This is a genomic window from Streptomyces sp. NPDC047108, assembly GCF_040643575.1.
Classification (GTDB): domain Bacteria; phylum Actinomycetota; class Actinomycetes; order Streptomycetales; family Streptomycetaceae; genus Streptomyces.
This window is the reverse complement of sequence record NZ_JBEYUP010000005.1, coordinates 245,323-302,401: the sequence shown is the minus strand read 5'-3', so window position 1 is coordinate 302,401 and position 57,079 is coordinate 245,323. Positions and strand designations below refer to the sequence as shown.

Below are 57,079 nucleotides of genomic sequence, written 5' to 3'. Positions count from 1 at the left end.
TCGTCCTCCCCCTCTGCCACCTCAGAGAAACCTCAAGAAAGCGGGGAATCCGAATTTCTTGCTCCGCTCGCACCCCTTACCCCCGGTTTAAGGGGCTTCGAGGCAGGATGGAGACGCTCGGAAGCCGGTATCCGGCCTGACCACAGGCCCGTAGGGAAGGAACACCCCGTGCGCGTACTCGTCGTCGAGGACGAGCAACTGCTCGCCGATGCGGTGGCCACAGGACTGCGCCGGGAGGCCATGGCCGTCGACGTCGTGTACGACGGTGCCGCCGCCCAGGAGCGCATCGAGGTCAACGACTACGACGTGGTCGTGCTCGACCGCGACCTGCCGCTCGTCCACGGCGACGACGTGTGCCGCCGGATCGTGGAACTGGGCCTGCCGACCCGTGTCCTGATGCTCACCGCATCCGGTGACGTCAGCGACCGCGTCGAGGGCTTGGAGATCGGCGCCGACGACTACCTCCCGAAGCCCTTCGCCTTCACCGAGCTGACGGCGCGCGTACGGGCCCTGGGGCGCCGTACGACCGTCGCGCTCCCACCCGTGCTCGAACGCGCCGGGATCAAGCTGGACCCGAACCGGCGCGAGGTGTTCCGTGACGGCAAGGAGGTGCAGCTCGCACCCAAGGAGTTCGCGGTGCTGGAGGTGCTGATGCGCAGCGAGGGGACCGTGGTGTCGGCCGAGCAGCTCCTGGAGAAGGCCTGGGACGAGAACACCGACCCCTTCACCAACGTCGTCCGGGTCACGGTCATGACGCTGCGCCGCAAGCTCGGCGAGCCGGCCGTGATCGTCACCATCCCCGGCTCCGGCTACCGGATCTGACCCATGGCCCAGACGCCCGCACCCCCGGCCGCGCCCCCGAAACCCACCTGGGACCCGCAGCACCCCTCGCGTCCCTTCCCCTGGCTGCGGCCCACCATCCGGATACGGCTCACCCTGCTCTACGGCGGCATGTTCCTGATCGCGGGGATCCTGCTGCTCTCGATCATCTACCTGCTCGCGGCGCAGGCGCTCAACGTCGGCAACGAGCCGCTGTTCAAGCTGCTCCCGGGCAGCAAGGTCGCGCTGACCAGCAACACCTGCCCGGGCCTGAAGGCCAACATGCCAGCCGACGAGGCCAACGTCGTCCTGGACGCCTGCATGGACCACCAGAAGGAACAGGCGCTGGACGACCTGCTCCGGCGGTCCCTGCTGGCCCTGCTCGGCCTCAGCGTCGTCGCCTTCGCCTTCGGCTACGCCATGGCGGGCCGCGTCCTCTCGCCGCTCGGCCGGATCACGCGTACCGCCCGCCAGGTGGCGGCCACGGACCTGACCCGGCGGATCGAACTGGACGGCCCCGACGACGAGTTGAAGGAGCTGTCCGACACCTTCGACGAGATGCTCGACCGGCTCGCCCGGGCCTTCGACGCCCAGCGGCGCTTCGTGGCCAACGCCTCGCACGAGCTGCGCACCCCACTGGCCATCAACCGCACGCTGCTGGAGGTCCAGCTCTCCGATCCGGAGGCATCACCGGAGCTGGCTCAGCTCGGCAAGACGCTGCTGGCCACCAACGAGCGCAGCGAGCAGCTCGTCGAGGGTCTGCTGCTGCTCGCCAGGAGCGACAACGAGATCGTGGACCGCAAACCCGTGGACCTCGCGGAGGTCGCCTCACGGGCCGTGCAGCAGATCCGCGAGGAGGCCGAGACGCAGCAGGTGGCGCTCCGCGGCGTGCGCGAGCCCGTCGTCGTCCAGGGCAATGGCGTGCTTCTTGAGCGGATCGCCCTGAATCTGGTACAGAATGCCGTCCGCTACAACCACTCCGGAGGCTGGGTCGAGGTCACCACCGAGGCGCTGCCGGGACAGGCGCTGCTGGTGGTCGCGAACACGGGACCCGTGGTGCCGGCCTACGAGCTGGACAACATCTTCGAACCCTTCCGCAGGCTGCGCTCCGAGCGGACGGGGAGCGACAAGGGGGTCGGGCTGGGGCTGTCCATCGTCCGGTCGGTCGCGCGGGCCCACGGAGGCGCCATCACGGCCGAGCCGCGCGACGGAGGCGGCCTCGTGATGCGCGTCACCCTGCCGGTTTGAGTGTTCGAGGGGGTGTTCGCTTTGGGGGGATTGTTCCGAGTTATCCTCGGAGGTCTCCACGGTGGAGCGTGTGTGATCGATCACATGCACGATTTTTCGGCCATCTACACAGTGTGATCACAAGGGGTGGTGAAAGCCGGGAAAATCCGGGTTTCCCAGGGTCGTGATCACGGGAAGTACACGGGGAGGCCCTGTGTAGTGCGACAACAGGACCGTGTACGGTCCCGATCGCCATCCAAGCCGATCACCTCTTCAGGGGTGCGGTTGGGTGTCGATTGAGTAACAGACCTTGATGTGAGGCAAAATCTCCGCCTCGGGTCGGGCACAAGTCCGGCCTCTCACGCGTTACGTGCGCTGGAGACACCGCAGACACCCAGAGGGGGAGAGCGACATGGCAACGGACTACGACACCCCACGCAAGACCGATGACGACCTCAACGAGGACAGCATCGAGGAACTGAAGGCCCGGCGGAACGACAAGTCGACCTCGACCGTCGACGTCGACGAGTTCGAGCAGGCCGAAGGTCTGGAGCTGCCCGGAGCGGACCTCTCGAACGAGGAGCTGTCCGTCCGCGTGCTGCCCCGCCAGGCCGACGAGTTCACGTGCATGAGCTGCTTCCTCGTCCACCACCGCAGCCAGCTCGCCGCGGAGAAGAACGGCCAGCCGATCTGCCGCGACTGCGCGGCCTGAGAACCGGCGGCCGTGACAGGCTCCACGCCGCCCCGCAGGGGAACCTTCGGGCGGTGGCGGTCTCATCCGGACGCACGCGTCGAGCGGGGCCGGGCGGCCTCGCTCGCACATGCGGCCGGCCGTGGCATGACCAAGGGCGGACGGGGCGCCCGCCACGGTCTCTCGGTGGTCGTCGACCGGATCGTCGAGACAGCGCCGCGCATTCCGGTGCGCGACCTCGCCGCACTCCGCCGCCAGTTCCCGGGCCTCGGCCCCGAGGAGCTGGCGGACCGGCTGGTGGCCGGAGCCGTCAAGGGATCCGCGGCCGTCGGCGCGAGCGTCGGCGCGGCCGCGATGATGCCCGTACCGCCGGCGCTCCCCGCCGAGCTGGCGGCCGAGATCGTCGGTGTCGCCTCGGTCGAGCTGAAGCTCATCGCCGAGCTGCACGAGGTCTACGGCAACCGCCCGCCCGGCACCTTCACGGAACGCGGCACCGCCTACCTGGGCTCCTGGGCCGACGAGCGAGGTATCGACGTCTCCAGGCCTCTGACCGTCAATGCGGCCCTCGGGGTCCAGATGCGGCGGGAACTCCGCCAGCGTGTTCTCAAGCGCACCGTGCGCAACCTGCCGAACCTCATGCCGTTCATGATCGGCGCGGCGGTCGGCGCCATGATGAACCGGCGCGAGACCCGGAAGCTCGCCGAGAAGATCCGGGCCGACCTGCGCAAGCGCCAGGTCGCCTGGGAGGCGCTGCCTCCCGACCCCGCCCCGCTCGGGGAATTCGAGGAGCCGGGCAGCCCCAAGGCCCTCCAGGACCCGCCGAAGCCCTCCGGCGACTGACCTGCGGCCACCGCTCCTACGGGGACGGCCACTCCAAGCCCCGTACGGCCTGCGGCACGGCCCTCTCTAGGCCCGTACGGCCTGCAGCGCCGCCGCCAGACCCTCGGGGTCCCGGGTCGACAGGTACAGGTACGGCGTCGGGTCCTCCGGGTCGCTGACCTCCACCCGCAGAGCGGTGGGAATGTAGCTGCGCAGGAGCAGAAACGCCCGCGGATCGGCCTTGTGCGTGCGCCAGGCGGCCGCCTCCTCCGCGTCCAGCACCTCGGTGGCGCCCAGTGCCTCCACCGGGACCCGCGCGTCCCCCGCGACCAGTGAGCCCGCCACCACGCGGATCCGCACCGAGCCGTACGCGCTGACCGCCGCAGCCCCCAGCGCCACGCCGCCGATCAGCCCGCCCAGCATCGGCAGCAGGCCGACAGGGAGCAGGATCAGAGCCAGGGAGAGCCCGGCGAGCACCGTGACGAGCCACCAGGACCGGGGCGCGGTCAGGCGTTCTTCGTAGGACTGCATGCGCACAAGCTTGGCACGCCCTCACCGACTGTCCGCCCGCGCGGGTAGGGTCAGCACTCGTGAGTGCACCATCTGTATCGCTGAAGCCGCCGGCGGGCGCCGTCCCGCCGCAGCGGCACCCCGAGGCGCCCGCGCCCGGTGAGCTCCTCGGGTCTCACTACGACCAGTGCTTCGGCTGCGGCGGCGCCCAGCCGCACGGCCTGCATCTGGAGGCGCGTGCGGGCGAGGGCGTCAGCGTCACCGCCGAGTTCACCGTCAAGCCCGCGCACCAGGGCGCGCCCGGCCTGGCCCACGGCGGCGTCCTGGCCACCGCCCTGGACGAGACGCTGGGCTCGCTGAACTGGCTGCTGCGGGTGATCGCGGTGACCGGACGGCTGGAGACCGACTTCGTACGGCCCGTTCCCGTCGGCACGGTGCTGCATCTCGACGCGCGCGTGACGGCGCGCCACGGCCGCAAGATCTACTGCTCCGCGGTCGGCCGCATCGGAGGCCCCGACGGGCCCGTCGCCGTCCGCGCCGACGCCCTCTTCATAGAGGTCAAGGTGGACCACTTCATCGAGAACGGCCGTGACGAGGAGATCCAGGCGGCGCTCTCGGACCCGGACCAGGTGAAGGTCGCCCGCGCATTCGAGGTGAACCCGTGAGCCGTGCCCCGGTCGACGTGCTGATCCGGCGGGTGGACCCCGAGGTGCCGCTGCCCGCCTACGGTCACCCCGGCGACGCCGGTGCCGATCTCGTGACCACCGAGCCGGCCGAGCTGGCGCCGGGGGAGCGGACCGTGCTGCCGACCGGGGTGTCGATCGCCCTTCCCGACGGGTACGCGGCCTTCGTGCATCCGCGTTCCGGACTGGCCGCCCGCTGCGGTGTAGCGCTGGTGAATGCCCCTGGGACGGTCGATGCCGGGTACCGTGGAGAGATCAAGGTGATCGTGGTCAATCTGGACCCGCGGGAGACCGTACGGTTCGAGCGGTTCGACCGGGTTGCCCAACTGGTCGTCCAGCAGGTCGAGAAGGTGCGCTTCCACGAGGTGGCGGAGCTTCCCGGCTCCGCGAGGGCCGACGGGGGCTTCGGGTCCACCGGCGGTCATGCCGCTGTGGGCGGCTCCGCCGGGGGAAATGATTACGCAGCGGTCGTTGCCGACCGGGAAGGACAGTGACGTGTTCGGACGTCGTCGCAAGGACGCAGACACGGAGAGTGTCGCAGGCGCAGCCGACAGGCGGGCCGACGGCGTCGGCTCGGACGAGTTCGAGCCGGACGACGCAGCCCAGGACACCGGCGAGCACCGCCGCGTGAGCCTGCCGCCCGCACCGCGGCCCGAGGGCCCGTGGGACATCACCGAGGTCCCTGGCCCCGGCGAGGGGCGAGTCGACCTGGGAGGCATCCTCGTGCCCGGGGTCGAGGGCATGGAGCTTCGGGTCGAGGTCGCCGGTGACTCCATCGTCGCCGCGACCGTGGTGCTCAGGGACAGCGCCGTGCAGCTCCAGGCCTTCGCCGCGCCGAAGCGGGAAGGCATCTGGAGCGAGGTCCGCGCCGAGATCGCGGGCGGGATCACCCAGCAGGGCGGCGTGGTCGACGAGGTCGAAGGCCCGCTGGGCTGGGAGCTGCGCGCGCAGGTTCCCGTACAGCTGCCGGACGGCACCAACGGCGTGCAACTGGTGCGCTTCATCGGGGTCGACGGGCCGCGCTGGTTCCTGCGCGGTGTGATCTCCGGTCAGGGCGCCGTGCAGCCGCAGGCCGCCGGAGTGCTCGAGCAGATCTTCAAGGACACGGTCGTGGTGCGCGGTGAGGGGCCGATGGCCCCGCGCGACCCGATCGTGCTCAAGCTGCCGGAGGACGCCCAGATGGTCCCCGAGGGCGTGCAGCAGGACCAGGCCGAGGGCTCGCGGTTCGCGGGCGGCGTGGACCGGCTGCAGCGCGGCCCGGAGATCTCCGAGGTGCGCTGACGGCGGCACGGAACAGCCGATGCGGTGGGCCGTACTCCCGTGAGGGGTACGGCCCACCGCCTTGTGCGCAGGCAACTGCGCATCGCGCGGGGCGCGTTGACGGCTCGTGAGCGCCGACGGGGTTCCCAGTGCGCCGCACAGGTCTGCCGCTGGTGAGCGCCGACGGGGTTCCCGGCGCGCCGCATCGGTCCGCCGCTGGTGAGCGGGGCGCACGTGAACGGCCCGTGGAGCGCGCACCGTTCGGGTAACCGGCGACTCGTGGGCGCAGATCGCGCGCAGCGCCGTGCCGACCGGCACGGGGGCACTCACGGCCCGCGTACGGGCCTACCAGGCGTCCCCGTCCCGCCAGTCGCAGACCAGGACGCCCTTCGGGTCGATACGGGCGTGCACGGGCAGCACGTACAGACCGCCCTCGTCCTCCTCGGTGCGCACGATGCCCGAGGGGCTGAGCACGCACGCCGGGCCCTGCCAGAGCTGCCAGCCGCGGGCCGTGTAGAAGCCGGACACACCCTCGGCCGTGGACAGCGCCCCCAGCTCGTACGCCCCGCGCACGACGCGCTCCAGCTCCGTCATCACCGCCGCGCCGTGCCCCTGGCCGCGCCGGTCCGCGCGGACCGCGATCCCCTCCAGATAGCCGGTGCGCAGGGCGCGGCCCGCGTGCAGCAGCCGCCGCTGCACCACGGCGCCGTGCCCGATCAGCTCGTCGCCGTCCCACACCGTGGCGTGCACCCCGCCCAGGGCGTGATCCCAGTCCGTTTCGGTGAAGTCGCCGTCGAAGGCGGCGTCGAGGAGCGTCCGGATGGCCTTCAGCTCCGCGTCGCCCAACTCCGCGGTGTGCGCGGCCCGTACGTCTGTCATGCAGGTCATCCTCGCAGCCTCGGCGGCGTCGCACGAGGCCCGCCGGAAAGCCCGGGGAAGACATTCCGCTTAACGGCGTGCGGGAGCCGCGCGGCGGCCCGGACCGCCGCGTCAGGGTTGCGTCAATACGCACCCCGAGACCGCCCGACGCCCGTTTTGTCCCCCTCCCCGGTCGTACAGTCGGCAGCACGGCGGACCGGTGTCCCGGGACCCGCTCCGGCACCCGGGAAGACAATGGAGCCATGGCACGCGGCAAGCTCAGGATCTACCTCGGCGCGGCGCCGGGCGTGGGCAAGACGTACGCCATGCTGGCCGAGGCGCACCGCCGCGTGGAGCGGGGCACCGACTGCGTCGTCGCCTTCGTCGAGCACCACGGGCGCCCGCGCACCGAGGTGATGCTGCACGGTCTGGAGCACGTCCCGCGCCGTGTGCTGGAGTACCGCGGCAGCACCTTCACGGAGATGGACGTGGACGCCGTCCTCGCCCGCCGCCCGGCCGTGGCCCTCGTCGACGAGCTGGCCCACACCAACGTCCCCGGCTCCCGCAACGCCAAGCGCTGGCAGGACGTCGAGGAGTTGCTGCAAGCCGGGACCGACGTCGTCTCCACGGTCAACATCCAGCACCTGGAGTCGCTGGGCGACGTGGTCGAGACGATAACCGGCGTCCGTCAGCGCGAGACCGTGCCGGACGAGGTCGTACGCCGCGCCGACCAGATCGAGCTGGTCGACATGTCGCCCCAGGCCCTGCGCCGCCGCATGGCGCACGGCAACATCTACGCCCCCGACAAGGTCGACGCGGCCCTGTCGAACTACTTCCGGCCCGGCAACCTCACCGCCCTGCGCGAGCTGGCCCTCCTGTGGACCGCGGACCGGGTCGACGCCTACCTCCAGCAGTACCGCAGCGAGCACGACGTCTCCACGATCTGGCAGGCACGCGAGCGCATCGTCGTCGGCCTCACCGGAGGCCCCGAGGGCCGGACGCTCATCCGCCGGGCCGCGCGCATGGCGACCAAGGGCGCCGGCGGCGAGGTCCTGGCCGTCTACGTCTCCCGCAGCGACGGACTCACCTCCGCGTCCCCGAAGGAGCTGGCCGTCCAGCGCACCCTGGTCGAGGACCTCGGCGGCACCTACCACCACGTCGTCGGCGACGACATCCCCGAGGCCCTGCTCGACTTCGCCCGCGGCGTCAACGCCACCCAGATCGTGCTGGGCTCCAGCCGCCGCAAGACCTGGCAGTACGTCTTCGGCCCCGGTGTCGGCGCCACCGTGGCCCGCGAGTCCGGACCCGATCTCGACGTCCACATCGTCACCCACGGCGAGGTCGCCAAGGGCCGCGGCCTGCCCGTCGCCCGCGGGGCCCGGCTCGGCCGCTCCCGGCTCCTCGCCGGCTGGGGCGTCGGCGTCGTCGGGCCCGTCCTGCTGACGTTGCTGCTGACCAGCCTGGAACCCGGTCCCGGCCTCGCCAACGACGTCCTGCTCTTCCTCAGCCTCACCGTGGGGGCGGCCCTGCTCGGCGGTCTGCTGCCCGCCCTCGCCTCGGCCGCGGCCGGCTCCCTGCTGCTGAATTACTACTTCACGCCCCCCACCCACACCTGGACGATCGCCGACCCGGAGAACATCGTCGCCATCGCGATCTTCTTCGCCGTCGCCCTGGCCGTGGCGTCCGTCGTCGACCTCGCCGCCCGCCGCACCCACCAGGCGGCGCGGTTGCGCGCCGAGTCCGAGATCCTCTCGTTCCTCGCCGGGAGCGTGATCCGCGGCGAGACGAGCGTCGAGGCCCTCCTGGAGCGCGTCAGGGAGACCTTCGGCATGGAGTCCGTCGCCCTGCTGGAGCGGCGGAGCGAGGTCGACCCGTGGACCTGCGCGGCCTCCGTGGGCACACGGCCGCTGCTGCGGCCCGACGAGGCCGATGTGGACGTACCCGTCGGGGACACCATGGCCCTGGCGCTCAGCGGCCGCGTCCTGCCCGCCGTGGACCGCCGCGTCCTGGCCGCGTTCGCTGCCCAGGCGGCCGTCGTCCTGGACCGCCGGCGCCTGGTCGGGGAGGCCGCACGGGCCCGCGAGCTCGCCGAGGGCAACCGCATACGGACCGCGCTGCTCGCCGCCGTCTCGCACGATCTGCGCACCCCGCTCGCCGCGATCAAGGCCGCGGTGACCTCCCTGCGCTCCGACGACGTGGCCTGGTCCGAGGCGGACGAGGCCGAGCTGCTGGCCGCGATCGAGGAGGGAGCCGACCGGCTCGACCACCTCGTTGGCAACCTCCTGGACATGTCACGGCTGCAGACCGGGACCGTCACCCCGCTGATCCGCGAGGCCGACGTCGACGAGGTGGTGCCCATGGCCCTCGGCGGCGTCCCCGAGGGCAGCGTCGTCCTCGACGTCCCCGAGGACCTGCCGATGGTGTACGTGGACCCCGGCCTGCTGGAGCGCAGCGTCGCCAACATCGTCGAGAACGCCGTCAAGTACAGCCCGGACGGCGAGCCCGTCCTCGTCTCCGCCAGTGCGCTCGGGGAGCGGGTGGAGGTGCGGGTGGCCGACCGCGGCCCGGGCGTCCCCGACCCCGCGAAGGACCGGATCTTTGAACCGTTCCAGCGGTACGGCGACGTGCCGCGCGGCAGCGGCGTGGGACTGGGGCTCGCGGTGGCCCGGGGCTTCGCCGAGGCCATGGGCGGGACGCTGGCCGCCGAGGACACCCCCGGCGGCGGCATGACCATGGTGCTGAGCCTGCGGTCCGCCGACGGCAGGCCCCCGGTTGAGCCCGGCCTTCCCGCGGCGGTCACGTCGTGACGGCGGCAGCATGAGAACCCACGTCGTGGCCGGGGCCCCGGCCCGGACACGACCTCGTACGGCAGAAAGGCGGCGCCCATGACGCGGGTGCTCGTGGTGGAGGACGAGCCGCAGATCGTCCGAGCCCTGGTGATCAACCTCAAGGCACGGAAATACGAGGTGGACGCCGCCCCGGACGGCGCGACCGCCCTCCACCTGGCCGCCAACCGCCACCCCGACGTCGTGATCCTCGATCTCGGCCTGCCCGACATGGACGGCGTGGAGGTGATCAAGGGCCTGCGCGGCTGGACGCGCGTGCCGGTCCTCGTCCTCTCCGCGCGCCAGACCTCCGACGAGAAGGTCGAGGCGCTCGACGCGGGCGCCGACGACTACGTCACCAAGCCCTTCGGCATGGACGAGCTGCTGGCCCGGCTGCGGGCCGCCGTGCGCCGCGCGGAGCCCGGCGGCACGGCGGGGGACACCGCGATCGTCGAGACCGAGGGCTTCACCGTCGACCTGGCCGCGAAGAAGGTCGACCGCGGCGGGCGCGACGTCCGGCTCACCCCCACCGAGTGGCATCTGCTGGAGGTGCTCGTCCGCAACACCGGCCGCCTGGTCAGCCAGAAGCAGCTCCTCCGCGAGGTCTGGGGGCCCTCGTACGGGACCGAGACCAATTACCTGCGCGTCTACATGGCCCAGCTCCGCCGCAAGCTGGAGGACGACCCCGCGCATCCCCGGCACTTCATCACGGAGCCGGGGATGGGGTACCGCTTCGAGGCGTGAGGGCCCGGGCCCGCGGGAGGGGACCGGCTGCTCGGTCCGCGGGAGACCGTACGAGGGGGCGCGGTGGCGTGCGGGAGCCCGTGAGGGACCGTCCGCGCGGTCCGTGCGGGACGGGAAGTCGCCCACAGGGATGGCCGGTCCGCCGCGCAGTGATCGGGCGGCCCCCGCCCCGGTACGCTTCCCGTATGAGCGCTGTCCCCCGTTCCCAGAAGCCGGCAGGCCGGTTCCGGCGCATGCTCGACCGGCTGTCCTCCAGCGAGGAGGAGCTGCACGCCGACGAGCTGCAGCAGGCCGCCGAGGCCGCGGGATGCACGCGGATCTCCGACTGCGGCGACCGCCAGATCGTGAAGGTCACCGGCACCCTGCGGACGGTCACGCTGCGACCGCGGGCCGGTGTCCCCGCACTGGAGGCCGAGCTGTTCGACGGCTCGGCCGCGCTCGACGTCGTCTGGCTCGGCCGGCGCTCCATCGTGGGCATCGAGCCGGGCCGCAAGCTCATCGCATCGGGCCGGATCTCCATGAGCCACGGCCGCCGGGTGCTCTTCAACCCGAAGTACGAACTCCGACCGCTCGGACAGGAGTAGCCGGTGACCACTCCGGACAATCAGCCCGCCCAGCACGACGCGCCGCCCGCCGAGGACGGCGCGCCCGGCCACGAAAGCAGGGCCGCCACGGAGGCGGCCCTCTTCGAGGCGTTCGGCGGTGTGCGCGGGCTGGTGGAAACCACCGCGCCCGGCCTGCTCTTCGTCGCCATCTACACGGTGAACAAGGACATCCACGTCTCGGCGATCGCCGCCCTCGTGCTCGCCGTCGTGCTCGGTGTCGCCCGGCTCGTCCAGAAGGGCACGATCAAGCACGCCTTCAGCGGCGTCTTCGGGGTGGCCTTCGGTGTCGTCTTCGCGATGATGACCGGCAACGCCAAGGACTTCTACCTGCCCGGCATGTTCTACACGCTGGGGCTCGGGGTGGCCTACATCGCGACCGCGATCGCCGGCGTCCCGCTGCTCGGCCTGATCCTCGGGCCGGTGTTCAAGGAGAACATGTCCTGGCGGAAGCGGAACCCGGGGCGCAAGCGGGCCTACACCAAGGCGAGCTGGGCCTGGGGTCTGATCCTCCTCGGCAAGTCGGCGATCCTCTTCCCGCTCTACCTGTGGGCGGACGCGACCAAGTTCGGCTGGGTGCTCGTCGCGCTGAAGATCCCGCCGTTCCTGCTGGCCGTCTATCTGACCTGGATCTTCCTCGCCAAGGCGCCGCCGCCCATCGACGTCTTCGCCGAGATGGAGGCGAAGGAGAAGGCCGAGGAGGAGGCGGAGCAGGCGGAGAAGGACCGGCTGGACAAGGAGCGCTCCGGCGCTCCGGCCGCCGACTGACCGCCGCCGCTGTGCGTACGGCGCGGGGCCCGGGAACCACCAAGGTTCCCGGGCCCCGCGCCGTACGTGCCGTGACGCCGTGCGGCTACTGGACCTCCTGCCGCACCGACAGCAGGTCCTCGAGCTGCTCCTCGCGCGCCTGCGCGGCGACGAACAGCAGCTCGTCCCCGGCCTCCAGCGAGTCCTCGCGGTTCGGCGTGAGGACCCGGTTGCCGCGGATGATCGTGACCAGCGAGGTGTCCTCGGGCCAGTCCACGTCCCCCACCCGCGTCCCGGCCAGCGCCGACTCCGGCGGCAGGGTCAGCTCGACCAGGTTCGCGTCGCCGTGGCTGAAGCGCAGCAGCCGTACGAGGTCGCCCACGCTCACCGCCTCCTCCACCAGCGCCGACATCAGACGCGGCGTGGACACGGCGACGTCGACGCCCCAGGACTCGTTGAACAGCCACTCGTTCTTCGGGTTGTTCACACGGGCCACAACGCGCGGTACGCCGTACTCCGTCTTGGCCAGCAGGGAGACGACCAGGTTCACCTTGTCGTCACCTGTGGCCGCGATGACCACGTTGCAGCGCTGCAGTGCCGCCTCGTCGAGCGAGGTGATCTCGCAGGCGTCGGCCAGCAGCCACTCGGCCTGCGGCACGCGCTCGACCGAGATCGCGGTCGGCGCCTTGTCGATGAGCAGGACCTCGTGCCCGTTCTCCAGCAGCTCGCCGGCGATCGAGCGCCCCACGGCGCCCGCGCCCGCAATGGCGACCCTCATCCCTGCGCCTCCTCGGGGCCCTCGGCGAACGCGGCCTCGACCTTCTCGACCTCGTCCGCCCGCATCATCACGTGCACGAGGTCGCCCTCCTGCAGGACCGTCTGCGACGTCGGCAGCATCGCCTCGCCCAGCCGGGTGAGGAACGCGACGCGTACGCCCGTCTCCTCCTGCAGCTTGCTGACCTTCTCGCCGACCCAGGCCGGGGAGGCGTGGATCTCCGCGAGCTGGACCCGGCCGCTCGGGTCGCGCCACAGCGTCTCGGCGCCGGACGGCAGCAGCCGCCGCAGCATCTGGTCGGCGGTCCACCGCACCGTGGCCACGGTCGGGATGCCGAGGCGCTGGTAGACCTCGGCGCGGCGCGGATCGTAGATGCGCGCCGCCACGTTCTCCACTCCGAACATCTCGCGGGCCACGCGGGCGGCGATGATGTTGGAGTTGTCGCCGCTGCTGACCGCGGCGAAGGCACCGGCCTCCTCGATACCCGCTTCGCGCAGGGTGTCCTGGTCGAAGCCGACCCCGGTCACCCGGCGTCCGCCGAACCCCGAGCCGAGACGACGGAAGGCCGTGGGGTCCTGGTCGACGACGGCGACCGTGTGCCCCTGCTGCTCAAGGGTCTGGGCCAAAGCGGAGCCCACCCGGCCGCAACCCATGATCACGATGTGCATGAGGCCTCTACCCCGCACCTTCCCCTAGAGCTGTGACCTGCGCAAACACCGTCCATCTCCTTCCGGGTCGCGGGTGGCGGCAACTCATCGCCGGTGCCGTCGCCGGTAACGCTACCCGCGAACCCGTGAAGTGCGCCCATGGGCGGCTGGGCTCCGGAGGGAGCGACGGCTTACGATCCTCTGCGTGTCCAAACTGACCGACCTGCCCAAGCGGATTCTCATCGGCAGGGCCCTGCGGAGCACGCAACTGGGGGAGACGCTCCTCCCCAAGCGGATCGCGCTGCCCGTCTTCGCCTCCGACCCGCTGTCGTCCGTGGCGTACGCGCCCGGCGAGGTGCTGCTCGTCCTCTCCGTCGCGGGAGTGTCGGCGTACAGCTTCAGCCCGTGGATCGCCGTCGCGGTCGTCGTGCTGATGTTCACGGTCGTCGCCTCGTACCGGCAGAACGTGCACGCCTACCCCAGCGGCGGCGGCGACTACGAGGTCGCCAACACCAACCTCGGCCCCAGGGCAGGTCTGACGGTCGCCAGCGCGCTGCTGGTCGACTACGTCCTCACCGTCGCCGTGTCGATCTCCTCCGGCGTGGAGAACCTCGGTTCGGCGATCCCGTTCTTCGTCGAGCACAAGGTGTTCTGCGCGATCGGCATGATCGTGCTGCTGACGCTGATGAACCTGCGCGGGGTCAAGGAGTCCGGGAAGCTCTTCGCGATCCCCACCTACATATTCGTGGCGGGCGTCTTCATCATGATCGCCTGGGGCGCGTACCGCTCCTTCGTCCTCGGCGACGACATGAACGCACCCACCGCGGGCTTCGAGATCAAGGCCGAGCACACCGGCATCGCCGGCTTCGCGCTCATCTTCCTGCTGCTGCGGGCCTTCTCCTCCGGCTGTGCGGCGCTCACCGGCGTCGAGGCGATCAGCAACGGCGTCCCGGCCTTCCGCAAGCCCAAGAGCCGCAACGCGGCCACCACGCTGCTGCTCATGGGCGGCCTCGCCGTCACGATGTTCTGCGGCATCATCGGCCTCGCCATGGCGACCGACGTCAAGATGGCGGAGAACCCGGCACACGATCTGCTGAACAACGGCACGCCCGTCGGGTCCGGCTACGTCCAGAACCCCGTCATCTCGCAGGTCGCCGCCGCGGTCTTCGGCGACGGCACGTTCTTCTTCATCCTGCTCGCCGCGGCCACCGCGCTGGTGCTGTTCCTCGCGGCCAACACCGCGTACAACGGCTTCCCGCTGCTCGGCTCGATCCTCGCCCAGGACCGCTACCTGCCGCGCCAGCTCCACACCCGCGGCGACCGGCTCGCCTTCTCCAACGGCATCGTGCTGCTGGCCGGCGCCGCCGTGCTGCTGGTGTGGCTGTACGGCGCCGACTCGACCCGGCTGATCCAGCTCTACATCGTCGGCGTCTTCGTGTCGTTCACGCTCAGCCAGACCGGCATGGTCCGGCACTGGAACCGGCACCTGCGGGCCGAGAGCGACCCCGCCAAGCGCCGTCACATGATCCGCTCCCGCGCCATCAACACCTTCGGTGCCTTCTTCACCGGCCTGGTGCTGGTGGTCGTCCTCGTCACCAAGTTCACCCACGGCGCCTGGGTCGCGTTGCTCGGCATGGTCATCTTCTACGTGACGATGTCCGCGATCCGGCGCCACTACGACCGGGTGGCCGAGGAGATCTCCGCACCCGACGAGCCCGGCGACGAGGCGGTGCGCCCCTCGCGCGTGCACTCCATCGTCCTGGTCTCCAAGGTCCACCGGCCGACACTGCGAGCCCTGGCCTACGCCAAGCTGATGCGCTCGGGCAGCCTCGAGGCGCTCACCATCAACGTCGACCCGGCCGAGACGAAGGCGCTCCGCGAGGAGTGGGAGCGGCGCGGTATCGACGTACCGCTGAAGGTCCTCGACTCGCCCTACCGCGAGATCACCCGCCCCGTGATCGACTACGTGAAACGGCTGCGGCGCGAGAGCCCGCGGGACGCGGTCAGCGTCTACATCCCGGAGTACGTGGTCGGCCGCTGGTACGAGCACCTGCTGCACAACCAGAGCGCGCTGCGGCTCAAGGGGCGGCTGCTGTTCACCCCGGGTGTGATGGTGACGTCGGTGCCGTACCAGCTGGAGTCCTCGGAGCTGGCCAAGCAGCGGGCGCGCAAGCGCGAGGCGTGGAACGCGCCGGGCTCGGTGCGCCGCGGCCCGGTGGGCCCGCCGACGCAGCGCGACAAGTCGGGGAACGGCGGGAACTCGGCGAACGGCGGGAAGGCCGCCACGAGCAAGTAGAGCCGCTTGATGGAGAACCGCGACCGTCCGTCCGCGGGACGGGGCTCACGCCCGGCCGACGTAGACTGGACGGCTGCTGTTCCCGTCGGCCGGTCCGCGACCGACGCCTGAACCGGCACCGCCCATACCCCGTCCCACCCCGCACAGGAGCGCCCCCGCCGTGTCGACTGATTCCGCCGATTCCTCCCCGTCCCTGGTCGGCGAGGAGTACGAGGTCGAGGTGGGGCCCGTCGCGCACGGCGGGCACTGCATCGCCCGCACCCCGGAGGGGCAGGTACTGTTCGTCCGGCACACCCTCCCCGGCGAGCGCGTCGTCGCCCGCGTGACCGAGGGCCGGGAGGACTCGCGCTTCCTGCGCGCGGACGCGGTCGAGGTGCGGGAGGCATCGCCGGACCGGGTCGAGGCCCCGTGCCCGTTCGCGGGACCCGGGAAGTGCGGCGGCTGCGACTGGCAGCACGCGGCTCCGGGCGCGCAGCGCCGACTCAAAGTCGGGGTCATCACCGAGCAGTTGGAGCGTCTGGCCGGGCTGAGCCCGGAGGATGCGGGCTGGGACGGCACGGTCGAGCCCGCGCCCGGCGACAAGGTCGCCAAGGGCGAGGTCCCGGCCTGGCGGACGCGCGTGCAGTACGCGGTGGACGCCGAGGGCCACGCCGGGCTGCGCAAGCATCGCTCCCACGAGGTGCAGCCGGTCGACCGCTGCCTCATCGCGGCGCCCGGCGTCACCGAACTGGGCGTGGAGAAGAGGGAGTGGCCGCAGATCGCGGGCGTCGAGGCCATCGCGGCCACGGGTTCGCACGACCGGCAGGTCATCCTCACCCCCGCGCCCGGCGGACGGCTGCCGATCGTCGAGCTGGACCGGCCGGTGTCGGTGATGCGCGTGGACGAGAAGGCCGGCGGAGTGCACCGCGTCCACGGGCGCCCCTTCGTGCGGGAGCGCGCCAACGGCCGTACGTGGCGCGTGGGTTCGGGAGGCTTCTGGCAGGTCCACCCGAAGGCCGCCGAGCTGCTGGTCGAGGCCGTGATGCAGGGGCTGATGCCGCGCAAGGGCGACATGGCGCTCGATCTGTACTGCGGGGTGGGGCTGTTCGCGGGGGCACTGGCCGAACGCGTCGGCGAGAAGGGCGCCGTGCTCGGCATCGAGTCCGGCAAGCGCGCCGCGGCGGACGCCCGGCACAACCTGGAGGACCTGGAGCGGGTCCGCATCGAGCACGGCAAGGTCGAGTCGGTCCTGCCGCGCACGGGCATCACCGAAGCGGACCTGATCGTCCTGGACCCGCCCCGCGCGGGCGCCGGCAAGCAGACGGTCACCCACATCGCGGGCCTGGGCCCGCGCCGCATCGCCTACGTGGCCTGCGACCCGGCGGCGCTGGCGCGCGACCTCTCGTACTTCGCGGCCGCGGGCTACAAGCCGCGCAAGCTGCGGGCGTTCGACCTGTTCCCGATGACGCACCATGTGGAGTGTGTGGCGGTGCTGGAGCGCGCCGCGAAGGGTTCCTGAACCTGAGGTTTCGTGCGTGGGCGGCACGGATGTTCAGGCCGGACCGTCTGGTTGCCCGTCACCTCGGCCTGGCCGTCCTCAAGGAGTGGGGCGTGTCCGCACGCATCGTCCTTCAGTGGTCGCAAGTCCAACTACGGAGTGGCTGCTGGTCTGCCGGTCGCCCTCTGATGGCTGGACATTCTCGCGGGCCCAGGGTGGCGGCCCTTCTGTGGAACCCGCGAGGCCCCGGGGGACCGCTGCCAGCCGTCCACGCCTGACATGCGACCCGACCGCCGGCTGCCGATGACCCGGCCCTGCCGCCGGTTCATGAACGGTGACCACGGGGAGTCCTGCACGGTCAGAGGGACTACCCGCTGGTCACGTCCACGCCCACGTGGAACGGCCCAGCGGCCGCGCCAGGTCGGCGGGCTGGTCCGCGCTCGGTGAACGATCCCGAAGCGCGCCGCTGAATTCCTCTCGGTCTGCACATCGTTCACTTGGAGCGTTCGTCCATCGAGCATCACGAAGCGCGCTGCGTCACACCGTCACCAGGCATGTGAACACATCGGCCATGCAGGCCGAATTCGCTCTCTTTTCACGTGCTTCGAGGTGAACGGACCCTGGTGGGAAGGGATGCGCACGGACGGTGCCGAGGGGGAGCCGCGATGTCCGGACCGCTCTATGTTCCCGTTCTGCCGGCCCGGCCGCACGCGGCCGCGGCCTGTCGGCTGCTGTGGCCGGACGTCCGGGCTGCCATCAGGCCGTTGTGGAACCTGCCGCCGTTGCCCGGAGTGACCCCGAAGTCGCTGGCCACGCTGGTCGGCAAGTACGTTGATCCGGTGAGCGCCGTGAGCCGTCACGGCGGATGGCTCGACGCTCCCTTCGGCGAGGACGCCCAGACCGCCGACCTCGCCGAAGCGCTGTCCGTCTACTGCGAGTTGGGACCGTTCCGTCCGGTCACTGGACCGGAGCGGAACGAGGCCCAGCAGATGGTGACGGTGGAGACGGCTCGGCGCTGCTCGCGCGGACTGGGCGTCCGGGTGCGGGTCACGGGTGAGTGGGGCGATGCCCTCGCGGAGGACGTCCGAGGCCTTCTGGCCCGAACGGGTCCTGAGGTGCCCGTGGATCTGCTGCTCGACATGGGCGCGGTCCTCGACACCCGGCCCGACGCCGGCAAGGAGGCGCTGCGTGCTCTCGACGCGCTGATGCCCTTGGTGGTCTGGCGGAGCGCTGCTCTGCTCGGAGGGGCCTGGCCCCGGGTCACCGCGGACATGCTGGAGGAAGGATCGTGTGAGCAGTCGCGGGCGGAGTGGCGCATGTGGCACGAAGTGCGTGCGACGAGCAGTGCCTATGCTCCGCTGCTCGGTTACGGCGACTACGGGGTGCAGCCCCCGAGCGCCCTCGCGCAGGCCCCGGCACCCGGGAGGAGCGGCGGCCCGCCGTGGGGCGTGCTCCGCTACACCACCGACAGCTCGTACCTCCTGTTCAAGACGCTGACTCGGGGGCCCGACCGGATCGCCGTCAACCGCTGCGCGGCCGGCCGGATCATCGAGCTGCCCGAGTTCCGGGGAGCGGGGGCCGGACGGGCCGAGGAGTGGCTGACCGGCTGCGCGCACGGTCCGCTTTCGACCGGAGAGGGCATGGGCAGGCCCAAGGAGTGGCTGCAGGCGGGAAACCTCCAGCACATGACGTACGTCGTACGGAGCTTGCCCGGTGACTGAGCGGGCCGCCGGATACGGCCTCGCGAGCCCGGCCGCCCGGCCGGCCATTCAGCCGAACAGCGGCACCGGCGCTGTCTCGCCCACAAGGATCCGTCAGGCGGGCACCGCACCGTCCGGCTCACGGGACGAGGTTCGTGCCGTGGCCTCCGGAGGGCAGTCCGGTGAGCAGATCGGATCGCGCGTGAGCCAGCCTAAGGTGCCTTGCCGGTTCGTCCGACGAGCGGTGGGGGCCGGGGTTTCAAAGTGCTTGACCGGAGGCAAGCGTTTTCTCACCGGGTGCGGGAAGCACGCCTCGCCGAGGTGTGGACCGGGTTCGTTCATCACGGCCGTGTTTTCGCCGACGTCGGTGAACAACAGGTCCACCGGGTGGCCGCCGACCGGTACGGCCCGCTCCCGATCGGTGATGCCCTGTCCGGCCAAGTGTCGCTGCGGGTGGTCGCGTTCCTCCCGCGGTAGGGCGGCCGTCGTGTCTCGAAGCCGTCAGCAGTGGATCAGTGGGTTCTAGGATCGGACGCGCCGTGTGATCCCGAAGGAGCAGGAACTGCCGTGGCGGACAGTCGAGTTGTCATCGTGACCGGTGGAGGTACGGGCATCGGGGAGGCCACTGCCCGGCTGCTGCGTGAGGGTGGTCACCATGTGGTCGTCTCCGGTCGGCGGAGCGAGCCGTTGCGACGGCTCGAACGGGAGACCGGGGCACTCGCGGTTCCGGCCGATGTGGGGGACCCCGAGGCCGCCGACCAGCTCGTCCGAGCCGCCCTGACCGCGCACGGACGACTCGACGGGCTCGTGCTCAACGCCGGCATCGGCCGCGGTGGGACGGTTGGCGACTTGTCCCTGGACGACTGGGACGAGGTGATGCGCACCAACGTCACCGGCCCGCTGCTGCTCCTGCGCGCCTCGATCCCGCACTTGCTGGAGGCGCGCGGCGCCGTGGTCGCTGTCGCTTCGGTGGCCGCGCTGCGCAACGGCACGAGCAACGCCCCGTACGCCACGTCCAAGGCTGCCCTGCTCCAGCTCTGCCGTTCTGTCGCCGTCGACTACGGGCGTCAGGGGGTGCGGGCCAACATCGTGTGTCCGAGCTGGGTGAGGAGCGAGATGGCCGACCGCCGTATGGCGCGCTTCGCCGCTGAGGCGGACCTGCGGGGAGGTGACGTGGAGGCCGCCTACGAGGAGGCGACCGGGCACCTTCCCCTGGGCCGGCCGGGGGAGCCGCGTGAGATCGCTGAGGCGGTCGGCTGGCTGCTGTCCCCGGCAGCGTCGTACGTGAACGGTGCCGTGCTCACCGTCGATGGCGGCGCGACGGCTCTGGACCCCGGGACACTCGCGTTCGACTTCCATGTCGCGCCACGCCGCGACGACGTCTCACACCCGGCATCACCCCCGCTCGGCGACAGCACGCCGACTCCGTCACAAGATCTCTGACGACGTATTAGCATCGAGGACACGAGCGACCGGCCGACCTCCGGTGGCCTGCCCCGGGGGACTTCTTCAACTGCCCTTGCTGTCAGCCCCGTTCGTTCATCACCCCGTCCCGGTATCGGCGGCAACCAGGCAACCAGGAGTTTCAACCAGGGGTTTCAACCAGGCGTGGGTCGATGTCCCGCGCCGGCCCCGCGCTCGTCGTCACCCGGAAGCCTGGCCGGCCGCCGGTGCCCGCCATCAATGAGGAGGCCGTCCATGGAACCCGTCACGCTGATCACCGGCGGTTCGAGCGGAATCGGTGCCGCCACCGCCCGTGCCCTGATCAAGCAGGGCCACCGCGTGGCCGTCACCGGCCGCGACGCCGATCGGCTGGCTGCCTTCGCCGCTTCCGCAGGGGCGGGGGAGAGGCTGCTGACGCTCGCCGGCGACACCAGCGACGAGAGCGATGTCGCCTCCGCCGTGCGTCAGGTCGTGGATACGTGGGGCCGGTTGGACACGGTCGTCGCGAACGCCGGGTTCTCCCTGCCCGGCACCCTGGAGGACCACGCCCCCGAGGCGATGCGCGCCATGGTCCTCACCAACGTCCTCGGCCCGGCCCTGCTGGTGCAGAAGACACTCCCGCACCTCAGGGAGTCCAAGGGCCGGATCGTGATCGTCGGTTCGGTCGCCGGCGTCAGGAACACGCCCGGCAACCTGTACTCGGTCACCAAGTGGGCCGCTCACGCCCTGGCCGAGAACACCCGGCTCCTGGCCGCCAAGGACGGCGTCGGTGTCACCGTTGTCGCCCCCGGGGTCGTGGACACCCCGTTCTGGGACGAGCGCGGCGGATGCCCCGAGACGACGCCGTCGCTGACCGCCGAGCAGATCGCGGAGGCGATCCTCTTCGCCGTCAACCAGCCCGTGGGCGTGCACATCAACCACCTCACCATGCGTCCGGCAGGCCAAGTCGGCTGATCTCGCGCACCGTGTGGTCACCAGGCCCACGTATGCGAGCCCTACCGGGACCCGGTTGGCCAGAGGTTGTCAGGGAGATGCGCGGGCGACGGGGCACTCGGTCTCGTCGCCCGGCCACCTGCGGCTACCGGCAGAACGCCGTCACCGCACGAGAGTTGTTTCGTGCCTTCCCAGCAGGTAGCCCATCTGCAGCCGGTTCCGTGCGCCCAGCTCCTGCTTCATGGACGCGATGTGCGTCTGGAGCGACCGCTCGCTGATACCGAGCCGCCGGGCTATCTGCTTGTCCGAGTAGCCCTCGACCAGCAGGCGTTTGATCGACTCGCGGATGGCGGGGATGACCTCGTCCGCCGCCTTGGCCGCGTGGTGCGGGACGAAGGGGAAAGGCTGCGCCCGGTCCCACGACCTGTTGAACGTGTCGCGGAGGAACCGCACGACGGCCGGCTCCCTCACCGCGGCCGCGGACGTGCGGTCCTCGTTCGTGGCGATGAAGGCGACGTCGTCCACGATGACGAGGCGGTCGAAGAATTCATCGAGCGTACGGACCGACACCCCGTGTTTTGCGACCTCGCGCACGTATTCCTTCGTCGCCTCGTCGAAACGCGTGCTGTGCTGATAGAGCGTCCGCATGGCGACACCTGCGGATATCTGGCGCCGCACGCTCTCCAGGGCCTCTTTGAGGACCCCGCTCGGACGGGAACCGTCAGGCTGCGCGGTCAGGATTTCCCGCTTCGCTCCGGAGAGAGCTTCGTCGATGGCCCGAGCGATATCGGGTAAGCCGTGGATGTAGCGGATGTCCGAGTGCCGGCCGTTGGCTGCGGGCAACGCACCACTCAGCCGGCTGACGTGTTCATCGGTGAGTCGGCTCAGGTCCACCAGGTGTTCGGCCATTCCGCGGAAGAACTTCTCCGGCTCCGTCGGGCAGTCCGGCGGGGCGACAAGATGACGGTGTCTTTGGGGTTTTTCGCCCCGCTCCGAGCCGTTTGCGATCTTCACTTATCCCCCGCAGTGTCCGTTTTACTCAGGTATGGACGATGTGGTTTTCGGTACTGCAGAAACCCGAACCATCCTAGCGCTTTGCCTGCCGGGGGCAGCCGCGAAATATTGAGGGCACCGTAGATCTCTGGGGGGAGAGATCTGGTGCCAAGTCTCCTTCCAGTTGCACAGCAAACTGCACGAGGAGCTTGGTTTCATGCTGCAGGAACTCCCAGTGTTCACCCGTGCCGCTCGTTCCGCTTTCCGTGGAGACGTCGTCGGCGCAGTGGTCGCGTTAACCCTCGGGCTCGGCGCGTGGCAGGTGGCCATGGCCGGAGCGCCCGCAGTGGTGAGCACCGGCTTCAGCACGTTCTTCGCCAACGACGTCGGCTGGAACGGCGCAAAGCCCGGCATCGCGTCCTGATCGCACGTCACATGGCGCGAAAGGGTCGGTCCGTGACGGCCCGATCGGCCACCTGCCGAGCGGCTGTCACCGGGGGCGAACCCGCCTCACGCAGACGCCGACCGTTCATCGCGCCGACCGCCGCGGTCTTTCCCGCTGCTGATGTGACGGCGCGGAAAGGCGCGACGGCCGAAGCGCCAGGAATTGAGGATGAGCCTCGATCGTCCATCCGTACTCTGCCCCGGGATCAGTTGTGCGTAGGCCCGACTTGAGGTGAGCGGCCACGAGCCGATGTCCCACGGAAGCTGCCGGAATTCCGCCCGCCGGCTTCCGCGGACCACCGAGGGTGTGCGCGACATGTCGCGACCCGTTGTCCTCCACTCGTGCCCACGAACGATGGTGCATCCCGCCGTGCTGGGACCTGGTCGCGAGTTCTCTCTCCATGCGAACCATCGCCGAGCCCAGAGCTAGATTTCGAGGAATTTCTGTGTCTTATCGCGTCCTGGTGGTGCAGCCGGCGTTCTCCGCGAACGCCTATGTCGCTCATGCCCATTCCCTCGGTTGGGACGTCCTGGTGGCCTCCTACGAAGACGAGGGCCGCAGAGTCGCCGACGCCGTACGGTCTCAGGCCACGGAGATCATCACGGTGGACACCAATGACAGCGCCGCCCTGGAGGCCGCCGTCGTCCGAGCCCATCAGAAGAACGCCATTCATGCCGTTGTCGCCGGCGGCGAGTACTACGTACCGGCCGCCGCGCAGTTGTCCGCCCGTCTCGGTCTGCCCGGTCTGAACCCCGCCGCCGTCGACCAGGTCCGGCACAAGGCGAGAATGCGCGAGGCGGTGGCCGCGGCCGGCCTGGAGGTACCGAAGTTCACCGTGGTCCGCGGTCCGGCGGACGTCGACGACGCGTGTACGTACGTGGGCTTCCCCGCCGTCATCAAGCCGGTCGATTCCGGCGGCAGCGTCCATGTGTCGCGCGTCGACACCCCGGAGGAGGTGCGCGCGGCGGTGGCCGCGATGCACGCCGAGGAAGGGCTCGAGTTCGACCGGGCTCTGACCACCGACGCGATCCTCGAGCAGTACGTGCCCGGTACCGAGTACAGCGCCGACGGCTATGTCCGCGACGGCGAGGTGGTCGTCGTGGCGGTGACGCGCAAGCTGCTCGGTCCCGAGCCGCGCTTCCTGGAGCTCGGGCACCTCACGCCCGCCCCGCTCGACGAACCCACCCGCCATGAACTGGCCGCGTACGCCGTGGACGTCGTCAAGGCCGTGGGGATCACGACCGGGCCGTTCCACTGCGAGCTGCGCCTCAGCGAGGGTCGCCCGGTCCTCATGGAGGTCGCCGCGCGCCTGCCCGGTGACAAGATCACCGAGCTCATGGAAATGGCCACCGGCCTGGTGCTGCCGGGACGGGTCCTCGCGGACATCACCGGTACCGATCCGGTGAGTACGGGGGCGCACCGGGAGCCTGCCGCCAAGGCGGCCGGGATCCGCTTCCTGACGGCGGGCGGAGCCGGTTCGTACGCACGGCTCGACGGCTGGGAGGACTTGACGGCCGAGCCGTGGGTGGTGGCGAGCCACGTCCTCGTCCGGCCGGGCGCCGGGATCAAGACGGACGAGGCGGACTACAGCTGCCGGGTCGCCGCCGTCGTCTTCACGGCGGACTCCCCCGAAGAGGCCCACGAACGCTGGTCCGAGATCGGTGACCGCGTGCGCGTTCTCGGCGCCTGAATCCCCTCGGCGCCTGACACGGAAGGAACAACCCACATGAACGCTCTGCGCTTCCACTGGTGCTCGCCCCCCGACACGGGGCAGGCCACGCCGACGGACACGTACAAGATCGGCGCGCTCGGCATGGGTGAAGTCGTCGACTTCGTCCAGGAGGCCGAGGAACTCGGCGTCGACAGCCTGCTGTTCGGGATCTCGAACTACCTGCCCGATCCGCTCCCGGTGCTCGGTGCGCTCTCGCAGGTGACGGAGCGCGTCAAGTTCATGCTCGCCTACCGCCCCGGCCTGATGTCGCCGACCCTCTTCGCACAGGTCGTCAACACCCTGTCCTGGATGACCGACGGACGCATCTCCCTCAACATCGTCTCCGGGATCTCGCCCGCGGAGCAGGCCGGTTACGGCGACTTCCTCAGCCATGACGAGCGGTACGCGCGCTGCAACGAGTTCCTGGAGGTCATCCGTGGCCTGTGGGAAGGCGAGTCGCCGATGAGTTACGACGGGCAGCACTACACCGTCAAGGACGCGGCGTTGGGCCTCGGCCACAAGGGCGGCGGACGGCCCGAGATCTACATCAGCGGGGCGTCCGGTGTGGCCCAGCAGACCGCGCTGGCCTCCGGCGACTGCTGGCTGCGGTACGGAGACACCCCCGAGGGGCTCGCCGAGGCGACCCGGCCGCTCCTCGACGGCGGGTGCCGGGTGGGTACGCGGATGCACGTGCTGTCCCGGCCCACGCGCGAAGAGGCGGTGGCAGAGCTCGCGCAGCTGATGCGCAATCCGGACGAGGACCACACGGCGTGGATCCGCCAGTGGGTGAACACGACCGACTCCGAGGCGGTGAAGTCCTCGTACCGCCTGGCGGAGGGCGCGAAGGACGAGTGGCTGTCGCCCTTCATCTGGACCGGTGCCGTCGCCTACCGCGGCGGTCCGGCGCTGTGCATCGTCGGCAGCCATGAGGAAGTGGCCCGGTACGTCCACAGCTACAAGGCCGCGGGCATCAGCGAGTTCATCTTCTCCGGATGGCCGACCCGGAACGAGATGCGGAACTTCTTCACCCATGTGGTCCCCCTGATCCGGCGCCTCGAAGAGCAGGCGTCATGAGCGAGCACGGTGGCCGCGGCGAGCACGCTGACCGGGAGCTCCTCCTCGTCGGCGTCGGAACCATGGGCCGCCCGTACGTGGCGGCCGCCCGCCGGCTGGGCCTGCGCGTACGGGCCATCGAGGCGCAGGGCTGGGCCGGTGCGATCGAGGACCTGGTCGACGCCGTCGAGCCGAGCCAGGGCGCGTACGGCTCGCTGGACGAGCTGTGGGCCGAGACCGTCGACGCGGCCGTGCGGGCACACCGGCCGGACGGCGTCGTCGCGTTCACCGAATCGCACGTCCTGGGCGCGGCCATGGCCCAGGACCGCCTCGGTCTGCCCGGCCCGTCGCTCCAGGCAGCCGTGATCTCCCGGAACAAGGCGCTGCAGCGCGGCCGTTTCCGGGCGCATGCGATCGGCCAGCCCGAGTACGTCCTGACGAACGACCTGTCGGATGCGGCGGAGTGGGCCGGAGCCCGCCTTCCCGTGGTGGTGAAGCCGCTGTCGTCGGGCGGCAGCGACGGCGTCGAGCTCGTGGCCGATGCAGCCGCCTTCGCCGGTGCCGCGCTGCGGCGGGCCGCGGAGCGGCCGCTCCTGGTGGAGAGCGCGCTCGAAGGACCGGAGTACAGCTGGGAAGCGCTGGTCCGAGACGGAGAGGTCTGGTTCTCGAACCTCACCGCCAAGACCACCACGGGCCCGCCCCACTTCGTCGAGATCGCGCACCGGGTGGCGGCGCCCCTGCCGGCGCCGGACGCCGAACGCGTCGCTGAACTCGGCCGATCGGTCCTCTCGGCCATCGGGATGCGCACCGGAATCGTCCATCTGGAGTTCCGGATGACGAGTGCGGGGCCCGCGGTGATGGAGGTGGCGGTCCGCACACCCGGCGACTACATCATGGAGCTCTGCTCCCTGGCGTACGGGTTCGACTGGCACGAGACGGTGGTGCGGCTCGCCACCGGCGCCGAACTGCCGGCGCCGCCGCAGGGGCCGGTGCGGTACGCGGCCAGCCTGTTCGTGGTCTCCGATCCCGGCCTGGTGATCGCCACCGACGGGCTGGACGCCGTCCGGAGCCACCCGTCCGTCGTGGACGCCGCGGTCAAGGTGGCGGTCGGTGACACCGTCGGACGGACCTCCTCCTCCCTGCAGCGGACCGGGTACGCCGTGCTCGCCGCGGAATCGCCCCAAGAACTGGAAGACGCCATCGAGTTCACCCGGCAGACCCTGTCGATCAAGACGGTTGCCGCGGCGACGGAGGAGTGACCCGTGCACATTGTTGTCGTCAATCGCTGGCCGAGGTTCCCTGACGGAGACCGCTGGGACTTCTCACTCGGGCGCTTCGAGGAATTCATCGACCACGAGCGGCATCGCGTCAGTTACGTGGTCGACTCGGTCGGCGCCACCGGCGTTCTCGCGGACCCCTCGCAGATCGCCGGTCTCGTCGAGATCGGCGATGTCAACGATTTCGAGGCGCTCCGCGGAGCGGTCCGGAAGATCGCGGATCAGGTCGGTCCTGTCGATCGGCTCATCGCCGTGTCCGAGTTCACGCTCGGCATTGCGGCCGAGGTCCGCGCGGCACTGGATATTCCCGGTCCGCGTCCCGAGGACGTGGCGGTCTACCGCAACAAGCTGAGGATGAAGGAGTTGATCGCGGAGGCCGGCCTGCGCGTGCCCGCCTTCGACTCCTGCGACACCGCGGAATCCGCGGTGGCATTCGCCCGTGGGACCGGGTTTCCGCTGATCCTCAAGCCGGTGTCCGGGGCGGCGAGCATGGGAGTGCACCGCGTCGACGACGCATCCACGCTCACGACGCTGCTGAGCCGGATCGACCTCGCCGACTACGAACTCGAGGAGTTCATCGAGGGGACCATCCACCACGTGGACGGGTTCGCGGGCGAGGACGCGCAGATCCCGTTCATGGCGGTGTCCCGCTACATCAACGACTGCCTGGCCTTCGAGGCCGGAGGGCAGCCGTTGGGTTCGGTCGTCGTCCAGGCGTCCCCTTTGCGGAACCGTATCGAGGAGTACGCGCGGCAGTGCATCGCGGCTCTGGGCATGTCCTCGATGCCGTTCCACCTCGAACTCTTCGTCACTGCGGACGGAGACCTGGTCTTCCTGGAGATCGCGGGACGTATCGGCGGAGCCGAGGTGCCGTATCTCACGGAGAAGCTCTTCGGAGTCAACCTTTTCCAGCCCTGGTTGGAATCGCTCTGCGAGGGGCGGGCGACGCTTCCGCCCATGTCGGGGGATCCGTCGGGCGGTTGGCTGATCATTCCGAAACCGAAGGGACTGCCGGCGCGGGTCGTCTCGGTGACGTCGATGCGCGAGACCTTCGGGACCGTCTGGCGCGAGCTGGTGCCGAGCCCGGACGACGTCATGGATCCGGGTGGCAGCTACGACGCGGTGCACAGCGGGCGGTTCATCCTGATCGGGGACGAGGCGACCGTCGAGGAAGACATCCGGAAAATCATCGCCGGCTTCCATATCGAAACCGTTCCGGTGCCGGAGTGACACGTCTCGCGCCGAGCCGCGGCCGGCGGAGCACAAGGGAGCACCCCATCTCATGACCACGCCAACACGGCTGCACCGAAGGCTTTTCGCCTGCGGTGTCCTCCTTGGAATCGTCGCCGAGCAGATGATGCTGTTCGCGGCGCCTCTGCTCATCTTTCAGGACACCGAAGAAGTATCCGCCCTCGGATTCGCCTATGTCATCGAGTGGCTTCCGGCCCTGCTGGCCTATCCGTTCGCCGGACTCCTCGCCGACCGTGACGGCGGCGCACGGCTGTTCCGCTTCGTCAACGCCGGCCGGTCCGTCGTCCTGGTCGGCGCCCTCGTCGGCTGCCTGACCGCCCCGTCCCTGCTGACGCCGATCCTGATGACCACCGGGGCGCTGCTCTCCCTCCTGATGGCGCCGGTACGGATGTCCGTCGAGAAGGTCGTGCCGCAGCTGGCCACGGGCACGGAACTGGCGAAGGTCCAGGGCCTGGTCCAGAGCATGGAGGTGTCGGCGATGGCCGTCGGCCCCGCCCTCGCCATGCTGGGCGTGGCCTTCATCGACAAGATCTGGCTCCTGGGCGGCGCCTCGGCCATCTTCCTCGCGGCGGCGGTCTGCTGGCTGCCGCTGCCTCGCGGGCTGCGGTCGCTGAGCAGCGGCGGAGCGCGGGAGACGCTGGCCGAACTCCGCCTGGGCTGGTCACTCCTGGGACGCACCAGGCCGCTCGTCCTGCTGGCCGCCCTCAACTTCTCGATCAACCTGGTCTTCGCCACGGTGCTCAGTGCCAATGCCGCACTCGTCACCGGTGTGTTCCACGCCCCCGAGTCGACGTTCGCCCTGCTCAACATCTGCGTCGGTGTCCTGGGAATCATCAATCTCCTGGCGATCCCCTTCCTTCTCCGATACGTCGACGTGCGGATGCTCGGAGTCTTCGGCCTCGCTCTTCTCTGCGCCTGCCTGCTGCTCATCGGGTTCGCTTCCTCGATGCTCGTGTACGGCGTGGCCTTTGTGGCAGCGATGCTCGGCGTCACGTACTTCAACGTCTTCAACCGGACCCAGCGGGTCAAGGTCCTGCCGCAGGAGCATCTCGGCAAGGTGATGGGGCCGTTCTATCTGCTCAACATGCTGGCCCTGCCCCTCGCCGGCCTTCTCGTCGCCGGTTTCGGATCCACGGTGGGCCCGCAACGGCTGGTCGCCGTACTGGCGATAGCACTCACCGGATTCGGCGCGATCATGCTGCCCCTGACGGCACTTTCCTTCGGCCGTGCCATTGCCGCACGAGAGGCGACTCTCGTGGAAGCGAACGCGGGATAGCGGCCACAGTCATGACCAACAGTCAGTCCAGAATCCCCATACCAGCTGCTCCGAGGAGGAACGTCGTGGACGTGAGTTCTGCACGGTTCAGCGAACTCTTCGGCTCGTTCCCGACCCCCATCGCGATCGTCACGGCGACGAATGGAGACGGTGAACCGTACGGGTTCACCAGTAACGCCGTCTGCTCCGTTTCGGCGGCGACGCGGATGCTCCTCATCTGCGTGGGCAAGGGATCACGTACCTTGCCGGCGATCATGTCGTCGCAGGCGTTCGCCGTGAACTTCCTCTCCGCGTCCGGGCGGGCCGCCTCACAGGTCTTCGCGAGCAAGGCCACGGACAAGTTCGCGCACGTGGAATGGCAGCCCTCCGTCATCGCGGAGGGCGCGCCGCTGCTCCTCGACATCGCCCTGAGCTATGCGGAATGCAGGGTCGAGAAGGCGATCGAGGTGAGCGACCACTGGCTCTTCATCGCACGGGTGGAAGGCGCCGGAGTCTTCCCTCGCGAACCACTTCTCTACCGTCAGGGCGATTACGGCGTCTGGTCACTGCAGAAGGCCGGCAGGGAAGAACTGTCGACCCTCTAGAAGGCGCCGGCCGTCGCCTCTTGATAATTCAAAACAGAAAGGCATCGCATGGATATCGGAGCCGTAGACCATGTCGAGTTCTACGTCGGAGACGCCCAGCAGTCCGCATTCTACCTTTGCACCGCGTTCGGATTCCGCATCTGCGGTCAGGCCGGTCCTGAGACCGGGCAGGCCGAACACCGCTCTCTGCTCCTGCGGCAGGGCGGTATCGAGATCGTTCTCACCTCTGCCCTGAGTCCTACCCACCCGGCAGCGTCCTATGTCACGCAGCACGGTGACGGCGTCGCCAACATCGCGTTCGAAGTCACCGACGCGGCCAAGGCGTTCGCGACGGCGGTCGAGAAGGGGGCCGTCCCGGTCGAGCCGCCCGTCGTCCACAGCAAGGACGGCACCGAGGTCGTCACCGCCTCGGTGCTCGGCTTCGGGGACGTGGCGCACCGGTTCGTCCAGCGGACGGGAGACCGCGAGCAGTTCCTGCCCGGGGTGATGGACATCTTCGCCCCGGACCCCGACGAGGGTGAGCACCTCCTCAGCACTGTCGACCACGCGGCGATCTGCCTGCCCGCGGGCCAACTCGGTCCCACGGTCGCGTTCTACGAGAAGGTCTTCGGCTTCTCCCAGATCTTCGAGGAGTTCATCGAGGTCGGCAGCCAGGCCATGGATTCCAAGGTGGTGCAGAGTCCTTCCGGCCAGGTCACGTTCACGCTGATCGAGCCGGTCACCGACCGCGAGCCCGGCCAGATCGACGCCTTCCTGGCCCGACACGGCGGCGCCGGAGTGCAGCACCTGGCCCTGCTGTGCGACGACATCGTGGGCGCCGTTCAGACCCTGGAGAACCGGGGCGTCAAGTTCCTGCAGACGCCGGGCTCTTACTACGACCAGCTCCAGGAACGCTTCGCCCGCCCGAACCTCCAGGTCGAGGACCTGCGCCGGACGAATGTCCTGATCGACGAGGACCACTGGGGCCAGGTGTTCCAGATCTTCACCCAGTCCCAGCACGTACGGAAGACCTTCTTCTGGGAGGTCATCGACCGGCACGGCGCCCGCACCTTCGGCAGCGGCAACATCAAGGCGCTCTACGAGGCGGTTTCGCGGGAGAAGGCCGCCTCCTGACCCCGGGTGTCCTGCGCATCCCGCTTATCGACCCCACGTACTGATGAGGAAGACCATGACCGTTCAGGACGCTCTGACCTTCACCCTGACCGACGAGGAACTCGGCCTCCTCCCGTCCGACGAGGACGTCGCCTTCTACGCCGAGCACGGCTGGTACCTGTCGAAGAAGCTCTTCACCGACGAGGAGGCGGAGCAGCTGGAGGCCGCCAGCGAGCGCTTCTACGCCGGCCATCGTGACCGGACGCTGCCGGTCCGGCCGCCCAAGCTGGCGTACTGGGAGCCGGAGCACGGTCCCGTTCAGCGGCACAACGACTACATCCACTACGAGGACGACACCATCGGCCGCATCCTGCGCAAGCCGCTGCTGGGCGCCGTGGCGGCACGGCTCGCCCAGGCCGAGCAGATACGGGTGTTCCAGTCGACCCTCATCTACAAGCCCCCGGTGGCGCAGGAGCAGTCGAACATCGTGCCCTGGCACTTCGACCGGCACTACTGGGCCAACTCCACCTCCGAGCGCATGCTGACGGCGTTCATCCCCTTCCACGACTGCAGTGAGGAGATGGGCACGATCACGATGGTCGACGGCAGCCACCTGTGGAAGGAGACGGCCGAGAACGACAGCACCTCGCTCCACTTCGCCGAGCGCGACCGCAGCGAGCTGGACACGATGCTCGAAGAGAACGCGGCCTTCAACGGGGTCGAGGTCCGCAAGATCCCGGTCTTCATCCCGAAGGGGCACGTGAACTTCCACCACTGCCGTACGTACCACGGCAGCGGTGCCAACGTCAGTGACCGTCCGCGCCGGGCCATCTCGTTCCACCTGCAGGACGGCGAGAACCGGTACCGCGAGTTCCGGCGCTCGGACGGCACCCAGGTCACCTACAACCACGACGTGCTCGTCCGGCGCACCGCCGACGGCACGCCGGACTACAGCGACCCCGAGTTCCTCCCCCTGCTGTGGAGCAACCACTGATGCAGAGTGCCGCAGTGGTCGGAACCGGCCTGATCGGTACATCGATCGCCCTGGCCCTTCGGGGCCGGGGCGTGACCACCTACCTGATCGACACGGACCCGGAAGCCGCGCGTGTGGCCGCCGGACTCGGGGCGGGTATCGCGGAACGGCCCCGTGAACCGGTCGAACTGGCCGTCATCGCGGTGCCGCCGCAGCACGTCGCGGCGGCGCTCAAGGAGCATCAGCTGCAGGAGCTCGCGCATGACTTCACGGATGCGGCGAGCGTCAAGGAACGGCCCCAGCGGGAAGCGGCGCAGGCCGGCTGCGACCTGACGCGCTTCGTCGGCGGGCACCCCATGGGCGGCCGTGAGCAGTCCGGGCCGCTGGCGGCGAGGGACGACCTGTTCCAGGGACGGCCCTGGGTGCTCACCCCCTCGTCGCAGACGCGGGAACAGACCGTCGAACGGGCGGAGGAGCTGGCCGAGTTGTGCGGCGCCCGGCCGGTCGTGATGGCCCATGCGGAGCACGACCGGGCGGTCGCGCTCACCTCCCACACCCCTCATCTCGTATCGAGCCTGCTCGCCGCCCGTCTGCTGCACGGCGACGCGTCCCAGCTGGCGCTAGCGGGACAAGGACTCCAGGACGTGACCCGCCTCGCCGGAGGAAGCGTCGAGCTGTGGACCGACATCCTCGGCTCGAACGCCGTGGCCGTCGCCGGGATCCTCGCGGAGTTCGCACACGACGTGCACCGGATGGCAGACGCCCTTTCGGCGCTGGGCACCGCCCGGGAGCCGGAGCAGCGGCGTGTCCCCAGGGAACTGCTCTCATCGGCCCTGCTCCGCGGCGTACAGGGCCGGGCCCGCATCCCCGTACGCAGCACAGGCGGAAGCGCGGGCGGACTCGGCCTGAGCACGGCCACGGCCACGGCCTACGCGACCGCACCGAGAGGAGCATGAACGGTGACCCAGGCAGCCCCGCCGCTCCCGCAGGCCCTGTCCCTCGCCGATCTGCACGGATCGCTCAGTGACCCGGTCCTCGACGCGATGAACTTCCTCAACGAGGTCGTCGGCCGTTTCCCGGACGCCGTCTCCTTCGCGCCCGGCCGGCCGGCCGAAGGCGAATTCGAACCGGAGGATCTCGCACGTCATCTGCTCACCTACACCACGTACTTGGAGAAGGAACGCGGCTGGTCGCGCGAGCGCGTGAGAACCCAGCTGTTCCAGTACGGCCGTACCAACGGGATCATCCAGGAGCTGATCGCCAGGACGGTCGCGAACGACGAGGGCATCCAGGTCCCGCCGGAAGCGATCGTGGTGACGACCGGCTGCCAGGAGGCCATGCTCCTCACCCTGCGCGCGCTCGTCGCCCGGCCCGAGGACACCCTGCTGGTCAGCTCGCCGGCGTACGTGGGCATCACCGGTGTGGCCCGGCTCCTCGGCATCCGGGTGCGCCCCGTGCCGGAAGGACCCGACGGGCCCGACCCGGAAGCCGTGCTCGCGGCGGTCCGCGCCGGGAGGGAGGCCGGTGAACGCCCTCGCGCCTTCTACGTGGTCCCGGACTTCGCCAATCCGTCAGGGGCGAGCATGAGCCTCGCGGCCCGGGAGCGTCTGCTGGAGGTCGCCGCGGACGAGGATCTGCTCGTCCTGGAGGACGACCCGTACGGCTTCTTCGTCCGGTCCGGACCGGCCCGCCCGACTCTCAAGGCTCTCGACCGCGGCCGACGCGTCGTGCATCTGGGGTCGTTCGCCAAGACGGCGCTGCCCGGAGCCCGCGTGGGCTACGTCATCGCCGACCAGGAGGTCACCGGTCCGGACGGCCGCCGCTCCCTGCTCGCGGACGAGCTGTCGAAGATCAAGAGCATGACCACGGTGAACACCTCGGCCGTGAGCCAGGCCGTCATCGGCGGACTGCTCGTCGGATGCGACTGCCGCCTCCGCGAGGCGAACTCCCGGGCCATCGCGTACTACCGCACGAACATGGACACGCTGCTCGACGCGCTGGAGCGGCACTTCCCCGCGCAGCGCCGGGCCGAGCTCGGGATCTCCTGGAACCGTCCGGACGGTGGCTTCTTCGTCGTCGTCGACGTCCCCTTCGCCGCCGACCACACGGCCCTGGAGCTCTCCGCACGCTCCTTCGGTGTGCTGTGGACCCCGATGGGCGACTTCCATCTCGACGGCGGCGGCACCCACCAGCTGCGTCTCTCGTGCAGCTCCCAGAGCCCGGACGTGATCGCCGAGGGCATCGCGAGGCTGGCCGCCTTCATCACCGCGCAGATCCCCGCCTAGGTGCGGGTGACCGCACTCTTCACCGTACGGAGAACGGAGACCATGAGGTGCTGACGCTGCACACGTACGAGGCAGCGGCCAAGGAGCGGTTGCCGGGACCGGTGTGGGACTTCTTCGCCGGGGGCAGCGGCACCGAGTCGATGCTGACGGCGGGGCGAGAAGCCCTGGACCGCCTGCGGTTGCGGCCGCGTTGCCTGGTCGACGTCTCCCGCTGCGACCCCCGCACGGACCTGCTGGGCGCGGAGCTGGCGGCTCCGTTGGGCATCGCTCCCATGGCCTACCACCAGCTCGCCCACCCGGAGGGCGAGGTGGCGACGGCGCGTGCCGCGGGCGACGTCGGCGCTCTGCTCACCGTCAGCATGTTCGCGAGCCGCACGCTCGAGGACATCGCGGCCGCGGCGAGTGGCCCCTTGTGGCTTCAGCTCTACTGGCTCAAGCGCCGCGATCTGATGACGGAGCTGATCCGCCGGGCCGAGTCCGCCGGCTACCGGGCGCTGGTGCTGACGGTCGACGCACCGAGGGTCGCGTTCCGCCCGCGGGACGCCGTCAACGGGTTCTCCATTCCTCCCGGCATACGCGCGGTCAACCTGTCTCCGGAGGTCATGGCTGCTTCCCACGGGAGCCGGGACGGGGAATCGGCCATCGCACGCCACTCGATGGAGCAGTTCGACGCCTCCATCACCTGGGAGGACCTGGCCTGGCTGCGGGAAGTGACATCCCTGCCGGTGGTGCTGAAGGGCGTCCTCACCGGAGAGGACGCCGAACTGGCCGTGAAGCACGGTGTGTCTGCAGTGATCGTCTCCAACCACGGCGGCCGGCAGCTCGACTTCTCCAGGAGCGCTCCGGAGTGCCTTCCGGAGATCGTGGATGCCGTGAACGGACGGTGCCCGGTCGTTCTCGACGGGGCGATCCGGCACGGTGCCGACATCGTCAAGGCCCTGTGCCTGGGCGCGGACGCGGTCATGACGGGGCGTCCGGCTCTCTGGGGTCTCGCGCATTCGGGTGCCGAGGGGGTCGCCGGGGTCCTGCGCCTGCTCATCGACGGGCTCGAGGAGGCCATGGCCCTGATGGGCGCGCCGACGGTCGCCGATTTCGGGCGGACCGGAGTCTCCTATCCGCTGTGTGGCCACGCTTCTCCCCGCTGACGTCCCGGGCCGATCGGCGCGTGACCGCGGGCAGCCCCGATCCGGACACGGGTGTCGCACGACTCCGGGAGCCGTGACGGGGTAGGAAGGAAGCGTGGACAGTGCCGGGTGGATCGTCGTGGCCGTGGTCCTCGCGCTCGTGGCGGCGGGGTGCGCGGTCGTGCTGCTCGTACGCCTCTTCCGGGCGCGGAAACTGCTGCAGGACGCCGGCGTTCCGCTGCCGCCCAAGGCTCTGTTCTGGACGGCGGTCGTCTACACGATCTCCCCGGTCGACCTCATCCCGGACCCGGTCTACCTGGACGACATCGGAGTGCTCCTGCTCGCCCTGCGCGCACTCCACTCCGCGGCCGCCGCCGGGCAGGCCCGGCGGGGGGACACCGCGGCGGACATGGCGCGGCGCTGACGGCGAGCGTCGCACCCACCCGCGGCGCCGCCGCGGGCATCGGCTTTGCCGTTCGAAGATTTACTTGCCGGTATCGCGCCGGGCAAGATACGTCTGTGATCCAGGGCGTGACCAGCCGATCGGGTCACCAACTCGTCTGTGCAGACGCGTTGACCGCCTTGGAATCGTCGGTAGCCGTGGGGAATGGCTGCGCTGTGCTGAATGTGTGTTTCCGTGCGCCCGCAGGGGCGCGTCGACATGATGTGGGACGTCCAGGACGCATCGCCCTGTCCCGGGACTCCGCCGAGCCCTCCCCGTGAGCGCGGCCGACGACGAGCGGTGGCTGACGCGGGCCCTCGCCCAACTCGCCTCGGCGGACACCGCGCTCTTCCTCGTCGAAGGTGTGGCCGGTGCGGGGAAGAGCCGGCTGGTCGACCGGGTGCTCGCCCGCGCCGGGACGCACGGCACCGCGGAGCGGCGGACCGTGGTGCTGACGGCGGCCGGGGGCCGGTTGCTGCGGGGGCGCTCACAGGATTCCGCGCCCGTCCGAACCCAACTCCCCGCTCTCGTCCGCTCGTCCGGTCCCGTGCTCCTCGTCGTCGAGGACGTCCATCACGCCGATCCCCGGTGGCTGCACCAGCTTCGGCGCCTGCTGGAGGATCCCCCTCCCGGACTGGTCTGCCTGCTCACCTACCGGCCGGAGGAACTGCCCGCGCTCGGGCTCGTGCTCGGGCGCACCCTGCACCTTCCCGCGCGTCTCCACGTCCAGCGGCTGCGGCTCGCGCCGCTGAGCCCGGCAGAGGTGGGCCAGGTGGCCGCGGCCCTGCTGGGGGAGGGCCGCTGCCTGCCCGAGGTGGTGTCCGCCCTGCACCTGCGCGCGGCCGGCAACCCCCAGGTGGTGGTGGACCTGGTGCGCGCGCTGACCGGCGCCGCGGGGCACGGGGACGGGGAGGTGCGCGTCGAGGACGTCCGTGCAGCGGGTGCTCCCGCCCGGCTGGCCCAACTGGTGCTCGGCAGGGAGGAGGCGCTGGCCGACGGACACCGTCCCGTGGTGCGGGCGGCGGCCGTACTCGGCGCCACCGCCCTCGCGACCGAGCCTCCCTCCGGCGCCGCGTCGGCGACCGTGGCCGAACTGGCCGCCGTGGCAGGGCTCGACGACGAGGACGGACGGCCGGCGGTGGTCGCCGCCCTGGAGGACGCCGTCCTGTCGGAGTGCGAACAGGCCCGGTACGGGTTCCGGATCCCGCTGGCGAGTCTCGCCGTCTACGACGAGATGCCGGGCCCCGTACGCCAGGCGCTGCACCGTCGCGCCGCCGACGTCCTCGCCCGCCGGCGCCCGGTGCCCTGGCGCGACGTGGCCGCGCACCGGCTGTCCGGCGGGCAGACGCGCCACTGGCTGCGGGCCGTCGCGCGGGCCGCGCTCGGGCACGTCCGCTGCGGCGAACACGAGGCGGCGGCCCGCCTGTTGGAGGAGACGCTGGCGTCCCCGGACGCCCGCACCGAGGCACGCGTACGCCTCGGCCCGCTGCTCGCCCGCAGCGCCGCCTGGACCTCGGGAACCGACCGGACCGTCGGCCTGCTCGCGGAGATCGCCGACGAGGAGGCGATGGACGAGGACGCGCGCGCGGAAGTCCGCCTCCATCTGGGCCTCCTGCTCCACGGCCGGCGGGGGCCCGGCGAACGGGCGCGCCAGGAACTGCGGGCCGTGGCGGACCGCGTGCGGACGCAACCCGCGGCCGCCGCGCGCGCGATGTCCGAACTCGCGAAGACGCACTGGCCGGGTGCGCCGCTGCCGGAGAATCTGCGCCGGCTGCGGCAGGCGGAAGCGGCTGCCGACGCCGGCGGGGATCCCTGCGCGCGAGCGGCGGTCGCGGCCGACCGGGTGGCGGTGCTGATGAGCGTCGGCGACCCCGGCGCCTACCGGCTGGCCGATCAACTGGCCGACGACGCGGGCACTCCGGCGTCCCAGGGGCACGCCGCCCGCGGGCTGTGCGAAGCGGCCTACACCGCGATGTGGCTGGGCCACGACACCCGTGCCGGGCGGCTCCTGCGCGCGGGAACCGACCGAGCCGTACGGTACGGGGCCCGCTGCCTGGAGCGCGCCGGGCAGGGCACCTCCCTTCTCCTGGACTGGACGTCGGGGCGCTGGACGAACCTGACCGAGCGCTGCCGGGCGACGCTCCACGACGGTCACCCCCAGGCGGGCCCCGCCGCCCGCGTGGTGCTGGGCCTGCTCGCCCTCGCACGGGGAGAACGCGGGGACGCCGCGGCCTGGCTGGCCCCCGACCGTATGCCGCCACCGGACCGGGGACCGGTCCCGCTGCTGTCGGCGGCCGCGGCCGCCCGCGTACGGCTCGCCCTGGCCGATGCCGACAGCGCGGGCGCGGTGGCCGAAAGCGTCGTGGCCTGGGCCGCGCTGCGCGAGAAGGGCGTGTGGGCCTGGGCGTCCGACCTCGCCCCCTGGGCGGTGCGGGCGATGGCCGGAGCGGGACAGCGGGAGCCCGCGGCGGAGATGACCGCCGAACTGGCCGCCTTCGCGGAAGAGGCAGGGGCGTGGGCGGCGCCGGCTGCGGCCGCGGCATCGCTGTGGTGCCGGGGCATCCTCGCGGAGACGCGTGACGAGCCGGGCGAGGCCGCCGCCGCCTACCAGGAGGCGAGTGCCGCGTACGGGCGGCTGCCCCGCCCGTACGACGCGGCGCTCACGCTGGAGGCCGCGGGGCGCTGCGCCCTGGCCGCCGCACCGGGCGACGCCGGTACCGCGGTGCGCGAACTCGCGGCGTGCGCCGAGCGGTTCCAGGACCTGGGCGCCGTACGGGACGCCACGCGGGTCCGTGCCGTGCTGCGCGAGCACCGGGGCGGGGAGCCGCACCGCTCTCCCGGACGGCCGAGTTACGGGACCCGGCTCTCGCCGCGCGAGGAGGAGGTCTCCGCGCTGGCCGCGACCGGGATGCGGAACAAGGAGATCGCGGCCACGCTCCATCTCTCGGCGCGGACCGTCGAGCAGCATGTCTCGCAGGCCATGCGCAAGCTCGGTGTGTCGTCCCGAAGGGACCTGGCCGGGCCGCGCATCCGTGAATAAGACCGATGTTTAACCCGTATCCGTAAGCCGCCGAATCCGGACGTCGGTGGGGATTCGGGGGCATACAGTCTGTTCGCCGGACTGCTGAGCGCCCGGACGTCGACCGGACGATCCGGACGGCCGCGCGCTCGGCCGGCCGGTGCCCGTACACGGCTCCCGGGGGGAGAGCCGACCGGATGTCCGCCTCTCCGCATGGCTGGTCATCCGATCCACGTGTGCGGAGTCCCCTCCGGGGGCGGCGTGCTCCGACCCCCTGCACCGCCGCGCCCGGGGAACGCCCGTCCACGGATGCGCGGGGCACCGGCCCGCTCGCACCGGCCCGCTCGCACCGGTTCGACCGACCGGCGCGGCGCCGCGTGTCCACGACCGGACCCGTACGGATCCGCGGCGCACGGCCACCCTGCCGTCGTCGCGGGACCGCCACGCCCCTTGTGCATCGTGCACCACACGCCGGAGACCAACGATGACCTCACACCATTCCATTGCCGTGATCGGCGGCGGCGCCGCCGGGACCGCGTTCCTGGCCGCGTATGCCCGCGAACTGTCCGCCGACGGCACGGCCTTACCCGCGGACGTCCACGTCTTTGAACCGACCGACCGCTTCGGGCCCGGTGTCGCCTACGCACGCGACACCCTGGCGGCGCTGCTGAACCGCCCGATGTCCGCGATGTCCGTCGACCACAACGACCCGGGCCACTTCCGCCGCTGGCTGCACCGTTCGGCGCCCCGAAGACACACCGTCGTCCTGCCGACGCCCCGCGAAGCGACCTCGGTGTTCGCTCCTCGCGCCGCCTTCGGCAACTACCTGGAAGGCGTGTTCCAGCACGCCTGCGGCGATCTCGAGGCCCTCGGCGCCCGCGTGACGACCGTGCGCGACGCGGTCCTCGACGTCACCGAGGAGAACGGGGAGTACACCGTCACGACCGCGGGCGGAGGCCGCTTCACCACCGGCAGCGTCGTCCTCGCGGTGGGGTCGCTGCCCCCGGCCGACGTCTTCGGACTGGGCGGCGCCCCCGGATTCGTCGCCCAGCCCTACCCCTTGGCGCGGTCGTTGCGGCGCGTGGACCGGGCGGACGAGGTGCTGGTGCTCGGCTGCGGGCTCACGGCCATCGACTGCGCGCTCGTCCTCAGCGAACAGGGCAGGCGCGTCACCCTGGCCTCCCGCTCAGGTTTCGTCCCGGACGTACGGGCCGAGGCCACGGCCCGCTGGGACGACTCCGAGCACGCCTTCGGAGCGCACGAACTGGCCTCGTCCGGCACGGTGCGGCTGGCCGAGATCTACGCCCTGATCGACACCTGCCTCCGCGAGCGGGGCACCAGCCTGAGGCACGCGATCCGGCCCTACGCGGAGCGTCTGCCCGTCGCGGATCTGCTGCGCTCCCGGCTCGCCGACCTCGGACCCGTCGGGCTGCTGCAGCGCTGCGTCACGGGCATGACCCCCGCGTACTCCGCGCTCTGGCGGGCCCTGCCGCCCGAGGACCAGCGGACCTTTCTCCGCCGGCACAACCGGGTCTTCTCGTGCGTACGCAATCCCATGCCCCCGGAGAACGCCCGGAAGCTGATACGCCTCGCGGACGCCGGGAGCCTGGACTTCCGGCGCGGCATCACCGCGGTACGTGAGGAGGCGGGGGGCGGCTTCACCGCGGTGTTCTCCGACGGCCGTTCGGCCCGCTACGGAGGCGTGGTCAACGCCGTCGGCCGGACGCTCGACGTCACCACCGCTCCCGAAGGATCGCTTCTGCGCGCGCTGTCGCGCCGTTCCCTGGTGGCGCCGCACCCGGCCGGAGGCGTCCAGGTGGAACCGGCGACCAACCGCGCGCTCCGCCCGGACGGTTCGCCGCACACCGGCTTCCATGTCGTCGGCGACCTCTCCTCGGGGGTGCACTTCCACTCCAGTTCCATGGAGTACGTGGCCCGGCAGGCGGCGCGGGTCGCCCGGCACACCGTGAACGCCTCCGGCCGCTACGCCCTGCAGGCCGTCTGATGAGCACCCGTACCGGACTCTCCCGCGGGCTGACCCTGTGCCTGATGTCGCTGGTGTGCGTGCCGCAGCTCGCGCTCGCGGCCTTCGTCCCCGCCATTCCGGCGATCAGTGAGCACTTCGGGGCGGGCGAGTCCGATCTCAGCCGCTCGATGGTCGATTACATGACCGCGTATGCGGCGTCCATGATCCTCACCGGTCATCTGGCGGACCGGTACGGACCGAAGCGGACCCAACTGGCCGCTCTCGCCCTGTTCGCCGGCGCATCGGCCCTCTGCCTGCTGGCCGGAAGTGTCGCCGTCTTCATCGCCGGCCGGGTCCTCCAGGCGCTCGGCGCGGGCGCGGGCACGGTCATCGCCCGGCTCTGGGTGCGACGCGAACTGCCCGCGCGGGAACGGCTGAACGTGCTCACCGCGCTGACCACGGTGATCGCGGTGACGCCCGCGGTCTCCCCGCCACTCGCCGGTCTGCTGGTGCAGTACACGTCGTGGCGGTCGCTGTTCGCCTGCATGACGGCGCTGGGCGTGGCCACACTCGTCGGGGCGTTCTTCCTGCTGCCCTCGGCGGGATCCGGCGGCGGCACGCCTGCCCCTGCCGGGCGGAACGCCGCCCGGCAGGCGACCGGCGGACCGCTCACCTCCGGCAGACCGCCCTCCGGTGGACCGCTCGCCGCGTACAGGACCATCCTGGCCGACCGGGACTTCACGGTGTTCGCGGTCACGATCAGCCTCGCCTGGTGCGTGTACTTCACCTTCACCACGTACTCCAGCCACGCCATCCAGGTCGGACTCGGCGCCTCGCCGGTGGAGTACGGGGCGCTCTACACCGTGGTGATCGTGGGTTACGTCGTCGGCAGCACGGTCGCCAAGCGCCTGGGACGGACCCGGTCGCTGGAGTGGATCGCCCGTCTCGCGGCCGTGACGGCTGCTGGTGCGGCGCTGGCCATGACGGTCGGCGTGCGGGTGTGGCCGTCCGACCCGCTCAGCCTCGTCGTGCCCATGGGGCTCTGCATGGTGGGGGTCGGGGCGATGTTCCCCACGTGCCAGGCCGGGATGATGCGCTACCGCGGCGAGCACGCGGGTGCCGCCTCGGGGCTGTTCTTCGCCCTCCAGATGGCCTCGGGCGCCGTGTACGCGGGGGTGACCGGATGGGGCGGCGATCCCGGGTACCAGGGGCTCGCGGTGGCCGTCGCCGTGCCCGCATTCGTCCTGTTGGCGTTCTGCGTCCTCGTCGTGCGCCCCGCCCGGGAGGCGCCCGCCGCACCGGCGGCGGAGGCGCCCGCGGAGTCCGCCCGCGGCGTATCGGTCCGGGGATGAGCGACGTCCCCAGCGGCGACAGATGACGAAGCGGCTGCCCGCCGGTCCTCCCTGAGGCAGCGGGCGGCCGCGACACCTGCGTCGGGGGCGGGCCCCGGTTTCCCGTACGGTCCGGGTCCCATGCCGAATCCCTTGCGGAGTGGCCGCAATGCATCGCTGCGGCGTCAATTCGCCTGTGTGCTACGCCTCTTCGGCACATCGTTCCGTTTTCGGGTGACCGCGCCGGGCACCCGAAGCCGTGACGTTCCGGCAAACGGAGCGGACGCAGAACTTCGAATGCGAGAGAGGAATCGAGCATGCTTTTCCTCGTGGCCGCACTCATGCTGCTCGGGGTCGTTCTCGGCGCGGTGGCGCACGTCCCGGCGCCGGTCGCCCTCACCGCCGCCGCCGTCATCCTCGGCTGGCTGGCCTTCTACGGGGTCCGGAAGCGCGCGGCCCACCACCGGCACGGTTGAGGCCGCCGGCGCACCGAGCCCCACGGCCGGAACGCGATCGGTGAGGCCGCCGAAAACGCCCACCGCACATCAGCGGACTTTCCCATCCCTCAGGCAGAGGACGGTGAACAACGCACATGTCCACGCACACGTCCGAAAAGCCCGTCACATCCAGCAGCCGCACGACCTCCGGGAAATCCCGGACAGCCGCATGGAGGAATGCGGACGGAATGGCCGCCGCCTCCTTCGTGCTGGGGCTCATCGGCCTGCTCGTCTTCAATCTCTTTCTCGGCCCGGCCGCCCTGGTGCTCGCGGGACTCGCCCTGTGGCACGGCACGCGGCACCGGAACAGGGCCTTCCTGGGGTTCGTTCTCGGTGTCGCCGACCTCGTCGTGTTCTTCGCCGTGACCGCGGCGGACAACAGCGTGATCTGGTGAGGCTTCGCCGTGAGCCGGGGGCGCGAGGGCTGTGACGGCCCCCGCCCCCGTCCTCGCTCCAGCCCCCGCCCTCGTCCCCCGTCGCCGGTGGGGGACCGGCAGCGGACGGCGGCCCCGGGGTCGTTCGTGCCTGCGTGCGAGTGAACGGGGAGCATCCGCCCTCGCGCCACATCCGGCCCGTGGAACAAGCCTCCTATGTTGACTCCGTGCTCCTGAGTTGTGCGTTCGTGAATCTCAAGCCCGGGGTCGGCAAGACGACCAGCGCCGTATGGCTGGCCCACGCCCTGCACGAGTCCGGCTTCTCGCCGCTGCTCGTCGACGGCGACCCCGCCGGCTCCGCCCTGCGCTGGAGCGAGCTGGCCGACGGATTTCCGTTCCCGGTCGTCGCGCTGCCCGTGGGCGACGTGCACCGCCGGGTCAACGACTTCCTCGGCAACCGGCAGGCGGTCGTGCTGGACGCGCCGCAGCTCGAGGACCACCCGCGCATCGCCCGCAGCATCATGCGGTACGCGAACGAATGGATCGTGCCGGTCACCCCCGCCCCCATCGAGCTGGACCGGATGGCCCCCATCCGGGGCGAGATGGGCGACGTCCAGTCCCTGCGGGCGGTGGAGGCCCGTACGGCGGTGCTGCTGAACCGTACGAATCGTGCCGACGCCACGCGCACCGGTCCCGACTCCGATGCCCGTGAGGCACTGAACGAGTGGGGCTTCGAGGTGCTGGACACCCACATCGCCCGGCTCGATCTGTACGCGCAGTCGTTCGGCAGCCCGGTGCAGGCCAAGGGCTCGGCGTACATGGACCTCGCCGAGGAACTCATCAAGCGTCAGGAAGCGGCATGAACCAGCGCAAGGACAGATACCGCGCGGCCCTCCAGCGCGGGGACGAGACGCCGCAAGCCGCGCCCCGGCAGACCAGGGTCACCACGCTGAACAGCCGGTACGTCAGGGTGACCATCGAGGTCGCACCGGATCTGGAACGCGATCTGACCCGGTGGGTCAGCACACCGGTGTCCGCGCTGGTGCTCGCCGGTTCGACCCTCCTGCGCACCCTGGCCGGCACGGCAGGACACGTCCACCCCGCCGGCGACCGCGGCCGGCGCGCGGAGGCGTAGCGGCGCGCGAGGCGCACGGAACGCCGCACGGCCGGACCGGTCGTGCGGCAACGCCAACGGCCCTTGCGCGGAGGGTGGTTGGTGCCGCGCCGTGTCAGCCCGTCCAGCGTCCCGTCAGGAACGTGAGCGCGAAGACCGTGGTCAGCGGTGCCGCCAGGCAGAGGTAGGCGGTCCTCACCCACGGGGTGCGCAGGCTCCACGACGCGAGCACGATCCACAGCGGCCACCACAGCAGCGTGGACCGGGGCAGGGACGTGTACCAGTACGAGGTGCCCAGCGCCCACAGCGTGAGGCCGATGTACGCCGCCTCGGGCCACTGGCGCCGGCGGATCAGCAGCGCCAGCAGCAGCAGCCCCACCAGCGCGGCCACCAGCTCCGCCTGGAACATGAACGCGTATCCCGTCGGCCGGCTCGCCCCGAACGCGGCGTCCCAGGTGTTCGCCCAGGTGTCCCACGGGGTGTGGAAGGTGCGGTACCAGCCGCGTTCCTGGGCGTGCTTCCACGCCATCCAGTCGCCCGTCAGTACCTGCAGGTACCAGCTGTAGAGGAGCGGCGGGACGGCGGGCACGGCCAGCCACGGCCAGTGCCGCGCGTGCCCGCACCTGCGGGCCGACAGGACGAAGTGCAGGACCATGGCGGCGGCGAGGAAGAGGCCGCTGACCCGTACGGAGTTGGCCAGCGCGGCGAGGAGCCCGGCGAGCGGCCAGTTGCAGCGGTGGGCCGCGAGCCAGGCGGGCAGGGCGAGGGCGAGGAACAGCGCCTCGGTGTAACCGGCGGCCAGGAAGATCGCGCAGGGGGACACCAGCAGGAAGGTGACGGCGTGGCTCCCGGCCCTGACGTCGGGGAGGTACAGCCGGGCGACGCGTCCCAGGGCCAGGACGGCGACCGCACCCGCGACGAACGAGATCAGGAGACCGGCCGCCGTCCAGTGCGGGACGACGGCATGGACCGCGCGGAGGAGGAGTGGGAAGCCGGGGAAGAACGCCACCCGGTTGTCCTCGCCGCTGTGGAACGGCTCGGTGCCCTCCGGGAAGTAGCCGTTCCGGGCCACCTGCAGATAGTGGGCCCAGTCCCACTGCGCGAACGGCGCCAGGACGGAGCCGGGTTCGCGGGTGTCGCCGTCGGAAGGAAACAGCCACCGGGCGCAGTAGGCGGTGACCCAGAGCCCTGTGCGGGTCAGGAGATAGAGCCACAGCACCTCGCGGTCGGCCCGGGAGAGCCGGGACAGTACGCGGGTCCGCAGCCGGGCCGTGCGGGAGTCCGGGCCGCCGGACCGGTGGCGTGGGGAACCGGTACGCGTTCCGAGCGGCGGCGGGCCGGAGTCCGGACGGCCCGTCCCGGTCCCGGCCCCGTGGCGGTCGTGGCCGGGACGCCCCGTCCGGCGGCGGCCCGGTCGGTCGACGGGACGGCCGGGCGGGGTGGCCGGGCGTACCACGGTCCCGGCCGGGCCGGAGGGTCCGGACTGGCCGGACGGACCGGACGGGCCCGGGCGGTGGTGGCGGGGACCCGCGGCGGAGCGTGTGCGCAGACCGGCCCGGGCCGGTGGCAGAGCGGGCATGGGGACTCCTGAAGGGGTGCGGACGCGACGGGGCCTGTCGGCCGGCGGGCCGTCCGGTGCTGACGTGGGGGGAACGGGCAGGCCGGCGGCGGGAGTTGGACCGGCGCCGGGGCCTGGGGACGAGCGGGAAGCGGGGGCCTATCCGTGGGTGGAGCCGTCCGTGGGCGGGCCACCCCCGGTGCCCGTCGGCGTCGCGGGTGCCGACGGGGGTTCGGACGTCGACGGCGCCGTGGTTCCCTCCGGTGCCGTGCCGGTCGCCGCGCCGGGGCCGCCCGGTGTGGCCGAGGGGCCCGTCGTACCGGGGGCGGGGAGGGTGGAACTCGGTGTCGGCGGCGGACTCGTGGGGCCTGGCGGTGACTCCCCGGGCGAGGGCGTGACGGCCGGGACCACCGATGTCTTCTGGCCCGGCAGCAGCGTCACCGCCGCCGCTCCGCCGCCCGCGAGGAGCAGGAACGCCCCGGCCGCGATACCGGCGACACGGCGCCGGTGCACCCGCCGGCCGCGCTCGGCGATGCGCTCGACGGGCGCGGGGACCGCCCGCGCCCGCCCTTCGTCGGCCGCTTGCTGGAACAGGGACCGCAGCGGGTCCTGGGGCTCAGGCACCGGGGGCTTCCTCCTCGATTCGCGGTTCCTGCAATCGGTGGGCGAGAGACGCCCGCCCGCGGGCCAGATGTGTCTTGACCGTGCTGGCGGACAGACTCGTCTCCCCGGCGATCTGCTCGACGGTGAGATCGCAGAGGTAGTGCAGCGTCAGCGTCCGGCGCTGCTGCGCGGGCAGTTCGCGCAGCGCGTCCACCAGCAGGACCTGCTCAGGGCCCGGCCCCTCGACGTGGGGTGGGGCGCCGCTGCGTCGCCAGGCGTCCGCCGTACGCCGCCGGAAGCGCCAGCGGCTCACGGCCAGGCGCCAGGCGACCGTACGGATCCAGGCCTCGGGCCGCCCGTCACGGTCGAGCTGCCGGCGCCGGTTCCACGCTCTGACGAACGCCTCCTGCACCACGTCCTGCGCCTCGTGCAGGTCGCCGAGCATCACATAGAGCTGTCCCGTGAGCCGCGCGACCGTCCTGGCGTAGAACTCTTCGAACTCCTCGACGGTCAACTGCCACTCCCGGTCTCTCGCTTCACCCGGCATACGCCTGGCAGGGCGCATCGGGTCGACATCGCGTCCGGGAAACCGGCGTGAGGGTTGTCACGCAACCGAACGCGCGGAGAACGCGTCCGCCCCCGGGCGTGCGCGGGGGCGGGATCGGTCCGCGTCCATCGGTCCTCGGCCGGCCCCGGACCCGCCGCGGCGGTCCCCAGAGGCGGTCTTCCGGACCCGGACGTCCTGCGCAGGGTGTCTCCTGGACGAGATCGCCGCCGCCGACAACCCGTTCCGCGGGACGCCCGTTCTCGTGGTGCCACGAGGCGTCGTCGGTCCTGCGGTCGGGGCCGCGGTCCGCGGAGCGCCGACGGAAGAGGTGGAGACCGGAGAGCGGCCCTCCTGTTCACGCCCCGCGGCGCCCCCGGACGGGTCGCTCGGGCTGACAACCGCCGCGGCCCGGTGCCACAGTTGGGAGCATGCATCCCGCCGCCGCACCACGCCGGTCGCTCGAAGCCGCCGGGGCGGCGCGTGAAGTCATCGAACTGCTCGAGGTGTTGTGGGAGCGGGGCAGGACCAGCGTGCCGACCGCCCCGGTCTCGTCCTCCCAACTCCGTGTGCTCCACATACTGGACCGCGACGAGGGCATCAATCTGAGGACGCTGGGCCTGGTCCTGGGCGCGGCACCCTCCTCCGTCAGCCGCCTGTGTGACCGTCTCCAGGTGCTCGGACTCGTCGAACGCGGCGCGAGCCCGGCGAGCCGCCGGGAGGTGGACATCCGGCTGTCCGAACGGGGTGAGGCATATCTCGCCGATCTGCGCGCCCGGCGTGAGGAGGCGCTGCTGCTCGCGATCGGCACCATGACCGCCGCCGCACGCGATGCCCTGGTCGAGGGGCTTGCCGGGTTCCGCGCCGCGGTGGAGGAGACGGATCCGGTACGGGGCCGGGCCGGGCCGCCCGCGGGAAGCCGTACGCCTGACCAGGTACCGGCAGTCCCGCGAGATCGCTAACATTTGTTGCTCGACAAGGATCGCCCGACAACAGATCGCACGGCCGGCGCGAGGAGCGGCGGCCACCGTCGCGGCCAAGACGTCCCGTGGACGCAACACGGTCGACAAGACGACTCGATGATGAAGGGAACCGCGTGAGCACGAGCGAGGCCACCGTACGAGACCACCTGGCGCGGGCTCTGGGGGAGCGCGAGGACGAGATCGCCGACCGCTGGGTCCAGCTCCAGATGGAGCAGGTCGTGCTGGGCACCGACATCAGTGAGGCGGAACTCCGTGAGGAGGCCCGCACGCTCGTCAGCGCCCTCACCGGTGCCCTGGACAGCGGAGCTGCCCCGAACCGTCTCGTCACCGCCCACCGCGACCTCAACGAGGCCGTCGTGGAGCTCTCCATGCGCCGGGCGCGGGCGGGAGCCACGCCGACCGCGACCTCGCTCGCGGTGCTGGCCCTCAAGGAGGCGCTGCTCCAGGCCGTCCAGGGCAGCACGCGTGACGCCGGGGAGCTGTTCACCGCAGCGGTGTTCATCAACCGGCTGCTCGACCCCGCGGGCGCCCTGTCGTTCGAGACGTACGTCGAGGGCCGCGAGGAGATCATCCGCCGGCAGAGCCAGCAGCTCATGGAGCTGTCGACGCCGGTCGTCCGGCTGTGGCGCCAGGTGCTGGCGGTTCCGCTGATCGGCACCCTCGACACCGCACGGACCCAAGTGGTCATGGAGAACCTGCTGCAGGCCATCCAGGAACACGAGGCGCTCGTCGCGATCATCGACATCACCGGGGTCCCGACGGTGGACACCGCCGTCGCCCAGCACCTGATGCAGACCGTCAACGCCGTGCGGCTGATGGGCGCCGACTGCGTCATCAGCGGAATCCGGCCGCCGATCGCGCAGACCATCGCGCAGCTCGGCATCGACCTCTCCACGATCCTCACCCGGGCCACGCTCGCCGACGCGCTCTCGGCCGCGGTCAAGCTCACCGACGGAGCGGCACCCGAAGAGGAAGCGCTGTCGCTCCGGTGACCACGCGCCGGCCTACGGGCGTACCGATCCTGCGGCTGGGCGACGTCCTCGTGACGGGCCTGCTCAACGAACTCGACGACAAGGCCGCCATGGCCTTCACCGAGGAACTCACCGAACGCGTCTCCTCCGAGGGCGCGCGCGGGGTCCTCATCGACATCTCACGACTGGAGATCATCGATTCCTTCGTGGCCCGCACCATGATGGAACTCAGCACCGTCGCACGGTTGCTGGGCGCCCGGGTCATCGTGGCCGGTATGCGGCCCGCCGTGGCGATCACCCTCGTCGAACTCGGCGTCGAACTCGTCGGCGTGGAGACCGCGCTCAACGCGGAGCAGGGCATGGCCGCTTTCGGCTGGCACCAGAACGGCAGTGCCGAGCAGTGGTCGGAAAGGTCACGGCATGGCACTGCCCGGTGAGCCGGCGCTCGCCGCGTCCGTTCCGTCCCAGCCCGGGGGAGCGGAATCCGGCCAGGGGGACGCGGTGACGTACCCGGTGCGCACCGAGGAGGATCTCCTCGAGATCCGGCACGCGGTGCGGGCCGCGACCGTCCAGGTCGGCTTCGGGCTCGTCGACCAGACGCGGGTGATCACCGCGGCCAGTGAACTCGCGCGCAACGCCTATGTGCACGGAGGCGGTGGCACGCTCACCCTCGACTACCCGCGCCGCTCGGGCGCCCGCGGGCTGCGTCTCGTCGTCAAGGACGACGGGCCGGGCATCGCGGACCTCAACAACGCGCTGCAGGACGGCTTCACCACCGGAGGGGGACTGGGTCACGGCCTCGGCGGCGCACGCCGTCTCATGGACGACTTCGCCGTCCACACCGCCCCCGGTGAGGGGACGATCGTCATCGCCACGCGGTGGACGCCGCGGTGACGGCCGCGGTCGCCCCGCCGACCGTCCAGGTGCGCGTCGACCATCACAGCGCCGTGCACCTGGCGGCCGCCTCGGCACGCACGGTGGCGCAACGGTGCGGCATGCCCGGGGCGTTGCCGGACCAGGCTGCCGTCATCGCCTCCGAACTGGCCAGCAACCTCCACAAGCACGCCAAGGACGGCACGCTCTACGTCCAGCCGCTGCCGCTCGGTGCGGGCCTGGAGATCCTCACGGCCGACCGCGGGCCCGGGATACCGGAGATCGAACGGTGCCTGTCCGACGGCTACACGACCTCCGGGACGCTGGGCGCGGGGCTCGGGGCCGTCAGCAGGATCGCGACCGTCCTCACCATCCGTAGCAGGGCGGGAGGCGGCGATGACGCAGGGACCCTGGTCTGCGCCCGGCTGACACCGCCCGGCGGGCGGGAGGCGGCGCAGCAGGGCATCGGCGCCCTGTGCCTGCCGGTCGAGGGGGAGGAGGAGTGCGGCGACGCGTGCGCCGTCGTCGACACCGGGGAGAGCCGTACGGCCGCCGTCGTCGACGGGCTCGGCCATGGCAAGGACGCGGCGCACGCGGCCCGTACCGCGCTCCGGACCTTCCACGACGACCCCCGGCGACCGCTCCCCGACCTGCTCACCGCCATGAACCGGGCCCTGCGCAACACCCGCGGCGCCGCCGTCGGCCTCCTCCGGCTGCAGGACGGACAGGCCGACTACTGCGGCATCGGGAACGTGCGCGTGGTGACGGTCTCCGGCCGGCAGGTGGACGGGCGGATGGGAGGACAGCCCGGCATCGTGGGCTGGAGCATGCCGGTGCCGCAGATCCGCCGCCTCCCCCTGCCCTCCGGAGCGACCGCCGTCCTGCACAGCGACGGCGTGGACACGCGATGGACCCACGCACCACCGCCCCATCTGCTGCGACTCCCGCCCCCCTTGCTGTCCGCCGCGCTCGTCCACGGCCACCGCCGCATCCGCGACGACGCCACGGTGCTCACAGCCAAGCAACCCCCGAGGCCGCGATGACCCCCACCGCAGTCAGCTGCGCCACCAAGCCGGAACTGCTGCGGTCCGTACGGGCCGTGGCCCGGTCCCTCGCGCTTCCCGTCGACACGAGGGCCCGGCTCGTCCTCGCCGTGACCGCTGCCGCCGAGGCCGCTCTGGCCGCGGGGGAGCCCGTCACCCTGACGTGGAACGAGGACCCCGCCGCCGATGACGGCGCGTGGCTCCTCACGCTCGCCTTCGCCTCGCCGCGACCCTCCGCCGCGGCGGAGGCGTCCCGGCTCCCGCTGCCCGCCGCGTCGGTGGCGGACGGCGCGGTGGTCTGGAGCCTGCCCGCCAAGGCACCGGGGCGCGCGGCGGACGCGGCTCGTACGGGGGACGCGCGAGGCGACGCCGACGCGGATGGCGCGGGGCAGGACTCCGGCGCCACGGAGGTCCGCGCCGCGGACGTGGCCGACCTCGAGGAGGAGCTGCGGGCCGTCGTCGCCCGCGCCGACGCACTGGGCGCCGACCACCGCCGCCTCAAGGACGAGCTGTCCGAGACCAACAGCGGGGTGCTCGCCCTGTACGTCCAACTCGACGAGCGGGACGAGGCGCTGCGCAACGCCCACGGCCAGACCCTCCGCGAACTCGAGGACGCGCTGCGCCCGTCCCCCATCAAGGTCGACGGCGTCGAACTCGCCGTCCACTACGCGCCCGCCGGCACCGACGCACCCACCGGCGGCGACCTCTACGACTGGTTCGTCCTCCCCGACGGCACCGTGCACATCACCATCGTCGACGCCCTCGGCCACGGCGTGACGAGTACGCGCAGCGCCCTCAACGTCACCCACGCCGTACGGACCCTGGCCCTCGAAGGCCACGACCTGCAGTCGATCGTCGGCCGCACCGACGAGATCCTGCTGTCCTTCGACCGGCAGACGATGGCCACCGTGCTGCTCGCGCGGCTGAACCCCGCCACGGGCGAACTGCGCCTCGCCAACGGCAGTCACCCGCCCGCCCTGCTGCTGCGCGCGGACGGTACGGCCCGCTATCTCGACGTGCGGGGACGCGGTATCGGCTTCCCGCTGCCGGGCAGCGACCACCTGCTCACCGAGCGGATGGCCCCGGGGGACCTGCTCGTGCTCTACACCGACGGTCTCACCGAGAGCCGGCGGGATCCCCTGGAGGGCGAGACCCGGCTCATCGAGGCGGCGCGCAAGCATGCGATCGGAGCCATCGAGGACATCCCCGGTGCCATCGCGGAGGACATGCACACGGTGATCCTGCACCCGGACGACACGCTGGCCCTGGCCGTGCGGGTCTCGGGGACGGACATCACGCGCGGCTGACGCGCCGCCGACGCAAGGGCGGGACGTACGGCGCCCAAGGCGCGCAGGACGCCCAAAACGCCTGCAACTCCTGCGACTTCACGACGCTCACCGCTCGTGCGACTCCCGACGCTCGCCGCTCCTGCGACTTCACGACGCATGACGCGACGGCCCGCGGTCGCTGCGGCGGGCGGCACCCCGGGCCCGGCACCGTCCGTCGCCGCGGACCGCGGGCCGGCCTCACGCACCGATGAGGCGGCTGAACTTCTTCTCGTACTCCGTCTCCTCGTCCTGGCTGAGGGAGCGGAAGGTGTGCGACTTCTCGGTCATCTCCTCGTCCGGCAGGATCAGCGGGTTGTCCGCCAGATCCGGGTCGATCTGCTCCAGCTCCTCCCGTACGCCGTCGACGGGGCAGACGTAGTTGATCCAGGCGGCGAGCCGGGCGGCCACCTTGGGCTCGTAGAAGTAGTCGATGAGCCGCTCGGCGTTCTCCTTGTGGCGCGCCTTGTTGGGGATCAGCAGGTTGTCGGTGGAGGTCATGTAACCGGCGTCGGGTATCGCGAACTTGATCTCGGGGTGGTCCGCCTGGAGCTGGACGAGGTCGCCGGCCCAGGCCAGACAGGCCGCGATCCTGCCCTTCTTGAGGTCGTCGATGTAGTCGTTGCCGGTGAAACGGCGGACCTGACCGCGGTCCACCGCGCGCTGCAGGCGCGCGATCGCGGAGTCGTAGTCGTCGGTGGTGAACTGCTCGGGGCGCAGCGACATGTCGAGGAGGGTCATGCCGACGGTGTCGCGCATCTCCGTCAGAAGCCCGATCCGGCCTTTGAGGCGGGAGTCCTCCAGGAGTTGCTCCATGGAGTCGACCTTGCGCCCGTCGGTCGCCTTGTCGTTGTACGCGATCACCGCGAAAATGCCGGTCCAGGCGTAGGAATAGACGCGTGCGGGATCCCAGTCGAGGCCGCGGAACTGGGCGGAGAGATTGGCATATGCGTTGGGCAGATTGCTCACGTTCAGCTTCTGCACCCAGCCGTTGCGGACGAATCGTGCGGCCATCCAATCCGTGAGGCAGATCAGGTCCCGTCCGGTGTCCCGTCCCGCGGTGAGGCGCGGCTTGATCTTCTCGTAGAATTCGAGGTTCGAGTTGATGTCCTCGGTGTAGGTGACCTTGATGCCGGTGCGGCGCCGGAAAGTGTCGAGCGTCGGATGGCTCTTCCTGTCCTCGCCGACGTCGATGTAGCCGAGCCAGTTCGAGAACTTGACGGCCTTCTCCTCGCCGGAGTGGTCCTCGCCGTCGCTGCGGGCGCTCTGCCCTTCGACCGGTGCGCCGCAGCCGGCGAGTGCCCCCGCCCCCGCCGTGCCGAGCGCGAGTCCGCCCGCCGTGCGCAGCATCGATCTGCGGCTCAACGCGCCCCGGCCGTTGGTGAGACTGCGCAGCATCGCCTCCCGCTGCGGCCGGGTGAGCCCGTCCGGCCGGTGGTGCCGCTCCATGTGGTGGCCACCTCTCTGAACTTATCCATGACGGAAGGCCGGCCACTCCGGTATCGGCTCCTCCGCCTCTGCCGTCCGACACTACGCAGGGAAAGGGCGAGTGGGATCCCGAATTCCCCGAAATTCTTGCGGCACTTGACCCGCGGAGCCGTGATTCCGCGAAGTGTGTCGGGCTATGGGTGAGTACGGCGAATCGGGGCGGCGGGTTTCGCCGCGCCGGGAAATCGTGAGCCGTACACCTTTCATCGCGCGTAGCGCGCCCGAACTGACAGAACAGTCAGAATGCAAACGGCTTCCGTGCACGCCCCGGGCGGCTCCCGGAGCCCGTTCCGGAGTGTTCGAAATCCGGGCTCCGAAGAATGGATGGCGCAACACCCCGCTCTTTTCGGCGCGTTGGTCCGCGGGATTTCCCGGCGGACGCGACGGGGGGGGCACCGGAACGGCGGGTGTGCGACCGGTCACTTACCGTACGGTGCGCGATGTCGTATTCCGTACGGATTCCCGTCGTGTGCCGGGCCGCGGTCCGCGGGGGAACCGCAATCGCTTCCCGTGCCGTACAGCCAGTGCCGTGCCCGCCCTCGGCGCACGGCCTCGGTGAGAACACGGAAGGACATCACGGAGTGAACGACGAACGACCGGCCCCGCGCCGACAACTCAGGCCCCGACGGGCGCTCACAGCCTGCGCGTTCCTGGGGGTGCTCGCCTCCTCGCTCGCCGCCTTCGGACCGCAGACCACCGCCCAGGCCGACGAGCGCCCCACCGCCGTCGTGCACATGGGCGACTCGTACGCATCGGGCGAAGGGGGGCGCTGGGCGGGGAACACCAGCGAACCCGACGAGCCCGGGAACCACAACTTCCGCGGAACGGACCTCGGCAAATACCGCGACAGCGCCGGAAAGTGGCGTACGGACAAGAACCGCGTCTACACCGCGGACTCCATCGACAACCGCTGCCACCGCTCGGACAAGTCGGCCATCGCCTCGACCCCGGGCATCGGCGTCGACGCCCGGATCAACCTCGCCTGTTCGGGAGCCAACGCCAAGAACGTCTGGCGTGGCAGCAACGGCGGAGAGGGAACGCGCGGCGAGGCCCCCCAGGCCGACCAGCTCGCCGCCGTCGCCAAGAGCCATGACGTCAAGGCGGTCTACCTGGGCATCGGCGGCAACGACGCCGGATTCGCCAAGATCGCCTACATCTGCATCCGCGGCTATCTGACGACACCGCCCGGACTGGAGAACCGCTGCCGGGCCAACATCCGCAAGGAGTTCGAGCCCCGCTTCGAGGAGGTACGGAAGCAGGTCGTCAAGTCCCTCAAGGAGATCCGGGCGGTCATGTCCGAGGCGGGCAAGGACCCCTCGGAGTACCGCCTCTACCTCACGGGTTACCCCAACGTGTTCCCCGACGCCCGCAATGTGGCGTACAAGGAGCACGGCCCGGGCCGGGCCTACGCCGGTCACTGCCCGCTCTGGGACGAGGACTTCGACTACATGGAGAAGGGCTTCGTGCCGCGCCTCAACGCGAGCATGCGGCTGGCGGCCCACCAGGTGCCGGGCGTCGCGTTCCTCGACACCCGGGACGCCTTCGACGGCCACGGCGTCTGCGACAAGCGCACGGTGCGCGGGGTGACGGGCGATCCGGCCGGGCACCCCGAGAAGGCCGAGTGGGGGCGGTTCCTGGACTACGACCACAGGTTCCTCGACATCCTCACCATCCACGGCCAGGGCGACGGCGGCCAGGAGAGCCTGCACCCCAACGCCTACGGCCAGCAGGCGCTCGGCAATTGCCTGGAGAGGGCGTACCGGCGCGGCTACGCCACCGTGAAGTGCAGCGGCGGCCCGGGGATCGCGCCCACGGCGATGCGGATGCGCGCGGACGCCACGCCGCAGTTCCACGCCCCCGGTGCGGCGGCGCCGATCCCGGGCAGCAGCGAGGACCGGCCGTACAGCAGGTCGGTGAAGGTGGCGCCGGGGCTGGACACCCCGGGCGGACTGGGTCTCGTCGAGGTCCGGCTCGACCATCCGCGCAACACGGACCTGAGCATCGAAGTCCGCCTGCCCAGCGGCAAGGTGCTCACCCTCGCCAAGGCGGGAACGCTGTCCGTCCACACCCAGGTGAAACGCTTCACCATCCCGCTGGAGAAGGAGGAGTCGGGCACGTACACGCTCAAGGTCCGTGACCACACCGGCGGCATGAACGGCTCGGTGGCGGCCTGGAGCCTGGCCTCGTTCTGACGCCCGGCGGTACCGCCACGGCCGCCGGCCCCCGTCCGCACGGGGGCCGGCGGCCCCGGCGGGACTCCCGGCTCCATGAGCGCTCCGAGGCCGTACCCGGCGGCGAACTGCATACCGAAGGCTTGTCTCCGGGCCCTCAGGTCTCCTCCGCCTCCCGCGGAAGACGGACGCGGAAGACCGTGCGGCCAGGCCGGCTCGTGAGGTCGACGGCGCCGCGATGCGCCGTCGTGACGGCGTGGGTGATGGCCAGGCCCAGGCCCGTGCCGCCCTCGCTGCGGGCGCGTCCGTTGTCGGAGCGGACGAAGCGGTCGAATATGCCGGACTGCATCTCCCGGGGGATGCCGGGTCCGTCGTCCTCGACCACGACCTCGACCCCGCCCGCCCGTTCGGCCAGCGCCACCGTCACGCGGGTGCCGGACGGCGTGTGCGTACGGGCGTTGGACAGCAGGTTCGTCAGCACCTGCTGCAGTCCACGCTCGTCACCGCGCACCACCACCGGCTCCTCGGGCAGATCCATCACCCAGCGATGTCCGGCACCCGCTGCGCGGGCGTCGCTCACCGCGTCCAGGACCAGGCGGGTCAGGTCCACCGGTGTGCTCGCCAGCGTGCGGCCCGCGTCGAGGCGGGCCAGCAGCAGGAGATCGTCGACGAGTTCGCCCATCCGCACCGACTCGCACTGGATGCGGTCGAGTGCGTGGCGGACCTCGTCCGGCACCGGCCCGGTGTGGCGCATCGCCAGCTCCGCGTGGCCGCGGATCGAGGCGACCGGGGTCCGCAGTTCGTGACTGGCGTCGGCGGCGAAGCGGCGTAGCCGTTCCTCGCTCGTGTGCCGGCGGGTGAGCGACTCCTCGACGTGCTGGAGCATCCGGTTGAACGCGCCGCCCACGCGGCCCACTTCGGTGCGCGGGTCGGTGTCGGGCACGTGCGGCGGCATGGCCACCTCGCCGTCCGAGAGCGGCAGCCGCGCGACGTCGGAAGCGGTCGCGGCCACGCGCCGCAGCGGCCGCAGGGACAGCCGTACCCAGACCGCGCCCGCCACCCCGGTGGCGAGCAGCGCCGCCCCGAACACGATCCCCGCCACCATCTCCAGGCTGCGGACGGTGTCCTCGACGGGTTCGAGCGGCAGGCCCGTGACGAGGGTGTCGCCGGCCGGCCCGCGGACGCCCATCACGCGGTACTCGCCGAGCCCGGAGAGCGTGATCGTGCGTCCCTTGTGGTCCGCGGGCACCTTCGTCAGGGCGCGGCGGTCGGCGCCGGTGAGCGGGACGACGCGCTCGGACCGGTCACGGACCACGGCCGCGTTGGTCACCGTCCCCCGCAGCACGCAGGCGCCGAACGTGCCGGCGGCCTGTCCCCGGGTGTCGGGACCCCCGCCGTACGGGGTGCGCTTCTTCGCCGGGTCCAGGCTGGCCGGGAAGTGCGCGCCCACCGTGGTCAGTTGCTGGTCGACGCGGTGGAGGAGGAACCGCTGGAGCGCGGTGGTGGTCGCGACGCCGACGGCGAGACAGCTCAGGGCGAGCAGCACCACGAGGCCGAGTGTGAGTCTCGCCCGCAGGCTCCGGGGTGCGGGCAGCCGGGAGAGCCGCGCCGGCCGGCGCGGCTCTCCTTTCGGCGGACGGGGGAGTCTCATCGTGGG

The 57,079-nt window shown here is 71.2% G+C and carries 54 protein-coding genes; 44 read left to right on the top strand and 10 right to left on the bottom strand.

The features are described from left to right. The first annotated feature begins 168 nt into the window (after window positions 1–168). The 4 genes from ABZ822_RS14355 (at window position 169) to ABZ822_RS14340 (ending at window position 3,577) form a co-directional block, all read left to right on the top strand. Complete coding sequence (locus ABZ822_RS14355; RefSeq protein WP_360852200.1) at window positions 169–822, top strand: response regulator transcription factor; 654 nt, start codon at window positions 169–171, stop codon at window positions 820–822. Between the two features lie 3 nt (window positions 823–825). After that, entirely contained in the window at window positions 826–2,067 is a 1,242-nt protein-coding gene (locus ABZ822_RS14350; protein WP_360852197.1) for a HAMP domain-containing sensor histidine kinase, read from the top strand. A 391-nt stretch (window positions 2,068–2,458) separates the two neighbouring features. Further along, window positions 2,459–2,758, top strand: a complete 300-nt coding sequence (locus ABZ822_RS14345) for a DUF4193 domain-containing protein (protein ID WP_360852194.1) — start codon at window positions 2,459–2,461, stop codon at window positions 2,756–2,758. Window positions 2,759–2,884: 126 nt separating this feature from the next. Continuing rightward, entirely contained in the window at window positions 2,885–3,577 is a 693-nt protein-coding gene (locus ABZ822_RS14340) for a hypothetical protein (protein ID WP_360852191.1), read from the top strand. Window positions 3,578–3,643: 66 nt separating this feature from the next. Here the strand turns inward: ABZ822_RS14340 and ABZ822_RS14335 are convergent, their stop codons facing one another. Further along, the gene (locus tag ABZ822_RS14335) at window positions 3,644–4,087 is read right to left on the bottom strand and encodes a DUF3093 domain-containing protein (protein WP_360852189.1); all 444 of its coding nucleotides are present in this window, start codon (window positions 4,085–4,087) and stop codon (window positions 3,644–3,646) included. 59 nt (window positions 4,088–4,146) lie between these two features. Between ABZ822_RS14335 and ABZ822_RS14330 the strand changes: the two genes are divergently transcribed. Genes ABZ822_RS14330 through ABZ822_RS14320 form a run of 3 tightly spaced genes read left to right on the top strand, consistent with a single transcriptional unit; the run spans window position 4,147 to window position 6,030 of the window. Next, window positions 4,147–4,731 (top strand): PaaI family thioesterase, encoded by a 585-nt coding sequence (locus ABZ822_RS14330; RefSeq protein ID WP_360852186.1) that lies wholly within the window; start codon window positions 4,147–4,149, stop codon window positions 4,729–4,731. Then, window positions 4,728–5,243: a dUTP diphosphatase gene (dut, locus tag ABZ822_RS14325; RefSeq protein WP_360852183.1), complete on the top strand. Its 516-nt coding sequence runs from the start codon at window positions 4,728–4,730 to the stop codon at window positions 5,241–5,243. Before ABZ822_RS14330 ends, dut begins: the two co-directional genes overlap by 4 nt. Before the next feature lies 1 nt (window position 5,244). Then, window positions 5,245–6,030, top strand: coding sequence for a DUF3710 domain-containing protein (locus ABZ822_RS14320; RefSeq protein WP_360852180.1), 786 nt, complete (start codon window positions 5,245–5,247; stop codon window positions 6,028–6,030). Between the two features lie 324 nt (window positions 6,031–6,354). Here ABZ822_RS14320 and ABZ822_RS14315 read toward each other — a convergent pair whose 3' ends face one another. After that, complete coding sequence (locus ABZ822_RS14315; protein WP_360852177.1) at window positions 6,355–6,888, bottom strand: GNAT family N-acetyltransferase; 534 nt, start codon at window positions 6,886–6,888, stop codon at window positions 6,355–6,357. A gap of 242 nt (window positions 6,889–7,130) precedes the next feature. On the opposite strand from ABZ822_RS14315, the gene ABZ822_RS14310 reads away from it, so the two are divergent. From ABZ822_RS14310 to ABZ822_RS14295, 4 genes are all read left to right on the top strand, one after another. Then, the gene (locus ABZ822_RS14310; RefSeq protein ID WP_360852174.1) at window positions 7,131–9,674 is read left to right on the top strand and encodes a DUF4118 domain-containing protein; all 2,544 of its coding nucleotides are present in this window, start codon (window positions 7,131–7,133) and stop codon (window positions 9,672–9,674) included. 78 nt (window positions 9,675–9,752) lie between these two features. After that, window positions 9,753–10,436 (top strand): response regulator, encoded by a 684-nt coding sequence (locus ABZ822_RS14305; protein WP_360852171.1) that lies wholly within the window; start codon window positions 9,753–9,755, stop codon window positions 10,434–10,436. Window positions 10,437–10,621: 185 nt separating this feature from the next. Continuing rightward, entirely contained in the window at window positions 10,622–11,020 is a 399-nt protein-coding gene (locus ABZ822_RS14300; protein WP_360852168.1) for an OB-fold nucleic acid binding domain-containing protein, read from the top strand. A gap of 3 nt (window positions 11,021–11,023) precedes the next feature. Beyond that, window positions 11,024–11,806 (top strand): DUF3159 domain-containing protein, encoded by a 783-nt coding sequence (locus tag ABZ822_RS14295; protein WP_360852165.1) that lies wholly within the window; start codon window positions 11,024–11,026, stop codon window positions 11,804–11,806. Window positions 11,807–11,891: 85 nt separating this feature from the next. On the opposite strand, the gene ABZ822_RS14290 is transcribed toward ABZ822_RS14295, so the two are convergent. Both ABZ822_RS14290 and ABZ822_RS14285 read right to left on the bottom strand, forming a co-directional pair. Then, window positions 11,892–12,563 (bottom strand): TrkA family potassium uptake protein, encoded by a 672-nt coding sequence (locus ABZ822_RS14290; RefSeq protein ID WP_360852162.1) that lies wholly within the window; start codon window positions 12,561–12,563, stop codon window positions 11,892–11,894. Continuing rightward, a complete protein-coding gene (locus ABZ822_RS14285) occupies window positions 12,560–13,228 on the bottom strand; it encodes a TrkA family potassium uptake protein (protein ID WP_360852159.1) in 669 nt (222 codons plus the stop codon). Before ABZ822_RS14285 ends, ABZ822_RS14290 begins: the two co-directional genes overlap by 4 nt. A 184-nt stretch (window positions 13,229–13,412) precedes the next feature. Between ABZ822_RS14285 and ABZ822_RS14280 the strand changes: the two genes are divergently transcribed. The 6 genes from ABZ822_RS14280 (at window position 13,413) to ABZ822_RS14255 (ending at window position 21,077) form a co-directional block, all read left to right on the top strand. Continuing rightward, window positions 13,413–15,503 (top strand): APC family permease, encoded by a 2,091-nt coding sequence (locus ABZ822_RS14280; RefSeq protein ID WP_360852156.1) that lies wholly within the window; start codon window positions 13,413–13,415, stop codon window positions 15,501–15,503. A 160-nt stretch (window positions 15,504–15,663) separates the two neighbouring features. Further along, window positions 15,664–17,001, top strand: coding sequence for a class I SAM-dependent RNA methyltransferase (locus ABZ822_RS14275; RefSeq protein ID WP_360852154.1), 1,338 nt, complete (start codon window positions 15,664–15,666; stop codon window positions 16,999–17,001). 644 nt (window positions 17,002–17,645) lie between these two features. After that, the gene (locus ABZ822_RS14270; protein ID WP_360852151.1) at window positions 17,646–18,701 is read left to right on the top strand and encodes a beta family protein; all 1,056 of its coding nucleotides are present in this window, start codon (window positions 17,646–17,648) and stop codon (window positions 18,699–18,701) included. A gap of 276 nt (window positions 18,702–18,977) precedes the next feature. Beyond that, complete coding sequence (locus tag ABZ822_RS14265) at window positions 18,978–19,157, top strand: hypothetical protein (RefSeq protein ID WP_360852148.1); 180 nt, start codon at window positions 18,978–18,980, stop codon at window positions 19,155–19,157. 90 nt (window positions 19,158–19,247) lie between these two features. Continuing rightward, a complete protein-coding gene (locus ABZ822_RS14260) occupies window positions 19,248–20,123 on the top strand; it encodes an SDR family oxidoreductase (protein ID WP_360852145.1) in 876 nt (291 codons plus the stop codon). Window positions 20,124–20,378: 255 nt separating this feature from the next. After that, window positions 20,379–21,077 carry an SDR family oxidoreductase gene (locus ABZ822_RS14255; RefSeq protein ID WP_360852142.1) on the top strand — a complete coding sequence of 233 codons (699 nt, stop codon included), beginning with the start codon at window positions 20,379–20,381 and terminating at the stop codon, window positions 21,075–21,077. 141 nt (window positions 21,078–21,218) lie between these two features. Here ABZ822_RS14255 and ABZ822_RS14250 read toward each other — a convergent pair whose 3' ends face one another. Next, entirely contained in the window at window positions 21,219–21,965 is a 747-nt protein-coding gene (locus ABZ822_RS14250) for a LuxR C-terminal-related transcriptional regulator (RefSeq protein ID WP_360852139.1), read from the bottom strand. Window positions 21,966–22,266: 301 nt separating this feature from the next. Between ABZ822_RS14250 and ABZ822_RS14245 the strand changes: the two genes are divergently transcribed. From ABZ822_RS14245 to ABZ822_RS14150, 20 genes are all read left to right on the top strand, one after another. Then, entirely contained in the window at window positions 22,267–22,473 is a 207-nt protein-coding gene (locus ABZ822_RS14245) for a hypothetical protein (RefSeq protein ID WP_360852136.1), read from the top strand. 466 nt (window positions 22,474–22,939) lie between these two features. Then, on the top strand, window positions 22,940–24,184 hold the full coding sequence (locus ABZ822_RS14240) for an ATP-grasp domain-containing protein (RefSeq protein WP_360852133.1): 1,245 nt from the start codon (window positions 22,940–22,942) through the stop codon (window positions 24,182–24,184). A gap of 36 nt (window positions 24,185–24,220) precedes the next feature. Then, window positions 24,221–25,279 (top strand): LLM class flavin-dependent oxidoreductase, encoded by a 1,059-nt coding sequence (locus ABZ822_RS14235; RefSeq protein ID WP_360852130.1) that lies wholly within the window; start codon window positions 24,221–24,223, stop codon window positions 25,277–25,279. Beyond that, window positions 25,276–26,517, top strand: coding sequence for an ATP-grasp domain-containing protein (locus ABZ822_RS14230; RefSeq protein ID WP_360852127.1), 1,242 nt, complete (start codon window positions 25,276–25,278; stop codon window positions 26,515–26,517). The genes ABZ822_RS14235 and ABZ822_RS14230 overlap by 4 nt, the downstream gene beginning before the upstream one ends. A 3-nt stretch (window positions 26,518–26,520) precedes the next feature. After that, a complete protein-coding gene (locus ABZ822_RS14225) occupies window positions 26,521–27,765 on the top strand; it encodes an ATP-grasp domain-containing protein (protein WP_360852124.1) in 1,245 nt (414 codons plus the stop codon). A gap of 52 nt (window positions 27,766–27,817) precedes the next feature. Continuing rightward, window positions 27,818–29,062, top strand: coding sequence for an MFS transporter (locus ABZ822_RS14220; protein WP_360852121.1), 1,245 nt, complete (start codon window positions 27,818–27,820; stop codon window positions 29,060–29,062). Window positions 29,063–29,133: 71 nt separating this feature from the next. Further along, the gene (locus tag ABZ822_RS14215) at window positions 29,134–29,646 is read left to right on the top strand and encodes a flavin reductase family protein (protein WP_360852118.1); all 513 of its coding nucleotides are present in this window, start codon (window positions 29,134–29,136) and stop codon (window positions 29,644–29,646) included. A gap of 48 nt (window positions 29,647–29,694) precedes the next feature. Further along, the gene (gene hppD / locus ABZ822_RS14210; RefSeq protein WP_360852115.1) at window positions 29,695–30,759 is read left to right on the top strand and encodes a 4-hydroxyphenylpyruvate dioxygenase; all 1,065 of its coding nucleotides are present in this window, start codon (window positions 29,695–29,697) and stop codon (window positions 30,757–30,759) included. 55 nt (window positions 30,760–30,814) lie between these two features. Further along, window positions 30,815–31,732: a phytanoyl-CoA dioxygenase family protein gene (locus tag ABZ822_RS14205; protein ID WP_360852112.1), complete on the top strand. Its 918-nt coding sequence runs from the start codon at window positions 30,815–30,817 to the stop codon at window positions 31,730–31,732. Then, window positions 31,732–32,667 (top strand): prephenate dehydrogenase, encoded by a 936-nt coding sequence (locus ABZ822_RS14200; protein WP_360852109.1) that lies wholly within the window; start codon window positions 31,732–31,734, stop codon window positions 32,665–32,667. Before ABZ822_RS14205 ends, ABZ822_RS14200 begins: the two co-directional genes overlap by 1 nt. A gap of 3 nt (window positions 32,668–32,670) precedes the next feature. Beyond that, window positions 32,671–33,996 carry a PLP-dependent aminotransferase family protein gene (locus ABZ822_RS14195; protein ID WP_360852108.1) on the top strand — a complete coding sequence of 442 codons (1,326 nt, stop codon included), beginning with the start codon at window positions 32,671–32,673 and terminating at the stop codon, window positions 33,994–33,996. Between the two features lie 47 nt (window positions 33,997–34,043). Then, a complete protein-coding gene (locus ABZ822_RS14190; RefSeq protein WP_360852105.1) occupies window positions 34,044–35,141 on the top strand; it encodes an alpha-hydroxy acid oxidase in 1,098 nt (365 codons plus the stop codon). Between the two features lie 94 nt (window positions 35,142–35,235). After that, on the top strand, window positions 35,236–35,544 hold the full coding sequence (locus tag ABZ822_RS14185; protein WP_360852102.1) for a YkvA family protein: 309 nt from the start codon (window positions 35,236–35,238) through the stop codon (window positions 35,542–35,544). Between the two features lie 295 nt (window positions 35,545–35,839). Further along, window positions 35,840–38,602, top strand: a complete 2,763-nt coding sequence (locus ABZ822_RS14180) for a LuxR C-terminal-related transcriptional regulator (protein WP_360852099.1) — start codon at window positions 35,840–35,842, stop codon at window positions 38,600–38,602. A 463-nt stretch (window positions 38,603–39,065) separates the two neighbouring features. Next, window positions 39,066–40,586 carry an FAD/NAD(P)-binding protein gene (locus tag ABZ822_RS14175; protein WP_360852096.1) on the top strand — a complete coding sequence of 507 codons (1,521 nt, stop codon included), beginning with the start codon at window positions 39,066–39,068 and terminating at the stop codon, window positions 40,584–40,586. Continuing rightward, complete coding sequence (locus tag ABZ822_RS14170) at window positions 40,586–41,899, top strand: MFS transporter (RefSeq protein ID WP_360852093.1); 1,314 nt, start codon at window positions 40,586–40,588, stop codon at window positions 41,897–41,899. Before ABZ822_RS14175 ends, ABZ822_RS14170 begins: the two co-directional genes overlap by 1 nt. A gap of 296 nt (window positions 41,900–42,195) precedes the next feature. Beyond that, a complete protein-coding gene (locus ABZ822_RS14165; protein WP_360852090.1) occupies window positions 42,196–42,354 on the top strand; it encodes a hypothetical protein in 159 nt (52 codons plus the stop codon). Between the two features lie 209 nt (window positions 42,355–42,563). After that, window positions 42,564–42,770 carry a DUF4190 domain-containing protein gene (locus ABZ822_RS14160; RefSeq protein WP_360852087.1) on the top strand — a complete coding sequence of 69 codons (207 nt, stop codon included), beginning with the start codon at window positions 42,564–42,566 and terminating at the stop codon, window positions 42,768–42,770. 206 nt (window positions 42,771–42,976) lie between these two features. Then, complete coding sequence (locus tag ABZ822_RS14155) at window positions 42,977–43,612, top strand: ParA family protein (protein WP_360852084.1); 636 nt, start codon at window positions 42,977–42,979, stop codon at window positions 43,610–43,612. Then, on the top strand, window positions 43,609–43,884 hold the full coding sequence (locus ABZ822_RS14150) for a hypothetical protein (RefSeq protein WP_360852081.1): 276 nt from the start codon (window positions 43,609–43,611) through the stop codon (window positions 43,882–43,884). The genes ABZ822_RS14155 and ABZ822_RS14150 overlap by 4 nt, the downstream gene beginning before the upstream one ends. Before the next feature lie 94 nt (window positions 43,885–43,978). Here ABZ822_RS14150 and ABZ822_RS14145 read toward each other — a convergent pair whose 3' ends face one another. From ABZ822_RS14145 to ABZ822_RS14135, 3 genes are all read right to left on the bottom strand, one after another. Next, a complete protein-coding gene (locus tag ABZ822_RS14145) occupies window positions 43,979–45,442 on the bottom strand; it encodes a mannosyltransferase family protein (protein WP_360852078.1) in 1,464 nt (487 codons plus the stop codon). Between the two features lie 138 nt (window positions 45,443–45,580). Beyond that, window positions 45,581–46,045, bottom strand: coding sequence for a hypothetical protein (locus ABZ822_RS14140; RefSeq protein WP_360852075.1), 465 nt, complete (start codon window positions 46,043–46,045; stop codon window positions 45,581–45,583). Further along, window positions 46,038–46,538: a SigE family RNA polymerase sigma factor gene (locus tag ABZ822_RS14135; protein ID WP_360852072.1), complete on the bottom strand. Its 501-nt coding sequence runs from the start codon at window positions 46,536–46,538 to the stop codon at window positions 46,038–46,040. The genes ABZ822_RS14140 and ABZ822_RS14135 overlap by 8 nt, the downstream gene beginning before the upstream one ends. Window positions 46,539–46,999: 461 nt before the next feature. On the opposite strand from ABZ822_RS14135, the gene ABZ822_RS14130 reads away from it, so the two are divergent. The 6 genes from ABZ822_RS14130 (at window position 47,000) to ABZ822_RS14105 (ending at window position 51,745) form a co-directional block, all read left to right on the top strand. Further along, window positions 47,000–47,530, top strand: a complete 531-nt coding sequence (locus ABZ822_RS14130) for a MarR family transcriptional regulator (RefSeq protein ID WP_360852069.1) — start codon at window positions 47,000–47,002, stop codon at window positions 47,528–47,530. 134 nt (window positions 47,531–47,664) lie between these two features. Beyond that, window positions 47,665–48,543, top strand: coding sequence for an STAS domain-containing protein (locus ABZ822_RS14125; protein ID WP_360852066.1), 879 nt, complete (start codon window positions 47,665–47,667; stop codon window positions 48,541–48,543). Next, a complete protein-coding gene (locus ABZ822_RS14120) occupies window positions 48,540–48,959 on the top strand; it encodes an STAS domain-containing protein (RefSeq protein WP_360852063.1) in 420 nt (139 codons plus the stop codon). The genes ABZ822_RS14125 and ABZ822_RS14120 overlap by 4 nt, the downstream gene beginning before the upstream one ends. Next, on the top strand, window positions 48,943–49,416 hold the full coding sequence (locus ABZ822_RS14115; RefSeq protein WP_360852061.1) for an ATP-binding protein: 474 nt from the start codon (window positions 48,943–48,945) through the stop codon (window positions 49,414–49,416). The genes ABZ822_RS14120 and ABZ822_RS14115 overlap by 17 nt, the downstream gene beginning before the upstream one ends. Next, the gene (locus ABZ822_RS14110) at window positions 49,401–50,438 is read left to right on the top strand and encodes a SpoIIE family protein phosphatase (RefSeq protein WP_360852059.1); all 1,038 of its coding nucleotides are present in this window, start codon (window positions 49,401–49,403) and stop codon (window positions 50,436–50,438) included. The genes ABZ822_RS14115 and ABZ822_RS14110 overlap by 16 nt, the downstream gene beginning before the upstream one ends. Next, complete coding sequence (locus tag ABZ822_RS14105; protein ID WP_360852055.1) at window positions 50,435–51,745, top strand: PP2C family protein-serine/threonine phosphatase; 1,311 nt, start codon at window positions 50,435–50,437, stop codon at window positions 51,743–51,745. Before ABZ822_RS14110 ends, ABZ822_RS14105 begins: the two co-directional genes overlap by 4 nt. 219 nt (window positions 51,746–51,964) lie before the next feature. On the opposite strand, the gene ABZ822_RS14100 is transcribed toward ABZ822_RS14105, so the two are convergent. Then, entirely contained in the window at window positions 51,965–53,212 is a 1,248-nt protein-coding gene (locus ABZ822_RS14100; RefSeq protein WP_360852052.1) for a spermidine/putrescine ABC transporter substrate-binding protein, read from the bottom strand. Between the two features lie 620 nt (window positions 53,213–53,832). Here ABZ822_RS14100 and ABZ822_RS14095 point away from each other — a divergent pair. Further along, window positions 53,833–55,443 carry a proprotein convertase P-domain-containing protein gene (locus ABZ822_RS14095; RefSeq protein WP_360852049.1) on the top strand — a complete coding sequence of 537 codons (1,611 nt, stop codon included), beginning with the start codon at window positions 53,833–53,835 and terminating at the stop codon, window positions 55,441–55,443. A gap of 136 nt (window positions 55,444–55,579) precedes the next feature. Here the strand turns inward: ABZ822_RS14095 and ABZ822_RS14090 are convergent, their stop codons facing one another. After that, complete coding sequence (locus ABZ822_RS14090) at window positions 55,580–57,073, bottom strand: HAMP domain-containing sensor histidine kinase (protein ID WP_360852046.1); 1,494 nt, start codon at window positions 57,071–57,073, stop codon at window positions 55,580–55,582. Window positions 57,074–57,079 lie beyond the last annotated feature (6 nt).

Excerpts from the sequence above, each read along its gene's own strand:
- ABZ822_RS14255 (WP_360852142.1), top strand. The coding sequence starts at position 20,379 with ATGGAACCCGTCACGCTGATCACCGGCGGTTCGAGCGGAATCGGTGCC.
- ABZ822_RS14175 (WP_360852096.1), top strand. The coding sequence starts at position 39,066 with ATGACCTCACACCATTCCATTGCCGTGATCGGCGGCGGCGCCGCCGGG.
- ABZ822_RS14350 (WP_360852197.1), top strand. The coding sequence starts at position 826 with ATGGCCCAGACGCCCGCACCCCCGGCCGCGCCCCCGAAACCCACCTGG.
- ABZ822_RS14165 (WP_360852090.1), top strand. The coding sequence starts at position 42,196 with ATGCTTTTCCTCGTGGCCGCACTCATGCTGCTCGGGGTCGTTCTCGGC.
- ABZ822_RS14170 (WP_360852093.1), top strand. The coding sequence starts at position 40,586 with ATGAGCACCCGTACCGGACTCTCCCGCGGGCTGACCCTGTGCCTGATG.
- ABZ822_RS14205 (WP_360852112.1), top strand. The coding sequence starts at position 30,815 with ATGACCGTTCAGGACGCTCTGACCTTCACCCTGACCGACGAGGAACTC.
- ABZ822_RS14090 (WP_360852046.1), bottom strand. The coding sequence starts at position 57,073 with ATGAGACTCCCCCGTCCGCCGAAAGGAGAGCCGCGCCGGCCGGCGCGG.
- ABZ822_RS14310 (WP_360852174.1), top strand. The coding sequence starts at position 7,131 with ATGGCACGCGGCAAGCTCAGGATCTACCTCGGCGCGGCGCCGGGCGTG.
- ABZ822_RS14105 (WP_360852055.1), top strand. The coding sequence starts at position 50,435 with ATGACCCCCACCGCAGTCAGCTGCGCCACCAAGCCGGAACTGCTGCGG.
- ABZ822_RS14130 (WP_360852069.1), top strand. The coding sequence starts at position 47,000 with ATGCATCCCGCCGCCGCACCACGCCGGTCGCTCGAAGCCGCCGGGGCG.
- ABZ822_RS14345 (WP_360852194.1), top strand. The coding sequence starts at position 2,459 with ATGGCAACGGACTACGACACCCCACGCAAGACCGATGACGACCTCAAC.
- ABZ822_RS14200 (WP_360852109.1), top strand. The coding sequence starts at position 31,732 with ATGCAGAGTGCCGCAGTGGTCGGAACCGGCCTGATCGGTACATCGATC.
- ABZ822_RS14245 (WP_360852136.1), top strand. The coding sequence starts at position 22,267 with ATGCTGCAGGAACTCCCAGTGTTCACCCGTGCCGCTCGTTCCGCTTTC.
- ABZ822_RS14300 (WP_360852168.1), top strand. The coding sequence starts at position 10,622 with ATGAGCGCTGTCCCCCGTTCCCAGAAGCCGGCAGGCCGGTTCCGGCGC.
- ABZ822_RS14285 (WP_360852159.1), bottom strand. The coding sequence starts at position 13,228 with ATGCACATCGTGATCATGGGTTGCGGCCGGGTGGGCTCCGCTTTGGCC.
- ABZ822_RS14160 (WP_360852087.1), top strand. The coding sequence starts at position 42,564 with ATGGCCGCCGCCTCCTTCGTGCTGGGGCTCATCGGCCTGCTCGTCTTC.
- ABZ822_RS14270 (WP_360852151.1), top strand. The coding sequence starts at position 17,646 with ATGTCCGGACCGCTCTATGTTCCCGTTCTGCCGGCCCGGCCGCACGCG.
- ABZ822_RS14305 (WP_360852171.1), top strand. The coding sequence starts at position 9,753 with ATGACGCGGGTGCTCGTGGTGGAGGACGAGCCGCAGATCGTCCGAGCC.
- ABZ822_RS14290 (WP_360852162.1), bottom strand. The coding sequence starts at position 12,563 with ATGAGGGTCGCCATTGCGGGCGCGGGCGCCGTGGGGCGCTCGATCGCC.
- ABZ822_RS14220 (WP_360852121.1), top strand. The coding sequence starts at position 27,818 with ATGACCACGCCAACACGGCTGCACCGAAGGCTTTTCGCCTGCGGTGTC.
- ABZ822_RS14250 (WP_360852139.1), bottom strand. The coding sequence starts at position 21,965 with ATGGCCGAACACCTGGTGGACCTGAGCCGACTCACCGATGAACACGTC.
- ABZ822_RS14145 (WP_360852078.1), bottom strand. The coding sequence starts at position 45,442 with ATGCCCGCTCTGCCACCGGCCCGGGCCGGTCTGCGCACACGCTCCGCC.
- ABZ822_RS14235 (WP_360852130.1), top strand. The coding sequence starts at position 24,221 with ATGAACGCTCTGCGCTTCCACTGGTGCTCGCCCCCCGACACGGGGCAG.
- ABZ822_RS14150 (WP_360852081.1), top strand. The coding sequence starts at position 43,609 with ATGAACCAGCGCAAGGACAGATACCGCGCGGCCCTCCAGCGCGGGGAC.
- ABZ822_RS14100 (WP_360852052.1), bottom strand. The coding sequence starts at position 53,212 with ATGGAGCGGCACCACCGGCCGGACGGGCTCACCCGGCCGCAGCGGGAG.
- ABZ822_RS14335 (WP_360852189.1), bottom strand. The coding sequence starts at position 4,087 with ATGCAGTCCTACGAAGAACGCCTGACCGCGCCCCGGTCCTGGTGGCTC.
- ABZ822_RS14115 (WP_360852061.1), top strand. The coding sequence starts at position 48,943 with ATGGCACTGCCCGGTGAGCCGGCGCTCGCCGCGTCCGTTCCGTCCCAG.
- hppD (WP_360852115.1), top strand. The coding sequence starts at position 29,695 with ATGGATATCGGAGCCGTAGACCATGTCGAGTTCTACGTCGGAGACGCC.
- ABZ822_RS14340 (WP_360852191.1), top strand. The coding sequence starts at position 2,885 with ATGACCAAGGGCGGACGGGGCGCCCGCCACGGTCTCTCGGTGGTCGTC.
- ABZ822_RS14315 (WP_360852177.1), bottom strand. The coding sequence starts at position 6,888 with ATGACAGACGTACGGGCCGCGCACACCGCGGAGTTGGGCGACGCGGAG.
- ABZ822_RS14230 (WP_360852127.1), top strand. The coding sequence starts at position 25,276 with ATGAGCGAGCACGGTGGCCGCGGCGAGCACGCTGACCGGGAGCTCCTC.